At 59.7% G+C, this 56,429-nt stretch carries 51 protein-coding genes (2 of these 51 running past the window's edge); 21 read left to right on the top strand and 30 right to left on the bottom strand.

The genetic code is table 11. The annotated features are described in order from the left end of the window. Positions 1 to 2,715, top strand: the 3' portion of a protein-coding gene (locus ACQQ2Q_RS02000) for a bifunctional [glutamine synthetase] adenylyltransferase/[glutamine synthetase]-adenylyl-L-tyrosine phosphorylase (protein WP_428185347.1). 243 nt of this gene lie to the left of the window's left edge; the window shows 2,715 of its 2,958 coding nt (coding positions 244-2,958); its start codon lies off the left edge, out of view; it ends in the stop codon at positions 2,713 to 2,715. Between the two features lie 132 nt (positions 2,716 to 2,847). Here the strand turns inward: ACQQ2Q_RS02000 and ACQQ2Q_RS01995 are convergent, their stop codons facing one another. Then, positions 2,848 to 3,033 (bottom strand): hypothetical protein, encoded by a 186-nt coding sequence (locus ACQQ2Q_RS01995; protein ID WP_428185346.1) that lies wholly within the window; start codon positions 3,031 to 3,033, stop codon positions 2,848 to 2,850. Positions 3,034 to 3,264: 231 nt separating this feature from the next. On the opposite strand from ACQQ2Q_RS01995, the gene ACQQ2Q_RS01990 reads away from it, so the two are divergent. Continuing rightward, positions 3,265 to 5,256, top strand: coding sequence for a putative bifunctional diguanylate cyclase/phosphodiesterase (locus ACQQ2Q_RS01990; protein ID WP_428185345.1), 1,992 nt, complete (start codon positions 3,265 to 3,267; stop codon positions 5,254 to 5,256). Between the two features lie 17 nt (positions 5,257 to 5,273). Here ACQQ2Q_RS01990 and ACQQ2Q_RS01985 read toward each other — a convergent pair whose 3' ends face one another. The 3 genes from ACQQ2Q_RS01985 to pepN form a co-directional block, all read right to left on the bottom strand. After that, positions 5,274 to 5,870 carry a DUF922 domain-containing Zn-dependent protease gene (locus ACQQ2Q_RS01985; protein WP_428185344.1) on the bottom strand — a complete coding sequence of 199 codons (597 nt, stop codon included), beginning with the start codon at positions 5,868 to 5,870 and terminating at the stop codon, positions 5,274 to 5,276. 86 nt (positions 5,871 to 5,956) lie between these two features. Next, positions 5,957 to 8,281, bottom strand: coding sequence for a PAS domain-containing sensor histidine kinase (locus ACQQ2Q_RS01980; RefSeq protein ID WP_428185343.1), 2,325 nt, complete (start codon positions 8,279 to 8,281; stop codon positions 5,957 to 5,959). 298 nt (positions 8,282 to 8,579) lie between these two features. Further along, on the bottom strand, positions 8,580 to 11,231 hold the full coding sequence (gene pepN / locus ACQQ2Q_RS01975) for an aminopeptidase N (RefSeq protein ID WP_428185342.1): 2,652 nt from the start codon (positions 11,229 to 11,231) through the stop codon (positions 8,580 to 8,582). Between the two features lie 474 nt (positions 11,232 to 11,705). Here pepN and ACQQ2Q_RS01970 point away from each other — a divergent pair, with 474 nt between their 5' ends. Next, a complete protein-coding gene (locus ACQQ2Q_RS01970; RefSeq protein WP_428185341.1) occupies positions 11,706 to 12,644 on the top strand; it encodes a DMT family transporter in 939 nt (312 codons plus the stop codon). A 15-nt stretch (positions 12,645 to 12,659) separates the two neighbouring features. Here ACQQ2Q_RS01970 and ACQQ2Q_RS01965 read toward each other — a convergent pair whose 3' ends face one another. Then, positions 12,660 to 13,937 (bottom strand): MFS transporter, encoded by a 1,278-nt coding sequence (locus ACQQ2Q_RS01965; RefSeq protein WP_428185340.1) that lies wholly within the window; start codon positions 13,935 to 13,937, stop codon positions 12,660 to 12,662. A 371-nt stretch (positions 13,938 to 14,308) separates the two neighbouring features. On the opposite strand from ACQQ2Q_RS01965, the gene ACQQ2Q_RS01960 reads away from it, so the two are divergent. Further along, positions 14,309 to 15,181 carry a hypothetical protein gene (locus tag ACQQ2Q_RS01960; RefSeq protein WP_428185339.1) on the top strand — a complete coding sequence of 291 codons (873 nt, stop codon included), beginning with the start codon at positions 14,309 to 14,311 and terminating at the stop codon, positions 15,179 to 15,181. A 38-nt stretch (positions 15,182 to 15,219) separates the two neighbouring features. On the opposite strand, the gene ACQQ2Q_RS01955 is transcribed toward ACQQ2Q_RS01960, so the two are convergent. From ACQQ2Q_RS01955 to ACQQ2Q_RS01940, 4 genes are all read right to left on the bottom strand, one after another. Continuing rightward, entirely contained in the window at positions 15,220 to 15,366 is a 147-nt protein-coding gene (locus ACQQ2Q_RS01955) for a hypothetical protein (RefSeq protein WP_428185338.1), read from the bottom strand. Positions 15,367 to 15,451: 85 nt separating this feature from the next. Next, the gene (locus ACQQ2Q_RS01950; protein ID WP_428185337.1) at positions 15,452 to 15,643 is read right to left on the bottom strand and encodes a hypothetical protein; all 192 of its coding nucleotides are present in this window, start codon (positions 15,641 to 15,643) and stop codon (positions 15,452 to 15,454) included. A 147-nt stretch (positions 15,644 to 15,790) separates the two neighbouring features. Continuing rightward, a complete protein-coding gene (locus ACQQ2Q_RS01945) occupies positions 15,791 to 16,663 on the bottom strand; it encodes a uracil-DNA glycosylase (RefSeq protein ID WP_428185336.1) in 873 nt (290 codons plus the stop codon). A 60-nt stretch (positions 16,664 to 16,723) separates the two neighbouring features. Beyond that, positions 16,724 to 18,016, bottom strand: a complete 1,293-nt coding sequence (locus tag ACQQ2Q_RS01940) for an Hsp70 family protein (RefSeq protein ID WP_428185335.1) — start codon at positions 18,014 to 18,016, stop codon at positions 16,724 to 16,726. Between the two features lie 246 nt (positions 18,017 to 18,262). On the opposite strand from ACQQ2Q_RS01940, the gene blaOXA reads away from it, so the two are divergent. Next, a complete protein-coding gene (gene blaOXA, locus ACQQ2Q_RS01935; protein ID WP_428185334.1) occupies positions 18,263 to 19,075 on the top strand; it encodes a class D beta-lactamase in 813 nt (270 codons plus the stop codon). A gap of 7 nt (positions 19,076 to 19,082) precedes the next feature. Here blaOXA and ACQQ2Q_RS01930 read toward each other — a convergent pair whose 3' ends face one another. Beyond that, positions 19,083 to 19,286: a hypothetical protein gene (locus ACQQ2Q_RS01930; protein WP_428185333.1), complete on the bottom strand. Its 204-nt coding sequence runs from the start codon at positions 19,284 to 19,286 to the stop codon at positions 19,083 to 19,085. A gap of 94 nt (positions 19,287 to 19,380) precedes the next feature. Beyond that, entirely contained in the window at positions 19,381 to 19,605 is a 225-nt protein-coding gene (locus ACQQ2Q_RS01925) for a hypothetical protein (protein WP_428185332.1), read from the bottom strand. Between the two features lie 208 nt (positions 19,606 to 19,813). On the opposite strand from ACQQ2Q_RS01925, the gene ACQQ2Q_RS01920 reads away from it, so the two are divergent. After that, positions 19,814 to 21,028, top strand: a complete 1,215-nt coding sequence (locus tag ACQQ2Q_RS01920) for a multidrug effflux MFS transporter (RefSeq protein WP_428185331.1) — start codon at positions 19,814 to 19,816, stop codon at positions 21,026 to 21,028. A 68-nt stretch (positions 21,029 to 21,096) separates the two neighbouring features. Here ACQQ2Q_RS01920 and ACQQ2Q_RS01915 read toward each other — a convergent pair whose 3' ends face one another. After that, positions 21,097 to 21,885: an SDR family oxidoreductase gene (locus ACQQ2Q_RS01915; protein ID WP_428185330.1), complete on the bottom strand. Its 789-nt coding sequence runs from the start codon at positions 21,883 to 21,885 to the stop codon at positions 21,097 to 21,099. A gap of 189 nt (positions 21,886 to 22,074) precedes the next feature. On the opposite strand from ACQQ2Q_RS01915, the gene ACQQ2Q_RS01910 reads away from it, so the two are divergent. Then, entirely contained in the window at positions 22,075 to 24,258 is a 2,184-nt protein-coding gene (locus ACQQ2Q_RS01910) for a methyl-accepting chemotaxis protein (RefSeq protein ID WP_428185329.1), read from the top strand. 133 nt (positions 24,259 to 24,391) lie between these two features. On the opposite strand, the gene ACQQ2Q_RS01905 is transcribed toward ACQQ2Q_RS01910, so the two are convergent. Beyond that, a complete protein-coding gene (locus tag ACQQ2Q_RS01905) occupies positions 24,392 to 25,015 on the bottom strand; it encodes a pyridoxamine 5'-phosphate oxidase family protein (protein ID WP_428185328.1) in 624 nt (207 codons plus the stop codon). Between the two features lie 110 nt (positions 25,016 to 25,125). Here ACQQ2Q_RS01905 and ACQQ2Q_RS01900 point away from each other — a divergent pair, with 110 nt between their 5' ends. After that, positions 25,126 to 26,055 (top strand): LysR family transcriptional regulator, encoded by a 930-nt coding sequence (locus tag ACQQ2Q_RS01900; RefSeq protein ID WP_428185327.1) that lies wholly within the window; start codon positions 25,126 to 25,128, stop codon positions 26,053 to 26,055. 9 nt (positions 26,056 to 26,064) lie between these two features. Here the strand turns inward: ACQQ2Q_RS01900 and ACQQ2Q_RS01895 are convergent, their stop codons facing one another. Further along, positions 26,065 to 26,982 (bottom strand): LysR substrate-binding domain-containing protein, encoded by a 918-nt coding sequence (locus ACQQ2Q_RS01895; RefSeq protein WP_428185326.1) that lies wholly within the window; start codon positions 26,980 to 26,982, stop codon positions 26,065 to 26,067. Positions 26,983 to 27,051: 69 nt separating this feature from the next. Then, positions 27,052 to 27,963, bottom strand: coding sequence for an NAD(P)-dependent oxidoreductase (locus ACQQ2Q_RS01890; protein ID WP_428185325.1), 912 nt, complete (start codon positions 27,961 to 27,963; stop codon positions 27,052 to 27,054). Between the two features lie 362 nt (positions 27,964 to 28,325). Here ACQQ2Q_RS01890 and ACQQ2Q_RS01885 point away from each other — a divergent pair, with 362 nt between their 5' ends. Both ACQQ2Q_RS01885 and ACQQ2Q_RS01880 read left to right on the top strand, forming a co-directional pair. Then, complete coding sequence (locus tag ACQQ2Q_RS01885) at positions 28,326 to 29,990, top strand: electron transfer flavoprotein-ubiquinone oxidoreductase (RefSeq protein ID WP_428185324.1); 1,665 nt, start codon at positions 28,326 to 28,328, stop codon at positions 29,988 to 29,990. 215 nt (positions 29,991 to 30,205) lie between these two features. Then, complete coding sequence (locus ACQQ2Q_RS01880; protein WP_428185323.1) at positions 30,206 to 31,309, top strand: branched-chain amino acid aminotransferase; 1,104 nt, start codon at positions 30,206 to 30,208, stop codon at positions 31,307 to 31,309. Positions 31,310 to 31,369: 60 nt separating this feature from the next. Here the strand turns inward: ACQQ2Q_RS01880 and ACQQ2Q_RS01875 are convergent, their stop codons facing one another. Beyond that, positions 31,370 to 32,137 (bottom strand): AraC family transcriptional regulator, encoded by a 768-nt coding sequence (locus ACQQ2Q_RS01875; RefSeq protein ID WP_428185322.1) that lies wholly within the window; start codon positions 32,135 to 32,137, stop codon positions 31,370 to 31,372. A gap of 88 nt (positions 32,138 to 32,225) precedes the next feature. On the opposite strand from ACQQ2Q_RS01875, the gene ACQQ2Q_RS01870 reads away from it, so the two are divergent. After that, a complete protein-coding gene (locus tag ACQQ2Q_RS01870) occupies positions 32,226 to 33,167 on the top strand; it encodes a DMT family transporter (RefSeq protein ID WP_428185321.1) in 942 nt (313 codons plus the stop codon). 88 nt (positions 33,168 to 33,255) lie between these two features. Then, complete coding sequence (locus tag ACQQ2Q_RS01865) at positions 33,256 to 33,867, top strand: L,D-transpeptidase (RefSeq protein ID WP_428185320.1); 612 nt, start codon at positions 33,256 to 33,258, stop codon at positions 33,865 to 33,867. A gap of 73 nt (positions 33,868 to 33,940) precedes the next feature. Here the strand turns inward: ACQQ2Q_RS01865 and ACQQ2Q_RS01860 are convergent, their stop codons facing one another. Further along, positions 33,941 to 34,861 (bottom strand): DMT family transporter, encoded by a 921-nt coding sequence (locus ACQQ2Q_RS01860; RefSeq protein ID WP_428185319.1) that lies wholly within the window; start codon positions 34,859 to 34,861, stop codon positions 33,941 to 33,943. 126 nt (positions 34,862 to 34,987) lie between these two features. On the opposite strand from ACQQ2Q_RS01860, the gene ACQQ2Q_RS01855 reads away from it, so the two are divergent. Further along, the gene (locus ACQQ2Q_RS01855) at positions 34,988 to 35,464 is read left to right on the top strand and encodes an Lrp/AsnC family transcriptional regulator (RefSeq protein ID WP_428185318.1); all 477 of its coding nucleotides are present in this window, start codon (positions 34,988 to 34,990) and stop codon (positions 35,462 to 35,464) included. Positions 35,465 to 35,485: 21 nt separating this feature from the next. Here the strand turns inward: ACQQ2Q_RS01855 and ACQQ2Q_RS01850 are convergent, their stop codons facing one another. Both ACQQ2Q_RS01850 and ACQQ2Q_RS01845 read right to left on the bottom strand, forming a co-directional pair. Beyond that, positions 35,486 to 36,502: a zinc-binding alcohol dehydrogenase family protein gene (locus ACQQ2Q_RS01850; RefSeq protein ID WP_428185317.1), complete on the bottom strand. Its 1,017-nt coding sequence runs from the start codon at positions 36,500 to 36,502 to the stop codon at positions 35,486 to 35,488. Positions 36,503 to 36,590: 88 nt separating this feature from the next. Further along, positions 36,591 to 37,820, bottom strand: coding sequence for an MFS transporter (locus ACQQ2Q_RS01845; protein WP_428185316.1), 1,230 nt, complete (start codon positions 37,818 to 37,820; stop codon positions 36,591 to 36,593). A 218-nt stretch (positions 37,821 to 38,038) separates the two neighbouring features. Here ACQQ2Q_RS01845 and ACQQ2Q_RS01840 point away from each other — a divergent pair, with 218 nt between their 5' ends. Next, positions 38,039 to 38,956, top strand: a complete 918-nt coding sequence (locus ACQQ2Q_RS01840) for a diacylglycerol/lipid kinase family protein (protein WP_428185315.1) — start codon at positions 38,039 to 38,041, stop codon at positions 38,954 to 38,956. Between the two features lie 33 nt (positions 38,957 to 38,989). Here ACQQ2Q_RS01840 and ACQQ2Q_RS01835 read toward each other — a convergent pair whose 3' ends face one another. The 3 genes from ACQQ2Q_RS01835 to ACQQ2Q_RS01825 are packed head-to-tail and all read right to left on the bottom strand — an operon-like array spanning position 38,990 to position 40,875. Beyond that, positions 38,990 to 39,193, bottom strand: a complete 204-nt coding sequence (locus ACQQ2Q_RS01835; protein ID WP_428185314.1) for a hypothetical protein — start codon at positions 39,191 to 39,193, stop codon at positions 38,990 to 38,992. Positions 39,194 to 39,203: 10 nt separating this feature from the next. Then, positions 39,204 to 39,644 (bottom strand): RbsD/FucU family protein, encoded by a 441-nt coding sequence (locus tag ACQQ2Q_RS01830; protein WP_428185313.1) that lies wholly within the window; start codon positions 39,642 to 39,644, stop codon positions 39,204 to 39,206. Further along, positions 39,628 to 40,875, bottom strand: coding sequence for an ROK family transcriptional regulator (locus ACQQ2Q_RS01825; protein WP_428185312.1), 1,248 nt, complete (start codon positions 40,873 to 40,875; stop codon positions 39,628 to 39,630). Before ACQQ2Q_RS01825 ends, ACQQ2Q_RS01830 begins: the two co-directional genes overlap by 17 nt. A gap of 236 nt (positions 40,876 to 41,111) precedes the next feature. Here ACQQ2Q_RS01825 and ACQQ2Q_RS01820 point away from each other — a divergent pair, with 236 nt between their 5' ends. The 4 genes from ACQQ2Q_RS01820 to ACQQ2Q_RS01805 all read left to right on the top strand — a co-directional run bounded on the left by ACQQ2Q_RS01820 (position 41,112) and on the right by ACQQ2Q_RS01805 (position 44,729). Further along, positions 41,112 to 42,137, top strand: coding sequence for a sugar ABC transporter substrate-binding protein (locus tag ACQQ2Q_RS01820; protein ID WP_428185311.1), 1,026 nt, complete (start codon positions 41,112 to 41,114; stop codon positions 42,135 to 42,137). A 122-nt stretch (positions 42,138 to 42,259) separates the two neighbouring features. After that, positions 42,260 to 43,333, top strand: a complete 1,074-nt coding sequence (locus tag ACQQ2Q_RS01815; RefSeq protein WP_428185310.1) for an ABC transporter permease — start codon at positions 42,260 to 42,262, stop codon at positions 43,331 to 43,333. Continuing rightward, positions 43,330 to 44,109 (top strand): ATP-binding cassette domain-containing protein, encoded by a 780-nt coding sequence (locus tag ACQQ2Q_RS01810; protein WP_428185309.1) that lies wholly within the window; start codon positions 43,330 to 43,332, stop codon positions 44,107 to 44,109. The genes ACQQ2Q_RS01815 and ACQQ2Q_RS01810 overlap by 4 nt, the downstream gene beginning before the upstream one ends. Beyond that, entirely contained in the window at positions 44,106 to 44,729 is a 624-nt protein-coding gene (locus ACQQ2Q_RS01805; RefSeq protein WP_428185308.1) for a nucleoside triphosphate hydrolase, read from the top strand. The genes ACQQ2Q_RS01810 and ACQQ2Q_RS01805 overlap by 4 nt, the downstream gene beginning before the upstream one ends. A gap of 76 nt (positions 44,730 to 44,805) precedes the next feature. Here ACQQ2Q_RS01805 and ACQQ2Q_RS01800 read toward each other — a convergent pair whose 3' ends face one another. The 5 genes from ACQQ2Q_RS01800 to ACQQ2Q_RS01780 form a co-directional block, all read right to left on the bottom strand. Next, positions 44,806 to 46,413, bottom strand: a complete 1,608-nt coding sequence (locus ACQQ2Q_RS01800; RefSeq protein ID WP_428185307.1) for an ABC transporter ATP-binding protein — start codon at positions 46,411 to 46,413, stop codon at positions 44,806 to 44,808. A 2-nt stretch (positions 46,414 to 46,415) separates the two neighbouring features. After that, positions 46,416 to 47,537, bottom strand: a complete 1,122-nt coding sequence (locus tag ACQQ2Q_RS01795) for an ABC transporter permease (protein ID WP_428185306.1) — start codon at positions 47,535 to 47,537, stop codon at positions 46,416 to 46,418. Further along, positions 47,530 to 48,453: an oligopeptide ABC transporter permease OppB gene (oppB, locus tag ACQQ2Q_RS01790; RefSeq protein WP_428185305.1), complete on the bottom strand. Its 924-nt coding sequence runs from the start codon at positions 48,451 to 48,453 to the stop codon at positions 47,530 to 47,532. Before oppB ends, ACQQ2Q_RS01795 begins: the two co-directional genes overlap by 8 nt. A 59-nt stretch (positions 48,454 to 48,512) precedes the next feature. After that, positions 48,513 to 50,108, bottom strand: coding sequence for a peptide ABC transporter substrate-binding protein (locus tag ACQQ2Q_RS01785; RefSeq protein ID WP_428185304.1), 1,596 nt, complete (start codon positions 50,106 to 50,108; stop codon positions 48,513 to 48,515). A 332-nt stretch (positions 50,109 to 50,440) separates the two neighbouring features. Next, positions 50,441 to 51,799, bottom strand: a complete 1,359-nt coding sequence (locus ACQQ2Q_RS01780; RefSeq protein WP_428185303.1) for a glutamine synthetase family protein — start codon at positions 51,797 to 51,799, stop codon at positions 50,441 to 50,443. A gap of 202 nt (positions 51,800 to 52,001) precedes the next feature. Here ACQQ2Q_RS01780 and ACQQ2Q_RS01775 point away from each other — a divergent pair, with 202 nt between their 5' ends. Further along, positions 52,002 to 53,369: an aspartate aminotransferase family protein gene (locus tag ACQQ2Q_RS01775; protein WP_428185302.1), complete on the top strand. Its 1,368-nt coding sequence runs from the start codon at positions 52,002 to 52,004 to the stop codon at positions 53,367 to 53,369. A 153-nt stretch (positions 53,370 to 53,522) separates the two neighbouring features. Here ACQQ2Q_RS01775 and ACQQ2Q_RS01770 read toward each other — a convergent pair whose 3' ends face one another. The 3 genes from ACQQ2Q_RS01770 to ACQQ2Q_RS01760 all read right to left on the bottom strand — a co-directional run bounded on the left by ACQQ2Q_RS01770 (position 53,523) and on the right by ACQQ2Q_RS01760 (position 55,315). Then, positions 53,523 to 54,311, bottom strand: a complete 789-nt coding sequence (locus tag ACQQ2Q_RS01770) for an SDR family NAD(P)-dependent oxidoreductase (RefSeq protein ID WP_428185301.1) — start codon at positions 54,309 to 54,311, stop codon at positions 53,523 to 53,525. 129 nt (positions 54,312 to 54,440) lie between these two features. Continuing rightward, positions 54,441 to 54,728 carry a DUF2218 domain-containing protein gene (locus ACQQ2Q_RS01765; RefSeq protein WP_428185300.1) on the bottom strand — a complete coding sequence of 96 codons (288 nt, stop codon included), beginning with the start codon at positions 54,726 to 54,728 and terminating at the stop codon, positions 54,441 to 54,443. Between the two features lie 2 nt (positions 54,729 to 54,730). Then, positions 54,731 to 55,315: a PadR family transcriptional regulator gene (locus tag ACQQ2Q_RS01760; protein WP_428185299.1), complete on the bottom strand. Its 585-nt coding sequence runs from the start codon at positions 55,313 to 55,315 to the stop codon at positions 54,731 to 54,733. 162 nt (positions 55,316 to 55,477) lie between these two features. On the opposite strand from ACQQ2Q_RS01760, the gene ACQQ2Q_RS01755 reads away from it, so the two are divergent. Together ACQQ2Q_RS01755 and ACQQ2Q_RS01750 are read left to right on the top strand one after the other, a co-directional pair. Beyond that, on the top strand, positions 55,478 to 55,948 hold the full coding sequence (locus ACQQ2Q_RS01755; RefSeq protein ID WP_428185298.1) for an OsmC family protein: 471 nt from the start codon (positions 55,478 to 55,480) through the stop codon (positions 55,946 to 55,948). 147 nt (positions 55,949 to 56,095) lie between these two features. Then, a protein-coding gene (locus ACQQ2Q_RS01750; RefSeq protein ID WP_428185297.1) for a LysE family translocator crosses the window boundary here: on the top strand, positions 56,096 to 56,429 show its 5' portion. It continues 326 nt past the right edge of the window; the window shows 334 of its 660 coding nt (coding positions 1-334); its start codon is at positions 56,096 to 56,098; its stop codon lies beyond the right edge, outside the window.

The following is a 56,429-nucleotide window of genomic DNA, read 5'->3' as shown; positions in this document are numbered from 1 at the left end:
CAACCGCTGGAACCCTTGCTGACAGGTCTTGTTGACGCGGCGCGCGACGCCTGGAAGCCCCAGGCCGATGGCACTCTTCCCACGGAAGGCCAGGTGATGACGCGATTGCGCATTGCCAAGCGGCGGGTGTCCTTTCTGTTGGCCATGGCCGATCTGGCCCGGATCTTTGATGCGGCCCATACGACGGAGTGGTTGACCGCCATTGCCGATGCCAGCGTATCGGCGGCGATCAATCACCTGCTGCTGACCGCAGACGATGCCGGCAAGGTCACCTTGCCTGACCGTGGCGAGCCATCGCGCGGCAGTGGCCTGATTGTGCTTGGCATGGGCAAGCATGGCGCCCGCGAACTGAACTATTCCTCCGATATCGATATTGTCGTCTTCTTCGACCCACAGGCCGGCATCTTGCCCGATCCCGATGACGGGCTGGAAATCTATGGGCGCATGATGCGACGTCTGGTGCGCATCATGCAGGAGCGCACCGGCGACGGTTATGTGTTCAGAACCGATCTGCGATTGCGCCCCGATCCGGGGTCGACACCTCTTGCCGTGCCGGTGGAGGCCGCGCTGCTGTATTACGAGGGCAGGGGACAGAACTGGGAGCGTGCAGCCTTCATCAAGGCACGTCCTGTGGCGGGCGATCTGGAGGCAGGTGCAGCCTTCCTCAAGGAAATGACCCCCTTCGTCTTCCGCAAATACCTGGATTATGCGGCCATCGCCGATATCCACGCCATCAAGCGTCAGATTCACGCGCATAAGGGCCACGGCACAATCGCGGTCAAGGGGCACAATGTGAAGCTTGGCCGCGGCGGTATCCGCGAGATCGAGTTCTTCGCCCAGACCCAGCAACTGATCGCCGGCGGGCGAATGCCGGAACTGAGGACGCGGTCGACCGAGGCGGCGCTGAAGGCATTGAATGCCGCGAACTGGGTGGATGATGCCACCACCCGCGAGCTGATCGTCTGCTACTGGTTCTTGCGCGATGTGGAACACCGCATTCAGATGGTCCATGACGAACAGACCCATCTGCTGCCGTTAACGGAGCCGGAATTGCGCCGCATCGCCCTGATGAGCGGCTTTGCCGATACGGCGAGTTTTTCGAGCGAACTCGAAACCGTGCTGAAGACGGTGGAGAAGCGCTATGCCCGCCTGTTCGAGAAAGAAGAGGGATTGTCGGGCACGGAAGGCAATCTGGTCTTTACCGGTCAGAATGACGATCCGGATACGCTGAAGACGCTTGCAAAACTGGGATTCGACAGACCCGAAGACATGTCGCGTGTGATCCGCACATGGCATTATGGGCGCTACCGGGCCACGCAGTCGGTCGAGGCGCGCGAGCGGCTGACCGAACTGATCCCGCTCTTGTTGAAAGCGTTCGGTGAAAGCCGCCGCGCGGACGAGGCGCTGATGCGCTTCGACACGTTTCTCGCGGGCCTGCCTGCCGGCATTCAGCTGTTTTCGCTTCTCGGTAATAACCCGCCGCTGTTGAAGCTGACCGTGAATATCATGTCGGCTGCACCGCGCCTGGCGGAAATCATCGCCAAGCGTCCCCATGTCTTTGACGGCATGCTGGATCCGGCATTGATGGCTCAACTTCCGACCCGCGATTATCTGGCACATCGACTTGAGAGTTTTACCGCTGGCCGTGTCCACTATGAGGAATTTCTGGATCAGCTCCGTATCTTCGCCGCCGAACACCGCTTCCTGATCGGTATCCGTCTTCTGACCGGATCGATCGATGGAACGCAGGCTGGCCGGGCCTTTGCTGATCTGGCATCGCTGGTCATCGGCGCGGCGCTTGATGTGGTACGCAAGGAAATGGACCGCGCCCATGGTGTCTATCCCGGTGGACGGGTGGCGCTTGCCGGCATGGGCAAGCTGGGCAGTTTCGAGCTGACGGCCGGGTCCGATGTCGACCTCATTTTGCTCTACGACTATGACGCGGAGGTGGTGGAAAGTGTTGGTGACAAGCCGCTGGATGCGGTGCGCTATTTCACCCGACTGACACAGCGCCTGATCTCAGCCCTGTCTGCGCCGATGGCAGAGGGTGTGCTCTACGAAGTCGATATGCGCCTGCGCCCCTCCGGCAACAAGGGCCCGGTGGCAACCCGCCTCAATGCATTCGAGCGGTATCAGAAGGACGAAGCCTGGACCTGGGAGCATATGGCACTGTCGCGGGCACGGATGATGGCTGGCGATGACGATCTGATCGAAAGGGCGCAAGCGATCATCTCCGATGTGATGGGCGAGGTTCGCAACGAGAAAAAGATTGCAGCCGATGTGAAAGAGATGCGCACGCTGATTGGCAAGGAAAAGCCGCCGCGCGACATCTGGGACTTCAAGCTCATCCCAGGGGGCCTGATCGACATCGAATTCATAACCCAGTTTCTGACCCTGGTCGGCCCTGCTCGGGGCGTGACGGTCGCCACGTCCGGGCTCAGCACGGCTCAGGCGCTGACAGTCTTGGGCAAAAGCCTGATGGATCGCAACGATCTGGAGACCTGCCTTGCAGCGCTTACGCTGTTCACGGATTTGTCCCAGATCATCCGGCTCTGCATTGACGGGCCTTTCGATGCTGACGATATTCCGGCAGGCCTTGCAGATCTTCTTTGTCGAGCAGCCGATTGTCCGGACATGAAAACGCTCGAAGCGGAGGTCAAGCGGCTGTCAAAAGCGGTGCGCAAGGTGTTCGACAAGGTGGTGAGGCCCTCATAAACGAAGGCTGGCTGGAATAGCGGGGCTGAGTATCCTCAGACATCCGCAAAACCTCACCAACATCTGTGCGGCGCAGGGTTACTCTTCAGACGGCTTGCCGCCGACATCCCTTGGGGCAAGCCCCGACGCGCATTAGCGCCACGCCGGACGTCGCTGCAGGTTCATGTGCAGTTCCTGCTTGGTCGCAAACGATCCCAGCACCCGCAAAAGCTTGCGCGTCTGGTTGACGTCGACATGTTCACGGTCGCAGAAGTCCTGCACGCTGAACACCTCGCGGTTTTCACCAGCTTTCGTTTCGTCTTCGGCTACATATTTCATCGAGATCACCTCCTCCCAGCCTTCATCAACGCAGGAGCGGCCAAGCAGTTCCCGAAGCGCGAACAAATTTGGCAATGGAGGCACGCGACGGTCTGGCAAGATTTAGCGACTGTGAAGCCAAGTATAGCGTTGTTTCTTTATCCCTAATTTAACAGGTTTCTGCGAGGTTTCACAGCGAAAACGAAATCTCGTCCTGAGCTTGGGCAGTTATTATCTGACTGGGAGCGACGTATGCGCATGATACAAACCGGAAGATGGGTGGCTCGCAAGATCAGCGAGTTTCTAAGCGTTCCCAATGACAATCCGGAACTGACGCGCGCGCAGTATGAGGCTTTTTCCAAGCAGGTACCGCTTCTCTATTTTATCCTTGCCGTCAACACACTGGCCGTATCCTGGACGCATATCAATACCGCTCCCGCGTGGCTGGATATCTATATACCCCTGGCGATGGTGGCGATATTTGTCTTCCGCGGTCTGGGGTGGTATCGCCGACACAATGTTGTTGTCGATGCCGACGAAGCCTATCGTCAATTGCGCTCGACAAATCGCCTGGCAGGCCCCCTGGCGCTCGTCTGCGTTGCCTGGTCCCTGATGTTGATGCCGCTTGGCAATCCTTACCAGCAGGCGCATGTCGCGTTTTACATTGCCATCACCGTGATCGGCATCATCTTCTGTCTGATGCATTTGCGTTCTGCCGCGCTGATTGTCACTTGCCTGGTCAATGCCCCATTTCTTGTCTTTATGCTCCTGCATGGTGAACCGATTTTCAACGCGATAGGCATCAACTTCCTTCTGGTCTGCATGGCCATGGTTGTGGTGTTGCAGTCGCATTATCGCGACTTTCGTCAACTCGGCCAGTCGCGACTTGTGCTGCAGGATCAGAATGCTGCCATGCAGGCGCTGTCAGACGAAAATTTGCGCTTGGCCAATATGGACAGCCTGACATTGCTGGCCAACCGCCGCAGTTTCTTCCACGATCTGTTGAAAGAATTTGACGCGGCCAAGACGAATTCCACGGCGCTGGCCGTGGGCGTGATCGATCTGGACGGCTTCAAGCCGATTAACGACATGCACGGTCATTCCGCAGGCGACAAGGTTCTGGTGGAGGTTGCGCGGCGGCTGGAGATCGTGGCTGAGGGCAAGGCCCGCGTCTATCGCCTCGGTGGCGATGAATTTGCCCTTCTGGTCTGCGGTGTCGCCGACGAAGGCAAGCTTTCCAGTTTCGGTATGACCTTTTGCGACGCGATTGCAGAGCGCATCAGCATCGGTGCCGGAAATGTGCATGTGACCGGCTCTCTCGGTATCGCTATCTACCCCAAGGTCGGCACCAACGGCCATGAGCTTTACGACCGCGCAGACTATGCGCTTTACACCGCCAAACGCCGCCAACGCGCCGGTGTCATGATATTCAATGCCGCGCAGGCCGACGAGTTGTCGCGTCTGAAAGTGGTCGAGGAGGCCTTGTTGTGCGCCTCTCTGGAAGACGAATTGTCGCTGGTGTTCCAACCGATCGTCGACGTCAATTCCAACAGCTGTGTCGGTTTCGAGGCGCTGTCGCGCTGGGATAGTCCGACCATCGGCAGCGTATCGCCAGCGGAATTTATTCCCGTGGCCGAACATAACGGCCGTATTCTGACGATCACGCGCCTGGTCCTGGAACGTGCATTGCAGACAGCCTCGACTTGGCCCGGTGATTGCTATTTGTCATTCAATCTTTCACCGCACGACCTGGCCTCTGCCGAAGGCATCCTGCGCATTATCGGTATTGTCCATGCCAGCGGCTTCGATCCGGCACGGATCAATTTCGAGATCACCGAGACGGCGATCATGCATGATTTCGACCAGGCGAAGGCATCCATAACCCTGTTGCGCAATATGGGGGCGGGCATTTCGCTCGATGACTTTGGCACCGGCTATTCCAGCCTCAGCCATGTCCATCACCTGCCGCTCTCCAAGATCAAGATCGACGGATCCTTTGTACAGGAGATCGAGCAGCGCGATTCGAGCTACAAGATCGTGAAGTCGGTTCTGGCTCTGTGTGCGGATATGGATATCGACGCCATCGTGGAAGGCGTGGAGACCCTGGAACAACTGAAAATTCTGAAGTCACTGGGCGTTCAAGCCGTGCAGGGATACTATTTCTCCCGTCCCGTCAGCGCGGATGACACCGTTGAACTTCTCCTGTCCGACGATCGAATGCCGGTGGCAGCGCGCGCATCCTGAATGGCCGCAGAAACGGTTCAGCCTGGACCGAGCAACCCGATGACCAGTTGCTGCACTGTGCCGCCCGGTCCGAACTCGACCTTGTCGAAGTCTCGGTCTTTCTGTCGACGCTGATCCGATATCTCCTTCAGGATCGGCTGCATCTTCGCCCGCAGTCTGTTGCAGTCTGGATCGTTCTCCGCTGAAAGGCCAACGGTCGCTTTCTCGATCTCCCGGGCCAGGACCTTGATATTCTCGGCATGGACCTTTTCATGCGCCGTCACACCCTCGATAAAGACCGCCCAGCGGGCAGCGACATCGGCCGGGAGCCTGGCAGATGGTTTGGGCAGCTTGGTGGTGATGACCAGTCTCGGAACGGCAGACGCCAGCACACAGCCGCCGTGACGGTTCTGATAATCGCGGCGCCAGGTGAGCTTGAAACCCGTCTGCGCGATGACCCGGGAATTCCCCAGCATGGGGCCGCGTTCGCCGATCGAGTCATAAAGCGCACGCGCGCTTTCACCGTTGATACTGTAGGTCTCGACCTGTTCGATGACCTGGCCGCCGGCGAGTGCGCCGAGCGGGGCAAGGACGGTCGCGATCGTCAATGCAGAGCGGACAATGCGTGCCTTCACGACGGCTCCTTTGCAGATTGGCTGCAAGTCTATGAAGCCAGAGATCGAAATTCAATGCTGAACAGTCGCGCGGGGCAAACGCTGCCCTACGCCATGCGCTTCTTCTGGGGAAGCACGTCTTCCTTGCCATGCGGGATGAAGATCTGCACGACCGTACCCTTGCCCTCGCGAGACCGGATTTTCAAAGCACCGCCATGGAGTGCAACGAGTGAGCGCGAGATGGCAAGTCCCAGACCGGAACCGCCGCGACTTTTGGCATACTGGTTTTGCACCTGCTCGAAGGGTTGGCCGATCTTGTTGATCGCCTCTTTCGGAATACCGATGCCGGTATCGGCAATCGTCAGTGCCACACCTTGGGCGCAGGGGCGGGCACGCAGAGCGATACGGCCGCCCTCATTGGTAAACTTTGCCGCATTGGCCAGAATGTTCAACAGCACCTGCTTCATGGCACGGCGGTCGGCCACGACAGACAGATTGGTCGAAATACGCTGCTCGATGGTGATGTTCTTTTCCTCCGCCGGAATGGAGGTCAGGCGCAGGCTTTCGTCGATCAGCGGAGACAGGTCGATGGTTTCGCAGCGCAGACGCATCTGGCCGGCTTCGATCTTCGACATGTCGAGAATATCGTTGATGACATTCAACAGATGCTTGCCGCTGTCATGAATGTCGCGGGCATATTCGGAATATTTGGGTGAGCCGATGGGACCGAACATGCCGGTCTGCAGAATTTCCGAGAAACCGAGAATGGCGTTGAGCGGGGTTCTCAGTTCGTGGCTCATATTGGCGAGGAATTCCGACTTGGCCTTGTTGGCAGCCTGAGCACGCTCTTTTTCCACCTGATAATTGGCATTGGCGATGGACAGCTCCTGCTTCTGCCGCTCCAGCGTCTTCTGCGAGGAAGACAGGTCGCCGATATTGGCCATCAGGCGGCGCTCCTGATCGCGCAACCGCTCCTGGTGGCGTTTCAAAAGGGTGATGTCGGTACCCACCGACACCAGGCCCCCGTCACGGGTCCGACGTTCGTTGATCTGCAGCCAGCGTTCGTCGGCAAGCTGGACCTCGGTGGTGCGCGAGCTGCCTGTCTGGTCCGGATCGGCGACACGGCGCTGGATGATCGGCCGGGCAGCAGCCTTCACCACAGCGGCGCGATCCTTGCCCGGTGTCAGCATATCGTCTGGCAGGCCATAGACTTTCTGGAAATGCGCATTGCACATCACCAGCTTGTCGTTCTTGTCCCACAGCACGAAGGCCTCCGATGTGCATTCGATGGCATCCATCAGGCGCTGGTCAGCCTCGGCATAGCGCTGTGCCAGACGATGCTGCTCTGTCACATCCATGGCGATGCCGATGATGCGGCTGCCGCCATTGGGGGTGCGCACCACCTGCGCGCGGGCGCGCATCCACACATAATGGCCCTGAGCATGGCGCATGCGGAAGATATGGTCGATCTGATGATTGTCGCTGCGGCCGAGCGAGCGGAAAAGCTTGTAGAGATTGCCGTCTTCGGGATGCATCATCCGGGCGGCATCGCCAAAGCAGAGCGAGGCACCGGAAGGCTTCATGCCGACCATTTCATACATGGAACGCGACCAGAACAGACGGCGGCTCGACAGATCGAAATCCCACAGGCCGCAGCGACCGCGCGACAGCGCAGTCTCCACCCGCAAATTGGATTCCAGGAAGATATCGTCAGCCTCGCGGGCGCGCTTGGCCTGCATGAAATAGGCATAGAGAATGACCAGAAGCGTCATCGATATGCCGGCAAACAGCGTGACATTCAACGCCACTTCACTGCGCCAGAAGGCATCGATATCGGCCAGCGACTGGGTGACGAGGATGAGCGACCCACCGGCTGCGGGTTCCATGACGGCGACATGGCGCCTGCCGTTGATATGGGTCTCGATGGTCCCGGTCTTGTCGGAATAGCGGCGGATGGCGGCGACTTCAGGCAGGATGCTTGTGAGCGACTGGCCGATGAAACCGACGGCTGACGCTGAGCCTGCAAAGATCTGTCCGGCGGGATCGATCAGCAGGATATAGGCGCTGGGGTTCAGGCGGCTCTGGGGCAGAAACTGCGACAGCAGTTTTTCGGCGCTGCCACGGTCGCGATTGACGAACAAGTCGGCCTTGTCGGAAAATGCCGCCGTCGCCACCGCCGCCGACATCGCCGTCGACTGCCGTGCATTGCTTTCCATTCGCCCGTATTCGGCCAGGATGCCGACCGTTCGTGCCATGGCCACGACCATGAGAAAGGCAATGATCAGGACCGGTATGGCGTTCCTGAGTATGATTTCCATTCGCCTGGGATCTGCTGCTCCCGTAAACAGGAGATCCCGAAGGAACATTGAAATTCGACCATATGGGAGCCCCATACGGCCATCGGCTGCAGTCTCCTGCCGCACGTCCGCCATCGTGTCCGCCTCTTATTCCTCGTGCGATTCGAGGCGCCGCTCGCCCGAATCGGACTCAATGAATCATCACTGATTCGTCGTGTCCAGACGGCGAAGGTGAACAAAGTATTAAGTGCTTCATTCGAATCGCTTTTTTCTCGAGCGATCAGGCCAAGGGATTGAATCTCAAGGAAAAGGTTAACGCGGACATGGCGTTTTCCGGTGTTTCAGTCACCTGAGCCCCTGCTTCGCGAAAGCGAAGACAGCGGAAATTTCAAGCGGTGGGGAGGCGGCATATGGGAGCCGCCTCCGTCCGTCATCAGCTCTTTAGAACGCGATCGACGATGTCGCGGACATCTGCGGAAAGTTTGTCGGCCCTGGCAATGGTGGAGAGGGCCGCCTTTGCCTTTTCGGCCCGCACGGGTTCCAGCTGTCGCCACGACCGCATCGAGGTCAGCAAGCGGGCTGCAAGCTGCGGATTGCGCTTGTCGATCTCCAGGATCTGCGCAGCGAGGAAATCGTAAGCTGCGCCATCCGCCCGGTTGAACCCGGTGGGATTGGAAAAGGCGAGGCTGCCGATGGCCGAGCGCACGCGGTTCGGGTTGTTGGCGATATAGTGTTTGTTGGCGACCAGTGCCTTGACGCGGTCGAGTGCGCCGTCACCGGGGATAGTGGCCTGAATGGCAAACCACTTGTCGATCACCAGCGCGTTGTCGGCAAAGCGGGACTCGAAGGCTTCGAGCGCTGATTTTGTCTCCTCGCAATCCGGGAAGCGATGCGCAAGAACTGTCAGCGCCTGCGAAAGATCCGTCATGTTATCGGCCTTGGCAAAAGCCTCGGCCGCATGGGCAGGTGTTGCGTCTGACAGGGCGATGAAGCCCAGGGCTGTATTTTTGAGCGCGCGGCGACCGGCATTTTCGGCGTCCGGTGAAAACGGGCCGGTGACATCGGCCAAGGCCGTATAGAGTTTGCCGAACAGATCCGAGCCGGCATCCGCAATCTGCTTCAATATGGCCTCACGGCCCGCATGAACGGCGTCGGGATCGGTGTCGGAGCCGAGTTCGCGGGCAATATCGGCCTCGCTTGGCAGTGACAGCGCCTGGGCGCGGAAGGCCGGCTCAAGCGTTTCATCGCCCGCAATCTGCAGCAGCACGTCGACGAAGCGCGCATCGCCACCGACGTCCTCGTTTTTGGCAGCCTGCGTTGCGGCATGGGCAAGCACAGGACGGGCAAGATCGGTAATGGCCTGCCAGCGGGAGAACAGGTCGCTGTCATGAAGCGCGATCAGACGCTTGTCGTCTGCCGACTGATCGAAATGGATGGTGACCGGGGCGGAAAAGCCGCGATTGATGGAGAGTACCGCGCGAGACGCGATGCCGGCAAAAACGAATGTCTGTGAACGCTCGGTCAGGTGCAGGACATCGCCTGTTACCTCTCCGCCGGTGATGCCTGACGCGGTGACGTCCGACCCATCTTCGTCGATCAGAGCGAAGCGGAGCGGGATATGCATCGGCTCCTTGTTGGGCTGACCGGGCGTGGCAGGGATCATCTGCTCAAGCGAGACAGTCAGTGTCTTGGCACGGGCATCATGGGTGGTCGAGACAGTGACCTGCGGCGTGCCGGCCTGATTGTACCAGAGCGAGAACTGCTTGAAATCGCGACCATTGGCATCCTGGAAGGACTTGACGAAATCCTCGACGGTAGCGGCTTCGCCATCATGACGCTCGAAATAGAGATCCATACCCTTCTTGAAGCCGTCGCGGCCCAGAATGGTGGAGATCATGCGGGTGACCTCGGAACCCTTTTCATAGACGGTCGTCGTGTAGAAATTGTTGATTTCGCGGTAGCTTGCCGGGCGCACCGGATGAGCAAGCGGACCGGAATCCTCGGTGAACTGTTCCGAGCGCAAATGGCGCACTTCAGCGATGCGCTTGACTGCGCGCGAACGCGCGTCGGCAGAAAATTCGTGATCGCGGAAGACGGTCAGGCCTTCCTTCAGGCACAGCTGGAACCAGTCGCGGCAGGTGATGCGGTTGCCGGTCCAGTTGTGGAAATACTCATGGGCGATGATCGCCTCGATATTGGCATAGTCCTGGTCGGTGGCCGTGGCCGGATCGGCCAGCACATACTTGTCGTTGAAGATGTTGAGGCCCTTGTTCTCCATCGCTCCGAAATTGAAGTCGGAGACGGCAACGACCATGAAGATGTCGAGGTCGTATTCGCGACCGAACACCTCTTCGTCCCATTTCATCGAGCGCTTCAGCGCATCCATGGCATAGGTTGCACGCGATTCCTTGCCGTGCTCCACATAGATCTTCAGCGCAACTTCGCGGCCCGACATGGTCGTAAACGTATCTTCAACGACGCCGAGATCGCCGGCCACCAGCGCAAACAGGTAGCTGGGCTTGGGGTGAGGGTCGAACCAGGCAGCGAAGTGCTTGCCTTCGCCATAGCCGGCGCCGCCCAGGAAATTGCCGTTCGAGAGCAGCAACGGGCAGCTTTCCTTGTCGGCAATGATATTGATCGTGTAGGGCGCAAGCACATCCGGACGGTCGGGGAAATAGGTGATGCGACGGAAGCCCTCGGCCTCGCACTGGGTGCAATAGATACCGTTGGAACGGTAAAGACCCATCAGTTGCGTATTTGCGCTCGGGTTAAGCAGTGTCGTGACTGTCACCTCGAACGGACTGTCAGCCGGAAGATCACGAATAGTCAAACTGTCCGACGTGGCAGTATAGCGATCGGTTTCCATCTCGATCTGGTCGAACAACAGACTGGTCATGGTCAGACCATCGCCATCCAATACCAGCGGGGCGGAGTGATCTACCCCCTCCCGACGGTGGAATATCAGTCTCGATTCGACCTTTGTTTCGACCGGATCCAGTTCAAATGTCAGATCCACACGTTCCAGCACGAAGTCGGTGGGGCGGTAATCTGCCAGATGAATAACCTGGCCCGTATCTGTTCGCATTGTGTGTCCTGATTGTTTGCTTAGGCTCTTTCGCGTTCCGACCGACCGGAGCCACGACTTTCATCGCTAAATCTGTTCCATCCAAACACAGATTTACATTAATTTCTGAACGATTGATAAAATAAGACGAGAATTGTCCCCCTGAAAAGACTTGTCTTGGCCGTTCCGGCGTTAAAAAGCGCTAAAAATTCAATGAAGCGCTGACCTTTTCTGGTTGTTTCGACGCGTATTTTACCACCAGTATAAATTGAGTTGCGGCCGGCGCCGATCGCCGATCAGTCAGGTGAAGCATCGTCATGCCGTATATTTTCGCATCGCCATGGCCCCACCATTTTGCCGCGCCCGGACTTTCCGACACCAATGGCTTGTCTCGTATTTGGCGACATGCCAGTTTGCCGCATTCGCCTTGCCCTGTGCGCCGATGTGTCGCTGCGGCCGGCCTGTTTCCTGTCTGCGTTTTTCTGAAAGCCCGCAATGCCCTCCGCTGAAACCGACCCGCTTCGCGGCATTCTGCTGAAGCTATCCTCGATCACCGTCTTTCTTGCCATGCAAAGCTGCATCAAACTGGCGGGGGCAGGCATTCCTCCGGGGCAGATAGCATTCTACCGATCCGCCTTTGCCATCGTACCCATCGTCATCTATCTGGGAATGCGCGGTAATTTGCGCTCCGCCTTTCACACCGACAATCCTCTGGGCCATCTGCGCCGCGGTCTGCTGGGTATTTGCGCCATGGGTTGCGGGTTTTACGGGCTGGTGCTGTTGCCGCTGCCGGATGCCATCGCCATCGGCTATGCCATGCCGCTGATTGCAGTCGTCTTTGCCGCGGTCTTCCTGCGGGAAACGGTGCGGCTCTACCGCTGGACCGCGGTCGCCATCGGCATGGTCGGCGTCACCATCATTTCCTATCCGAAGCTCACTTTGTTCAGCCAGGAGGGCTTCGGCTCGACAGCCGCAATAGGCGCCATGGCTGTCTTGCTCTCGGCCGTTCTCGGTGCCGGCGCCATGATGCAGGTGCGCCAGCTTGTGCGAGAGGAAAAAACGGCAACGATCGTGTTGTACTTTTCCCTGGTCGCCTCGCTGCTGTCAGCATTGAGCTGGTTTTTCGGCTGGGCGCAACTGTCTGTCGAGGCACTGGGCCTTCTGGCACTGGCCGGCTTCTTTGGCGGTTTTGGCCAGATCCTGTTAACCGAGAGCTACCGTTTTGCCGATGTCTCGACCATTGCCCCGTTCGAATATTCGTCGATCCTGCTGGGCTCGCTGATCGCCTATGTTCTGTTTGACGAGATACCGACGATCACAACGCTTGCGGGAGCGGCAATCGTCGTCGGCGCCGGTCTCTACATCATCTACCGTGAACATCAACTCGGCCTCGAGCGGCGCGCTGCCCGACGGGCATCGACGCCACAAGGTTGAGCCGGGACGCCAGTCTTACGATCCCGCCTGACCCTGGAAAACGGGATCTGCATCGGCGTCGCCGATGGCGCTGTTGGCGGCATTGGCCTGGTCCGTACCCAGCACGGGGATGGCCATGGCCTGGAAGTCCGCCTTGTCGGCATCGGCCACAGCTTCTGTGCGGCGTGTCATGCGCCATGCCGCATAGCCGGCATAAAGAGCAAAGGCCGTGGCCAGGAACCAGATCAGTCCCTGTGGGCCAATACTGTCCATCAGCGTACCGGCCATCAACGGCCCGGACACAGTCCCCAAGCCATAAAGGATCATGACGCCGCTGGAGATGGTCACATACTCGTCCGGATTGGCAAGGTCGTTGGCATGGGCCGCATTGAGCGCATAGATGGGATAGAGAACGCAGCCGACAAAAAAGCCGGTGACATAGAGGGGAACAGTCCCGAAGCCGGAAAAGAGTGCCATGCCGATACAGGATATGGTGCCGAAAATTCCGCAAAACACCATGACATAGCGGCGGTCGATGCGGTCGGAGATGCGACCGATGGGGATCTGCGCAATGGCACCGCCGGCGAGGAATACAGACAGGAGTGTCGCGCCCTGGGCGGTGCTCATGCCGATGCTCTGCGAGTACACGCCGCCAAGACTGCCCCAGGTGCCGGAAACGGCACCCGCCAGCAGCGAGCCGATGAACGCGACGGGGGAGCGTCGATATAGCTTGGCAAGATCGAAGCGCGCCTGGGCAATCGGGGCCGGAGATTGTGCCGTCGAAAGTGCCGTCGGAAAAAGTGCCAGCGAAAAGATCAGCCCGCACAGGATGAACAGGCCGTAGCCGCTCGGGTCGCCCAGCGGAACGACGTACTGACCACCGATCGAGCCGGTCAGGCAGGTGACCATATAGACGGAATAGAGCGCGCCCCGGTTTTCGTTGGTCACCCGTTCGTTGAGCCAGCTCTCGATGACGAGATAGGCACCGGCGATGGCAAAGCCGGCAATGCCGCGGAAAAAGAACCAGGCTCGCCAGTCGACCACCAGAGCGCACGACAGAATCGAGACGGTCAGAAGCGTGATCAGCGCGCTAAACACACGCACATGACCAACGCGGCGCACGAAAATGGGTGTCACGATACAAGAGATCGTGAAACCCAGGGTGTAGCCGGTGGCCGTGAGCGAGATCGTAAAGGTTGACCAGCCTTCGGCGAGCGAGCGAACAGGCACGACGAAGTTCATGAGGCCGAAACCGGCCATCATCATGATTGTCGAGATCATCAAGGTGGCGACTGAGGCGAGGCTGGTAAACATTTCAAAACCATCTGCTAATAAGAATCATTACCCTGCCTCTATTTGTTTTGAGGCGGGCTGTCGATTGCGACAGAGCGTGGCGCAATGTCGAATTTGGCGTCCTCTCGTTCAATTGAACGGAATTAAGGCCCTGTAATGTTTGCGCTGCGGTGAAAAGGAGCGCACTAATTGTTCTTATTAAATTTTATAATATTGGGTTTGACCGATAGCGATGCTATGTTTCGATACGTGAGCAACCGACGCCACTAAACTTAAATTCGAAAAGAAAACAAAAATATCTGAGTGCTTAAAAATATAATGAATTGTGATTTTGGACGGCCTTTCATTCTGTCACAGGCGGACGGCACGCCCGCGAGCAGAGATGTAAGGTCATGAGTTACAGTGTTGATGAGCTGGCAACCCATCCTGGCATGCTGGGCGTTATACAATTATTGGCAAGCCAGCTTCGCGGCCAGTATGATGAGAACCCAAGACTGTCGCGCTACATGGTTTCACATCAGCGCTGGTTGATGAGTCAGGCAGCCTTTGCTTTGCATCTGGAATTCGAGGCGGGGATCAGCCAGGAAGGCCTGACGACTTCGCGCCTGCGGGACATGATCACCTCGATCAATGCTGCAAGCCGCAATACGGTCTTGAACTTTCTCGACCAGCTGTTGAGCTACAAGTTCATCGCGGTCGCCACAGAATCCAACAAGCGGCCGCGCCGCTTTGAGGCAACAGAGATCACCACACAGGCCATGGCAGGGTGGGTTGGCGCCAATCTCGCCGCGCTCGATCAACTCGACAATGGCGAACGCCTGATGACATTCATGGCGCATCCGGAGATGTTGTGTCTCCTGCAGCCGCGCATTGCCCGCCAATGCATCGACAATCTGGTATGGCGCAATCCGCCGGACTGCATTGCGATGTTTCAGTGGACGGAATCCGGCGGGCTTGTGATGGATGAACTGATGTGCCGGGTCGATCCTGACAAGCGCAACGAGGAAAAGATCGACCTGGGCCGTATAGATGCCCGGTTGATCGCTGAAAATTTCATGATGTCGCGCACGCATCTGCAGCGGTTGCTGAGAAAGGCCGTGCTGGCGAATTGCCTGGAATGGCATGACGATACGCGCAAGACCCACATGTATATCAAACGCGGTTTTCTAAGCGAATATCTGGGATGGCAGGCAGAGAAGTTCGCCATCATTTCAGAGGCGTTCGAATGGTCTCTGGCGCAGGTGGAAAAATTGACCTGCGCCTGAAACCCGCGCAGTATCCCTTGATGTGTCGATGGAGATTTTTACAGAAACGCCAGCGGATGCCGCGATTTTGCCTTGGCTGAATTCTCGCGGGCAGCGCGCGACAATTCCTGTGAGGCGCTGATTGCAAGTCCGATTTCGCTGACGGTTTGCAGCAATGACTTTATGGGGCGCTCAAAAGCAGACATGTGACGGGTTCCTTGGGTGACGGGCGGTTGGCCGGCAAAGACATGGCAGGCGCTCTACAGCGCACCAGTTCCTCGCGTTGCGATCTTAGACTTCACGAAAAACGGCAAAGGCGAACGCAGGACGGACAATGCGACCGATCCTGGAGGTTGCGCGAGCGCTGAGTTGTTCATTGGTCGAGGATGCACCCCGGTTATAGCCGCGAGCAGGTGTCGCGGGATCGCCAGCGAGACGAAGCGTCTCGAAATTGCAATGCATGGGGCGAATACGGGTTGTCACGGCTCAAGCTCCTAAAGCATCAGTTCCTCCCGATAGGCTCATTATTGCACCGCAACATTGATTCGACAATGTGCTGCAACGCGATACAGACATGCATTCCGTGCATGTCTTGCGACATACTCGCGTCATATCTGCCTAAATTTAGGGCTATTGGCTTGCATTTATGCGCTGGCGAAAGACCATCAGGTCTTGCCAGGCCAAGGCTTTGCCAGCCGGGGCGGCAATGAGGTCTGTCGGATGAAGGCACGCCAGAGCCGAAACTGTGTGATTTCCGCAGGCAATGTCGCGCCACTGGCCCCGCAACGCGTGAATGGTGTCAGTACCGCCGAAGAACAGGCGGGCGGCGACATTACCCAACAGCAGGATGGTCTTCGGTTCGGCCAACTCGATCTGCCGATCGATGAAAGGTCTGCAGATGGCGGCTTCCTGTACGGAGGGTGGCCGATCGCCGGGTGGACGCCAGGGTAAAACCGTGCTCAGCATGACGGTGTCACGGGAAAGGCCGATCGAGGCGAGCATGCGGTCGAGCAACAGGCCGGCGCGACCGGCAAAGGGCTGGCCATCGCGGTCGTCATCGCCGCCGGGAGCCCCGCCGATCACCATCACGCCGCTGGCGCCTTCACCCGTGCAGAAAATGGTCGAACGGGCGCTGGTCTTCAGGTTGCAGCCGGTAAAGCCCTCGATTGCTGTCTTCAACTCTTCGAGCGAGCGCGCGCTTTCGGCCACGAACCGGGCTTCGGTCACGGCATGTTCGTCCGGCATGGTGAGGGCGGCAGGCGTCTTGGCCGGCGCTGCATCGCGCACGGAGCGCGCTGACAGTGTGCGGCGCTCACCGTCGCCTTGTGCCGGCGCAGCGCCTTGTCCCGTCCCCGACGACAATTGCCGTGCCTGCTTCTGCTCGGCGAAAGCCGCCATCTGGTCGACGGGCTCGTCTTCCACAAGCCAATCTACTCCCGCATCGGCATAGAAATGCAAAAGCGCGGCCAGTTCGGCCGGATTCAGGTCCTGGGCAAGGTTCATGGAGGCGATCTTAGCCGATGGGGTGAGCGTGGGGAAGGGTGCTGGATCTTTACTTCACCGTTATGCCGTCCAGCGCGAAATATCCTCTTCCTCGCCGATCAGCGCCAGGCCGTGGGCAATGGAGACCAGTTCGTTGCCGGTCTCGATACGCTCAGTGCCAAAACGTTCGGTGAAGAGGCGCCGCACAGCGGGCACGAAGGATGTGCCGCCGGTCAGAAACACCTTGTCGATCGCATCAGGCTTTGTGTTGGTCGACGTCAAAACATCGTCCAGCGCGCCTTCGATCTGCGCCAGATCATCGGCAATCCAGGTTTCGAAATCCGACCGCTTGATTGCTTTCTGGCCGGCCTTTCCAAGCGGAGCAAAGTTGAACTCGGCTTCATCCTCGTGCGACAGCGCGATCTTGGCGGCCGACACCGCCTGATAGAGCGGATAACCCTCGTCGTTTTCAATCAGGTCAATGAAGAGTTCCAGCTTCTCCGGCTCCAGGCTTTGACGCACCAGCGATTGCAGGTCGGCAAACTCGCGTGAACTCTTGAACACCGACAACTGGTTCCAGCGGGAGAAGCTCAGATAATAATTGCTGGGAATATCCAGCACCTTGCCGAAGCTCTTGAACTGGCTGCCCTTGCCGATCTCCGGCGCGACCACGTGATCCACGATGCGTGCATCGAACTGGTCGCCGGCAATGCCGACACCGGAATGGCCGATCGGGCGGGCCGATAGCGTGCCCGCCTTGCGCTCGAAACGGATAAGCGAGTAGTCGGTGGTGCCGCCGCCGAAATCGGCCACCAGCACGGTGGCGTCATGGGTCAGCTTCTGGGCAAAGTAGAAGGCTGCCGCCACCGGCTCGTAGACATAGTGGATTTCACCGAAACCAAGGCGCGTCAAAGCTTCGTTGTAGCGCGTGAGCGCAAGCTGAGGATCGGGGCCTGCGCCGGCAAAATGGACGGGTCGGCCTGCGACGATCCGACCGCTGCCAGCCGGCCATGCATCACCGGCATAAGCCTCGAGTCGCTTTAAAAATACCTCCATCAGGTCTTCCATCTGGAAGCGGCGCGCATGCACCAGTGTGCCCTGAAACAGCGGCGATGCGGCAAAGGTCTTGATCGACTGCAGGAAGCGGCATTCGCCGGGATTGTCGATGAACTGACGGATGGCCGCCTGTCCGGCCTCGACCTTCAGCGCCCGTCCGCCAAGCTGGCGATCCTTCATGAAACCGAGCGCCGTGCGCATGGTGTCGGATGTGCCGGCTGGCGATTGAAACGTGACCGAATGTGTGGTCGATGCACTGTCTGCCATTGCCAGAACAGTGTTCGTCGTGCCGAAATCTAGCCCCAGCGCCTTGGCCATCGCCGTCGCTCCCAGAATATCTGATTGTTGAATGCCGAAACCGGATGTGCCCGGACGCGAAAACGGGGCACGTGGATGCGCACCCCTGACAGGGCGGCTAGATCGCATGCCTGTGCATGTCTTGCAAGGGTGTGGTCGGTGCAGCCTCATGGCTGCGTTCATTTTTATGCCCGATTGAATGCCTATCGGCAAAGCCTACCTTGTCCGTCAGGGCAGTGTGCTACGGTCAAACGGGGGATTTCGAACATGGCTGCAAAAGCAATTGCGCTGAACATCATTCTGGCAGCGTTATCTCTCGCTCCCTCGGGCCGTCAGGCTGTCGCCGACGACCCCATCCGCTGCACCATCCTCATGGACGTCGACAGTGGCGCGACACGTCTTCGAGAGGGGACCTGCGATCGGCCGGTCTATCCTATGTCGACGTTCAAACTGCCGCTGGCGGTGATGGGCTACGATGCCGGTATTCTGGTCGATGCCAAAACCCCGCTGTGGTCCTATCAGGCAAGCTTCGACCGGCCCAAGCGTGAACGCAAGGCAACCGATCCGACCATATGGGAGCGCGATTCCATTGTCTGGTACTCGCAGGAAGTCACGCGCCGACTGGGCAAGGCAGCGTTTGAGAACTATGTCCGCCGACTTGACTATGGCAATCGGGATGTCTCCAGCGGCCCGGGCAAACTGGATGGTTTGACGGGGGCATGGCTGATGGCCTCGCTGAAGATATCGCCGGACCAACAGGTCGACTTCGTCAGGCGCCTGCTGAAGGGGGAATTGCCGGTGTCAGCAGAAGCGGTCGAGAATACCCGCGCCATCATGCCCGTCTTTAAGGCCGGCAATGGCTGGGAGATCCACGGCAAGACCGGCAGCGGCTGGCTGAGAAACACCGCCGGCAAGATCGACCGGGCGCGACCGCTGGGCTGGTTTGTCGGTTGGGCGCAAAAAGACGGGCAAGAAATTGCCTTCGCGCGTCTCTTTATCGACACGGTCCCGCATGCTGACCCCATCAGTTTGACCACTCGCGATAGCCTGATTGCCGATTTTGCCGGGTTGATGCCGTAACGGCGCTCTAGCGCCGCAAACGCCGCCCCATCAAAAGCAGCACCGCACCGACGAAGGCGAGCACGGCGCCATTGATGATCCAGGGTGTCTGGTCGATCATGAAGCTCGCCGCCGGATAGGGGAAAATACCCGATCCCTGTGCCATCCACAAAAGGCCCATCAGGATGGCAAGGGCGCCGATGACCGTGAGCGCGATGCGAGCGACTTTCATAAGCAGTCTCCTGGGAGCAAAGAGGAGTGATCCGGCATTTATGCAAGGCTGTCGAAATCGAAGGCCGTCTTTGGTGTCGGGAAGCCTCAAACCATCAATGCGGTCTGGTGCCTGCGTCGCGCATCAGCCGGCGTGTTGCCACAAGCACGATCAGTCCGAAGGCTGCGACCAGCGCGCCATTGATGATCCACACACTGTCGCTGGAGATGAAGCCCGTGCCGGGCAGATGGATCGCGCCCGTTCCATGGCCCACCCACAAAAGCCCGACAATGAAAACAATAGCGCTGATGACCGTGAGGCCAAGTTTGATCTGTCCCATGCCACTCCTCCGTGAGCTGTTTGACCGAGTATATCGCGGCCCATTTGCAAGGCCAGCGGAAAATGCGACATCCCGCCGCAGCCTTCATGCCCCATGACCGCAGCCCGCTGCGCCGCTCCAAAGCTTTGTGCATTGGCCAGATGTCTCTCGATCTCAGCCGTAAAGCTGATAAAGCGGAAGCATAGTCCTCTTTTATTGCGCAAGACCCATGACATCTCCCATCCAGTTTCGCGAACGCATTGCTCTTTACGCACTTTTGACCTCGCTCACCTCGCTCAGTATCGACGCGCTGTTGCCCGGCTTGCGTGAGATCGGCGATGAACTCGGCGTCGCGCCGCCGCTTTCCACCCAGCACGTCATCTCGCTCTTCATCTTCGGCATGGCCTTCGGGGAACTGCTTCTGGGGCCCTTGTCCGATGCGATGGGGCGTAAGAAGGCGCTTGTGCTCGGCCTTTGCATTTATGCCGCCGGAACGATCGTTGCCATGCTGGCGGGGTCGCTGGACATGGTGATTCTGGGGCGGTTTCTGCAGGGGGTCGGTGTGTCCGGTCCGAAGATCGCGACGCGTGCCATGATCCGCGATCAGTTCGAAGGCGATGCCATGGCCCGCGTCATGTCGCTCATGTTCTCGCTGTTCATCCTGGTGCCGATGCTCGCACCTGCTCTGGCGCAGGGCGTGATCGCTCTTGCCGGCTGGCGGGCGGTCTTTGCCATCTATCTTGGGGTGGCACTGCTGCTGGGGATCTGGCTTGTCCTGCGTCAGCCGGAAACGCTGCCCGCACACAAACGCATAGGATTCCGGCCGAAGCTGCTGTTTAGGAACGCCCTGCGCATCCTGTCGAAGCGTCGTGTCGCCTTTTTGATCCTTGCCACCGGTTTCATCTTCGGAGCGCAGCTTCTCTATCTGAGTACGGCGGCCGATCTGTTCTTCGACGCCTATGGCATCAGTGAAACCTTCCCGCTCTATTTTGCCATTCTTGCCACGTCGATCGGTCTGGCATCCTATCTCAATTCAAGACTGGTCGAGCGTTTCGGCATGGATTGCATGGTGCGCACGGCATTGCTGGCTTTGGCAACGGTCGGCCTTGGGATGCTGGTCGCCTGCCTGTTCTGGGATAGGCACCTGCCGCTCACCGTGCTGATGATCTTCGGCTTTCTCGCCTTCTTTGCCATCGGCATCCTGTTTGGCAATCTCAACGCCATGACCATGCGCTCGCTCGGCCAGGTTGCGGGGCTCGGTGCATCGCTGATTGCCTCGGGCTCAAGCCTCGTTGCCACGCTCTTTGCCGTCGCACTCGGTTACGCCTATGACGGCACTGCCACGAATCTTGCAGCCGGTTTTTTCATCGCCGGCATCGGCGCACTGGCTCTTTCGCATCTGGCGGCCCGGGGGGATGCCACGCCTGTTGTGGCGGCACGATAGGCGATTGTCACATTTGCGGGGCTTGAGGGCCGCAGGGCAGGGTGAGGAACGCCCTGCAGCCCAAAAAGTCAGTTCGACTTCGATGCGCCGCCGTCGACGCGCACCATGGTGCCTGTCACATAGGCCGCAGGTTCCGAGCACAGGAAGGCTGCAACCGCGGCAAATTCCTCGACCTTGCCGAGGCGGCCTGCCGGAATGGATTTGATGGAAGCGGTGCGGATCTCGTCCAGGGACTTGCCGGATCGCTTGGCATTGGCGCCGTCCAGCTCGTCGATACGGTCTGTATGAATGCGACCGGGCAGGATCATGTTGGACGTCACGCCATAAGAGGCGATTTCCGAAGACAGCGTCTTGTTCCAGCCGACAAGTGCGCCACGCAGCGTGTTGGAGAGCGCAAGATTCGGGATCGGTTCGAACACGCCGGACGAGGCGACCGTCAGGATGCGGCCATAGCCCTGGGTCTTCATGAGCGGCAGCAGCGTATTGGTGAGCGTGATCACCCGCACCACCATCGACTGGAAGAAATTGTAGAGCTTTTCGGCATCCATGTCTTCGGCAGTGCCCGGCGTCGGTCCGCCGGTATTGTTGACCAGGATGTCGATGCCGCCGAGCTTGTCGTGAACGGCATGGGCGATCTGCTCGACGAAACCCGCATCGGAAATATCCGCTTCGACGAAATCGGCCTTGCCCTTGCCGTCCGCATTGATGGCGTCGGCATTGGCCTTCAGCTTGTCGGTCGAGCGACCGCACATCAACACATGCGCACCTTCATCGGCCAGAGCCTTGGCAATACCGGCGCCAAGGCCGCGCGAGGAGGCAAGCACGAGCGCGCGCTTGCCGGAAAGACCGAGATCCATGGTGAACTCCTTCGTGAGTTTTGTGTCTGTTGGCGTGATCTATAGAGATCCGGCAGGCGAAGCAAAAGCCCCGATCCTGATAGCGTCGATCGCTGACACACAAGCTTCATATCCGTTTCACCGATCATTAAACAAAACAAACTTATAAAATGGCGAACTGCTTAATTACCTTCCACATTAGGGATTCGCATGAACACTTCATTCCGGACTGTTTCGGCAAAGCTGGTGCTGGTCACCGGTGCTGCGATTGGTGCCATTCTGATTGGTTTTACCACGTTCAACGCCTGGAGTGCCAAAGAGCAGACCAAGGCTTCCGTCATGGCGCTTGCGGAAGAAAAAGCATCGTCTGCGGCCCAGGAAGTGGCCGTCGATATCGCCCAGGCAACATCGGCAGGTGCAACGCTTGCTGGCAGCCTTTCCGGCTTCATTGCCGAGGGCTCGCGCAGCCGCGCCGATGTCGTAGCCATGATCAAGACAATCGGTCCTCAGTATCCAAGCGTCTACGGCGCATGGATGTGCGAGTTGATCGGTCAGCCGGGTGCAAAGCAACTGACAGGCACCGAAGGCCTGAACCCGGAAGGCATATTCACGCCCTACTGGACCAAGGATGATAACGGCAATGTCGAGTTCTCGACCTGGACGATCAATCCGGAAGACGAATATTATGCCCTGCCGCTGAAGACCGGCAAAGCCACCATCACCTCGCCCTATCTGACCAACCTGAAGGAGCTCGTCACATCTGTGAGTGTGCCAATCCGCGTCGATGGGGAAATTGTCGGTCTTGCCGGGGTCGACATCAAACTTGACGATCTGACCAGCAAGCTTGGCGCCATGCAGCCCTTCGAGGGCGGCCATGTCATGCTTCTCGCCAATAACGGCAACTGGCTCGCCAATCCTGACAAGAACCTGCTGATGACGGATTATGCCGACAAAGGCGCCGATCGGGTGAAGCAGGCACTGGCTGACGGCAAGATCCAGGTCATCGACGATATGCCCAATGGTGTGGTTCGTCTCGTTTATCCGTTCACCGCACCGGGCATGAACACCACCTGGGCAGCCGTCATCGACGTTCCCGGTGCAGTTTTCACCGCCCCGGTCTGGGCGCAGGTGACCAACACCGTCATCGGCGGCCTGATCATTCTGCTTGTCGCACTTTGCGTGATCCAGCTTGCCTCGCGCTCGATCATCGGTCGGCCGCTGTCGGCGATCCTTGGTGGCGTCAACAAGATGAGCCAGGGCAATTATTCCCAGCCAATCGCCAATGCCGACCGCAACGACGAACTTGGTACGCTGGCAACGGCTCTCGAAGCGTTCCGCCACGATCTGGCCACTGGCGAGACAGCCAAGGCGGAGCAGGAAGCCTTGCAACAGCGTGTCGCCAGCGAACGCGAACGGCAGGCCGGCATCGACAACGCCAAGGCCGAAGATCTGCGCAAATTCGTGATGGCCGTTCAGACCGGCTTTGATGCGCTTGCCAGCGGCGATCTGACCGTGCGCATGAACGAGAGCGTTGCGCCGGAATTCGAGCCGATCCGCAGCAACTTCAATGCCTCTGTGACATCGCTTCAGGAGGCCATCAATGGCGTGGTGCATTCCGTATCGACCATTCGCTCGGGCCTGAGCGAAATCTCCTCGGCATCGAACGATCTCGCACGCCGCACCGAACAGCAGGCGGCCTCGCTGGAAGAAACCGTTGCCTCCCTTGGCGATGTCACCCGCGGCGTCAACGATACCGCCGAAGGTGCCGGTCGCGCCCAGGCAACCGCGCAGACAGCGCGCGACAATGCGGCAAAGGGTGGAAGCATCGTCGCCAGTGCCATTTCCGCCATGACGGAAATCCAGGGCTCGTCGGCAAAGATCGGCAATATCATCGGCGTGATCGACGAGATTGCCTTCCAGACCAATCTTCTGGCGCTCAATGCAGGCGTCGAGGCGGCCCGCGCAGGCGAAGCCGGCAAGGGGTTTGCGGTTGTCGCCCAGGAAGTGCGCGAACTGGCCCAGCGTTCTGCCAACGCTGCCAAGGAGATCAAGGCACTGATTTCCACATCGTCGGCCCAGGTCGATACCGGCGTCCAGCTGGTGAGCGACTCAGGCACGTCGCTGGAAGAAATCGTGGCCCAGGTTGCCGCCATGAGCAGCACCGTGTCCGAAATCGCCATCAGCGCACGCGATCAGGCCAACAGCCTGCGCGAGGTGTCTTCCGCCGCCGACCAGATGGACAAGGTCACCCAGCAGAATGCCGCCATGGTGGAGCAGACGACAGCCGCTGCCCAGAGCCTGTCGCAGGAAACGGAAAACCTCGCCATCATGGTCCAGCGCTTCAAGACAGTCAGCGCAAGCGGCCAGACCCAGCGCTACGCAATGGCAAGCTGAGCGGGCACGTCCTTCCGCCGGTGAATGTCGGCCCTTTCGAATATCCAAATCGCGCCGCTTGTGAGTAACCCTCACGGCGGCGCGATGTCGTTTCTGGCAGCAGGTTGGTGCAGCCGGTGGAGACGCAGTCGGGTCAGCGCCGTCCTGCAAGTTCTGCCCTGAGCGCCGCATTTTCCGCTTCAAGCTCTGCGATCCGCTCGCGCAACTGCGTCGCCGCTGCCGTGAATTCCTCTGCCGTCAGGCGCGGTGCGATATGCTGCGGGCAGTTCCAGTCGAACGCTTCCAGTGTCAATTTGAACAGCCGCTCCGGCCGCCCCTTATAGTCTGGATCGACCACCTGCGCGGTAAAGTCCGGGTCGTCGTCGAGCAACAATGCCTGTGCACGGGCAAAGATCTTCATCCGCGCCCGCATGCCGTAATCGACAAGGATCAGCGCCACGCGGTCATCGGCGGCGATATTGCCAAGGCTGATATACTGCCTGTTGCCGCGGTAGTCGGCAAAACCCAGTCTCCTGTCGTCAAGGACCTTGAGAAAGCCCGTCGGGCCGCCCCGGTGCTGGACATAGGGCCAGCCTGTCTCCGAGACGCTGGCCATGTAAAAGCTGTCGCGCTGTTGGATGAATGCGGTCTCGTTGGGACCGAAACGATCGAACGCGCGATCGCCGCCGAAATTTTCCCAGAGCTGGGCCGCGTTATTCTCAGCCTGTGCGGCACGCACGCTGGGCGTGACGGCAATATCGAGAAATCCATAGGTCATGATCATCGCCCTTTCGCGCAACGGGTTGCGATAGCGAGATACTACCGGCTTTCGATTTTCGGGATAATCCCGTATATTCGATAATATTAATCTCGAAAAATGAGAGAGTAATGGATCGACTGGAAGCCATGTCCGTACTGGTTGCGGCGGTGGAAACGGGCAGTCTGACCGCTGCGGGAAAGCGGCTGAACATGCCGTTGCCCACCGTGAGCCGGAAGCTTGGGGAATTGGAAGAGCATCTGGGCACACGCCTCGTTGCCCGCACCACCCGAAGCCTGTCTTTGACGGATGCCGGTGCCGGTTACTATGCCGCCTGCATTCGTATTCTGGGCGAGGTCGGCGAGGCAGAGCGCAAGGCATCCGGCGAACAGAGTGAACCAAAGGGCGAGCTGGTCATCACGGCACCGATTGTCTTTGGCCGTCTCCATATGCTGCCCGTCGTCACGGCTTTTCTCGATCTTTATCCCGAAATCGATATCCGGCTTTTGCTCTCCGATCGCAATGCGCAGCTCATGGAGGATCAGATCGATCTGGCGCTCCGCATCGGCAGCTTGCCGGACAGCTCGATGGTTGCGACGCGCGTCGGAGAGGTGCGTCATGTGGTTTGCGCCAGCCCCGCATTTATCGCTCAAACGGGCATGCCGCAGACGCCGCCTGACCTTGCGCGCCTGCCGTGCGTCACCTTCGACATGGCGGCTGCGCGCAGCCCGTGGATATTTCGCAATGGCCGGGGTGGAAACGGTCAGATGGTGGAGGTCAATGCAAGACTGTGTGTGAACACGGCCGAAGCGGCGATCGATGCCGCGACGGCTGGGATCGGCTTGACACGCGTCCTGTCCTATCAGGTTGCCGATGCGGTGGCGGATCGCCGTCTTCAGATTGTGCTGGAGGATTTCGAGCCGCCGGGCCTCCCGGTCACCCTTCTGCATCAGGGGCAGGGCGCCTTGCCGATGAAGCTGCGCCGCTTCATGGATTTCGCCATACCCGAACTGCGCAACCGGCTGTCGAACGGCGCTACGCCCGCATCGGAAAAGGCGTAGCTCCGCCAGTCAATGCGGCCCGGCAACTTCCGTCCGCAGCCAGGCAATGAAAACAGTCGCTTCCGCCGTCGTGCGCTGCCGGCCTTCGGGCGTCACCAGATAATGCGCCTCCTTGAGCGGCAGCGTGCTGTCGAGTGCCTTCACCAGCTGGCCGCGCGCCAGATAGGGAGCGGCAAAATCCTGCTGCACGATAGCCGGGCCAACGCCTGCGGTCGCAAGCTCCAGGGCCGCCATCGTGGTGTCGACATTGACACCGGACAGGCGCGGCAGCGCTATACCGAGAGATCCGGCCAGTCTCTGCCACATATCCTCATAACCGGTCACATGGATGAGCGGACGGCGCGCCGTCAGGCGCACCAGCCTGTTGTCGTCTTCGCCCTGTTCCAGCGCATCGGCACGACAGACTGCAATGGCGTCCGATGTCATCAAGCATTCGACAGCATATCCCGGCCAGTTGCCGTCGCCATAGCGCAGATCGACGTCGACCGGCTCCTCGTAATGGGTCTGCGCCCAGACCACCGAGGCGACCCGGATGGAGATATCGGGGAAGCGCTCGGTGAAGCGTTTCAGGCGCGGCGCAAGCCACAGTGCCACAAAGGATGTCGGTGCCCTCAGCGTCAGTGTCCTGTTGCCCACGGGGCCGAACAACCCGTCCGTTGCCGACGCCAGATCCTCGAACGAACGTCGCACCGGCGGCAGATAGGCAGCGCCGATCTCGGTGAGTTTCAAACTGCGCGGCAGCCGCTCGAACAGAAGAAAGCCCAGATGCCGCTCAAGGCTGCGCACCTGATGGCTGACGGCCGCCTGTGTGAGATTAAGCTCTGCTGCCGCCTTCGTAAAACTGGAATGTCTGGCCGTCGCCTCGAAGGCGCGAAGCCAGGCAAGCGGCGGCAGGCGATATGTGGATGCGGCATTGGTCTCGGTCATGGCTTCGGCCCGGTTCGATGCGATGCAGACCACATCTTGCGCCCCGGGAAAAGCGCCAAGCGTCAAATCTCACAGTTCTGCGGGAAAACCGGGGGCTCTCAGGTCCGTGCCGACCGCATCTTCCAGCAGCTTGACCACCTGCGACGACCAGGCATCGCCGCCATAGGCCGCACGGGCGCGGATGAAGGTCTGCTCTGTCTGCGAGGCCAGATCGAGCGGCACGCCGAAATCGCGCGCAAACCCCATGGCGAAACCCAGATCCTTGCAGGCGAGATCCATGGTGAAATTGATGTTGTAGCTGCCGTTGAGGATCACCTGGCCCTCGGTCTCATGGACGAAACTGTTGCCGGACGAGGCCTTGATAATGTTGAAGGCATCGGTGAGGTCGATGCCACCCTTCTTGGCCAGCATCAGCGCCTCGCCGCAGGCCACCAGATGGATGAAGGCCAGCATATTGGTAATCACCTTGATGATGGCGGCCTTGCCCAGTGGCCCGGCGCGGAAGATCTGGTTGCCCATGGCCTGAAAGGCGGGCAGGTGCAGTTCGTACAGATCCTGATCGCCGCCGGTGATGACCGAGATTTCTCCGGAGGCTGCCAGATGCACGCCACCGGTTACCGGCGCTTCCATGACCCGGATGCCCTGCGCGGCGGCCATGGCGCCAAGGCGGATGATTTCCTGCTCGTCCAGTGTGCTCATCTCGATCCAGCATCCGCCCGGTTTCAAGCCTGCCAGAATGCCACGCTCGCCGGTCAGGACCCGCTCGCTGACGGAGGGCGAGGGCAGGCAGGTGATGACAGCCTCCACCTGCTCGGCCACCGCCTGCGCATCCCCGGCCCAGATCGCACCGGCGGCGATCAGATCGGCGGCGTTTTCCTTGTTGAGATCCGTGACGACAAGCCCGAAGCCCTCGCGCAGCAGGCTGCCCGCCAAAAAGCGCCCGAGATGCCCAAGGCCGATGAACCCATATGTCTTGACCATGCCGCTGCGCTCCATTCCTGCGTTGAATTATGGCAAAGATTGCGCGACGGCCGGTGGTCGGACAAACGAAGATAACGCGGGCTGAGACCCCGTTTGATTTGTGAGTGGGCTGCAACTGGCCCGTTTCCCCTCCTGTCGGTCACAGAAGCCCTTGCCAATTTGTCAGGTTGTATGACAACTAGAGCTGAACCTGTCGCCGGATCGCAATTGACGTTCACGTAAGCGTAATTTATTCTTGGCGACAATACATACGGGCCCCCGTATCTGGCCAGTCGGTGTCGCATCGCGGCTCGACAATCCGCGTGGCATTTGCCAATGAGGGAGCCAACAAGATGGGGATCCGACCGAGCGGAGGATAAAGAATGACCGAACAGATGGAACTGCCCGAGCGCGAAAGCATGGAATTCGATGTGGTGATCGTGGGGGCTGGTCCTGCCGGTCTGTCTGCCGCCATTCGTCTCAAACAGATCAATCCCGATATGACCGTGGTCGTGTTGGAAAAGGGCGCTGAAGTCGGCGCGCATATCCTGTCGGGCGCAGTGGTCGATCCGATCGGCATCGACAAGCTTCTGCCGGGCTGGCGCGAGGAGGAGGGGCATCCCTTCAAGACGCAGGTCACCGACGACCATTTCCTTCTGCTGGGCCCCGCCGGTTCCATCCGCCTGCCCAATGCCCTGATGCCGCCGCTGATGAACAATCACGGCAACTACATCGTCTCGCTCGGCAATGTCTGTCGCTGGCTCGCCACCAAGGCAGAAGAAATCGGCGTCGAGATCTATCCGGGTTTTGCCGCGACCGAAGTGCTTTACAATGCCGATGGCGCCGTCACCGGTGTCGCCACCGGCGACATGGGTGTCGAGCGTGACGGCACGCCGGGTCCAAACTTCACACGCGGCATGGAACTGCACGGCAAATATGTGCTGATCGGCGAAGGCGTGCGCGGGTCGCTGGCCAAGGAGCTGATCGCCAAATTCGACCTCTCCAAGGATCGCGAACCGCAGAAGTTCGGCATCGGCCTCAAAGAACTCTGGGAAGTAAAGCCCGAGCATCACAAGCCGGGCCTCGTCCAGCATTCCTTCGGCTGGCCGCTTGGCATGAAAACCGGTGGTGGCTCCTTCCTCTATCACCTGGAAGACAATCTGGTTGCCGTCGGCTTCGTCGTGCATCTGAACTACAAGAACCCCTATCTCTTCCCCTTCGAAGAATTCCAGCGCTTCAAGACCCATCCGGCCATCAAGGGCACCTTCGCAGGCGCAAAGCGCATCTCTTATGGCGCGCGCGCCATTACCGAGGGCGGCTATCAGTCGGTGCCGAAGCTGACCTTCCCGGGCGGTGCGCTGCTTGGCTGTTCGGCAGGCTTCGTCAACGTGCCGCGCATCAAGGGCAGCCACAATGCCGTGCTGTCCGGCATGCTGGCCGCAGACAAGATCGCCGCCGCTCTGGCCGCTGGTCGCGGCAATGACGAGGTCATCGAGATCGAAAACGAATGGCGCTCGAGCGAGATCGGCAAGGATCTGAAGCGCGTGCGCAACGTCAAGCCGTTGTGGTCGAAGTTCGGAACGGCCATTGGCGTCGCCTTGGGCGGTCTCGACATGTGGACCAACCAGCTTTTCGGCCTGTCGTTGTTCGGCACGCTCAGCCATGGCAAAACCGACGCGGCCTCCCTGGAGCCGGCCGCGAAACACAAACCGATCGCTTACCCAAAGCCGGACGGTGTCTTGACCTTCGACCGTCTGTCCTCGGTCTTCCTCTCCAACACCAACCACGAGGAAAACGAGCCGGTCCATCTCCAGGTGAAGGATATGGCCCTGCAGAAATCGTCCGAGCACGACGTCTATGCCGGCCCCTCGACCCGTTACTGTCCGGCCGGCGTCTATGAATGGGTCGAAAAGGATGGCGAGGAGACCTATGTCATCAACGCCCAGAACTGCGTCCACTGCAAGACCTGCGACATCAAGGACCCCAACCAGAACATCAACTGGGTGCCGCCCCAGGGCGGCGAAGGACCTGTTTATCCGAACATGTAATGATGAGAGGGCGGCTCCGGGCCGCCCTTTTCATGTGGTGCAGGCGGAAATGCCCAAGTGCAGGCCTGACATTTGCGCGGTTGCATTAGGGTCTGATTTGCTGCTCAGAGTACCAATCCCCGTGCAAAAAGACTTGCGGAATGTGCGCGTGAGGAATATTCGCCTTGAAAAGGCAATAGGTCAGCAAGCCTGACCAAACGATAAGCAAGGTCATCATGCGCACCGAACAAGACACGCTTTCCTTCGATATCACGCCCAATGCCAATCCGATGCCCGAGGCCGACCGGCTGGAAGCCTTCAAGGCGCTCGGTTTTGGCACGCTGTTTTCCGATCACATGGCGGTCATCCGCTGGAGTGCCGACCGCGGCTGGCATTCGGCCGAAGTGACCGCGCGCGCGCCGTTTCCGATGGACCCGGCCTCTGCCGTGCTGCACTACGCGCAGGAAATCTTCGAGGGCATGAAGTCGTATCGCACAGCCGATGGCCGCGCCGTGCTGTTTCGTCCGGAAGAGAACGCCAAACGCTTCAACGACTCGGCTCGCCGCATGGGCATGCCGGAGCTTCCGGAAGAACTCTTCCTCGAGGCGGTCGACAAGCTGGTCGAGATCGATGCCAAGTGGATCCCCGAAGGCGAGGGCAGCCTGTATCTGCGGCCTTTCATGTTCGCCAACGAGTCCTTTCTCGGTGTGCGCCCGGCCCGCGAATATATTTTCTGCGTCATCGCCTCGTCGGTTGGTCCCTATTTCAAGGGCGGTGCCAAGCCGGTCACCATCTGGGCATCCAAGACCTTCACGCGCGCGGCCCACGGCGGCACGGGTGCTGCCAAATGCGGCGGCAACTATGCAGCGAGCCTGATTGCGCAAGCCGAAGCGGCCCAGCACGGCTGCGACCAGGTTGTCTTTCTCGATGCCGCCGAAAAGAAGTGGGTCGAGGAACTCGGCGGCATGAATGTGTTCTTCGTCATGGAAGACGGCTCGCTGGTGACGCCGCCGCTCACCGGCACAATCCTGCCCGGCATTACCCGAAATTCGCTGATCAAGCTGGCAAGAGACGAGGGCATGACGGTGCATGAACGCCTCTATTCCTTCGAGGAATGGCAGGCCGATGCCGCAAGCGGCAAGCTCAAGGAAGCCTTCGCCTGCGGAACCGCCGCCGTCGTTGCCGCCATCGGCAAGGTCAAGTTCACCGAGGGCGAGTTTGAGATCGCCGATGGCCAGACCGGTCTGGTGACCACGAAGCTGCGCGAACAGCTGGTCAGCATCCAGCGCGGCCGCTCCAATGACCGCTATGGCTGGCTGAAGGTGCTCGACGGCGTCTGATCGGGCTCGTCCGCATCGGTGCACAGCAAAAGGCCCGTTCCAAGGACGGGCTTTTTTCGTTTAGCCCTGTCGCAGCTGCGTTGGGCTCATGCCGGTCATGCGGCGAAACATGGCGATGAAGGCGGAAGGGGTGGAGTAGCCAAGTCTCTTTGCCGCATCCTGTACGGAAAACCCGTCTTCCAGAAGGGCGAGCGAAGCCACCAGCCGCAGCCGCTGGCGCCAGTCGTTGAACGGCATGCCCAATTGCTCCAGGCAATGGCGCGCCAGAGTACGCTCCGTGGTGCCGGCAAAGCGGGCCCATTCGGATGCCGAGCGCCGGTCGCCGGGATTGTCCTGCAACGATTGAAGGATGGGCGCGATCAACGGATCGTCGCTCAAGGGCAGGTAATGGGCAAAGCGTGGTGCCGCGCGGATCTGATCGACAATCACCATGGCCAGTCTCCGATCGGCGGCGCTCTTTGGATGCCGGACGCTGCGACGGTCGAAATCGGCCAGGATGGCTTTCATCAAAGGGCTGAGCGCAAGCGTCGACGGCTCGGCGGGCAGGTCGATACACAGTTCCGCTGCCACATAGACGGTGACGTAACGGATTTCCCGGGCATTATGCGCCTCGTGTTCAAATCCCGGCGGAACCCAGATCGCATAATGCGGTGGCGACAGATAACGCTCGCCCTCGATGACGATCTCGGCCACACCCTCCAGCGCATAGTTGAACTCGCCCCAGACCTGCCGTCTTGGCGGAAAGACCATGCCGGCGCGGTAACGTTCGGTGCGAAAGAAAAGCGGGTCCGGCGTTTCGCCGTCGACCTCTCCGTAAGCTGTTGCCATGGCCGGTCCTCGCAGTCTTCTGTCTGAAAATGACTATATGCCGATTATGAGACATTTGCTAGGAAACACCCGTCTCAGGAGAAGTGGAATGGCAAGCGAAATGGCGACGACACCCAAAGGCGACGACGACGGTCGCTCGGCCGCCATGATGGCAGCCTTCGCCGGTCTCGTGACGATCCTGATCTGGTCCGGCAACACCATTGTCACCAAGGCGTCGGCGGATGTCATTGCCCCCGCATCCATCGCCTTTTATCGCTGGCTGATCGCCTTTATTGTGCTGACGCCATTTGTCGCTAAAGCCGTCTGGCGCGATCGAAGGCTTGCCCTTGGCCACTGGCACCGTCTGTTTCTTCTGGCAATGCTTGGAATGGTCACCTATCAGAGCCTTGCCTATGAGGCGGCAAAGACCACCACTGCCGTCAATATGGGCGTGCTGGTGGCGCTGATGCCGCTGATCGCCGCCTTTGCTGCCGCGGCAATCGCAGGCGAGCGACTGACCCCGGCGCGATTGCTCGGTGCTGCCGTCTCGCTGTTCGGCGTCGCCTATCTGATCTCCCATGGCGACCCCGCCGTTATCTTGCGGGACGGCTTTCGCATCGGCGATGCCCTGATGATCGTCGCCGTGGCCGCCAATGCCTTTTATGGCGTCTTCCTGCGGCGCTGGCCGATGCCATTCTCGCTGTGGCAGCAATTGTGGTGGCAGATCGGTTTTTCGACGCTGGTTCTGCTGCCGCTCTGGTTGCTGAGCGACATCAGCGCATTGAACGCGCAAAACCTGCCGCTTGTCCTTTATGCCGCACTGCCGACCTCGCTCATTGCGCCTTATTGCTGGATATTCGCCGTGCGCGGTCTGGGCGCTGCCAGAACCACGCTGTTTCTCAATCTGCTGCCGCCCATCGTGGCGGGGCTCGCGGCACTGCTTCTCGGCGAGCAGCTTCAGCTCTTTCACCTCATTGGCGGAGGTCTGGCAATTGCCGGCGTTCTGATCGGCATGCGCCGCGCTCCGGTCAGGGTCGAACCGTTAAGATAACGGCAAAAACCTGCCACATCTTCACCACCTGTTAACCATGATTTCCCTAATATTAGCGCTGAAACACAGCATGATTTGGGGACAGAATATGACGATTTCGCGCCGGGGCTTTCTGATCGGCCTTCCATTGTTTGCGGCAGGCTGCCAGACAAACTCCGACTTCGAGAACTATGGTCCGGTAACCGATGCCGGCTATACGCTGAAGCGCATTCCGCTGGACAAGTTCAAGCCTGACCTGCGTCGCCGCGAAGTGGCCTATGAAACCAATATGCCGGCAGGTTCGGTTGTGGTCGATACGCCCAACAAGCGGCTCTACTATATCATGGGTGGCGGCAAGGCGATGCGCTACGGCGTAGGCGTCGGTCGCAACGGATACGCCCTGGCCGGCATGGCCTATGTCGGTCGCAAGGCTGAATGGCCGTCATGGACCCCGTCGCCCAACATGCTGCGCACCAATCCCAAGCACAACATGCAGTTTGCCGGCGGCGTGCCCGGTGGCCCGAACAACCCGTTGGGCGCTCGTGCCATGTATCTCTATCGCGGTGGCAAGGACACGATGTTCCGTCTCCACGGCACCAACCAGCCCTGGTCGATCGGCGAAGCGATGTCGTCGGGCTGCGTGCGCATGATGAACCAGGATGTCATGGACCTTTATGAGCGCGTCAAGGTCGGCGCTCAGGTGAAGATCCTTCAGGCATAATCGACGTTTGCCACTGAGTTTGGAAAACGGTCGGGTTCACCCGGCCGTTTTGCCTTGCGATGTCGTGTGTCAATCAGGCAGCCACCCTCACGCGCCGCGAGACGATGCCGGTCGACAAAAGCACACCGATACCCGTCAGGCTTGCTGCCGCAACGGTTGCCCAGCCCACCGGTTCAGACAGCAATATGGCCCCGCCGATCGCCGCAGCGATCGGTGTGACGGCGGTGAAGGCCGCCGCCTGCGTGCCGCCCAATGCGCGGATCGCAGTGCCGTAGAAGATCGTTGCCAGAAGTCCCGACAACACGCCTTGCGTCACCACCTGTAGCCCGGTTTCCGCAATCGGTGCGTTGAACAGTTGCGTCCCGCCGAAAAAGGGCAGGAGCGCAAGGTTGATCACCGTCGACCAGAAGCAGATCAGCGCACCGCCCTCGAAGGCGGAGAGGCCGGAATGGCGAAAGGCATGGGTATAGATGGCCCAGAGCGTCGCTCCGATCGGCAGGATGACATAGGAATGCCAGGTCAGCCCGGCATCCCCCAGATTGCCGGCCAGCAGCAGGAGGCCGCCTCCCAGAATGGCAAGCATGCCCAATTGCCGCATGCGGTCCGGACGCTCGCCCAGGAAGACGACACCGATCAGTGCAGTCATCAGGGGCATCGCACCGGGCAGGAGGACGCCGGCGGCGGAGGCCGGTGTGGAATGCATGCCAAGTCCCACCACCTGGAAGAAGGGCGCACCGGAACCGCCCACCATCAGAATGAGAGGCCATGACTTCACGCCCTTCGGCCAGATGCCGACCCGCATCAGGGCAGGCGCAAGAACGATCAGCGGAACTCCATAGCGCAACAGGCTCAGATCAATGGGGCGAAGCACAGTCCCAACGCTATGACGCGTCGAGATCAGCCAGGACGCCCAGATTAGAACGACGGACAGCGCCGAAAATGCGCCCACAAGCGGGGACACGGTGGAGGAAGATGACGATGTGGTGGCAGCCATTGGTCGCTCCGCAGAAGGATGACGGCACGATAGCTGCAACGCATGTGGCATGTCCTTGCTCAATATGCTGCCAGACGATATGAAATTGGCACGAATTGCCAATAATGAACCTCAGGATTTGCGATTATGCCAAAATTCGACGAATTCGATCTCGCAATCCTGGCTGCGCTTCAAGACAATGCCCGCGCCACCAATGTGGAAATTGCCGACAAGGTAAACCTGTCGCCATCGCCCTGCCTGCGGCGCATCCGGTTGCTGGAGGAGGCGGGCATCGTGAAGGGCTATCGTGCCGATCTCGACCGGCAGGCCGTCGGCCTGGAACTGACGGTTTTCGTGCACTTCAAGGTGATCCGCCACAACAGGGAAAATGCCGATGAGTTCCAGCAGGCCCTGGTGGAGATTCCCGAAGTCGTGTCCTGTTACATGATTTCGGGCGATCTGGACTTCCTGGCCGAGGTCGTTGTGGAAAACCTGGCGGCCTATGAACGCCTCCTCACGGAAAAGCTCTTGGTGCTGCCGCAGGTCACCGATATCCGCTCGAATTTTGCCATCCGCAACGTCAAGACCGGCGGCAAGCTGAAGCTGCCGCCGATGAAGAGCTAAAGGCGTCAAGGGGACAGGGGCTTAGAACCCTTCGAGCACAACCTTGCCGCGGGTCTTGCCGGTCTCCAAAGCCGTATGCGCCTTCTTGAGGTTTTCGGCATTGATCGTGCCGAAGTTCTCGCCAAGTGTCGTGCGGATCTTGCCGGTGTCGACCAGATCGGCAACCTCGTTGAGCAGCCTGTGCTGCTCGATCATGTCGGAGGTCTGAAACAGCGGACGCGCAAACATGAACTCCCAGTGTACGGACACCGCCTTGCGCTTGAAGCGCATGATGTCGAATCCACCCTTGGGATCGTCGATAATGGCGAGCCGGCCCTGCGGTGCGATGATGGCAGCCAGCGCATCGGCATGCATGTCGCTCTGGGTGAGCGAATAGACGAATGCCGGCGCATCGATGCCAAGTGCAGCATATTCGTCGGCCAGCGGCTTGGAATGGTCGATCACGTGGTCGGCGCCGAGCGATTTGGCCCATTCGGCGGTCTCTGGGCGCGATGCCGTGGCGATTACGGTCAGATCGGTCAGTTGCTTGGCCAGCTGGATGGTGATCGAACCCACCCCGCCGGCGCCGCCGGTGATCAGGATCGCATGGTTGGCGCCGGGTACCTTGTCTTGAACCTTCAACCGGTCGAACAGCGCCTCATAGGCCGTGATGGCCGTCAGCGGCAGGGCGGCAGCTTCGGCAAAGCTCAGACTCTTCGGCTTCCTGCCGACGATGCGTTCGTCCACAAGATGCAATTCGCTGTTGGTGCCGGCCCGTGCGATCGAACCGGCATAATAGACGTCGTCGCCGGGCTTGAAGAGCGTTACATCGGCACCGACGGCCTTCACCACGCCGGCGGCGTCATAGCCAATCACCTTGTATTCGCCATCGGTGGGGTCAGCGGAGGCACGAACCTTGGTATCGACTGGGTTGACCGAAACCGCCTTCACCTCGATCAGAAGGTCATGGCCGCTGGCAACCGGATCAGGCAATTCGATGTCGAGGAGGGAGGCTTCGGCGGTAATGGGCCCTGCCTTTTTGTAACCGACTGCGCGCATGGGGTCTCCTTGGCGTGTTGTTTGAATTCTTTTTCACGCGCCTCATGTGGAGATTGCAACCGGCCGAGGCAAGAAGTGTGTCGAGCAATCAGCCCTTGGCACTCCGCCGTTCCACAAGGATCGAGATCAGGAAGATGACCAGGCCGACGGCGGAAAAGCCTGCGCCGACAAAGCCTGTCGAGCCATAACCATAGCCCCAGGAGATCACCAGACCGCCGATCCAGGCGCCAAGCGCATTGGCAATATTGAAGGCGGAATGGTTGGAGGCTGCAGCCAGCGTCTGCGCATCTGCTGCGACATCCATCAAACGGGTCTGTACGGCAGGGCAGGCGGCAAAGCCGCAGCCTGTCAGGAACACGCAGATGAACAGCATGACGGGATTATGCGCCGTCAGCGAGAAAACCGTCATCATCACCACATTGAAGGCCAGCATGCCGCCGATCGTGCCCTTCAGCGAATAATCCGCCATCCGCGATCCAAGCACATTGCCGACATTCATGCCGATTCCGAACATCGCCAGGACAATGGCAACGGTCGTCGCCGGAAGGCCGGCAGTGTCGGTGGTAGTTTTGGCGATATAGCTGAAAATCGAAAACATGCCGCCAAAACCGGTGGCGGCCACAGCCAGCGTCAGCCACACTTGCAACCTGCCGAATGCGCCAAGCTCGCGCCGGATCGATGCGCCTTCGGCAACCTCGTCCTTTGGCAGGTAGAGGAAGATCAGCACCACCGTGAGCGCGCCGATGCCACCCACCAGCATGAAGGCCGAGCGCCAGCTCAGGATCTGCCCGAGGAAGGTGGCAACCGGCGTGCCGATCAGCGTGGCGATGGTGAGGCCCAGCATCACCCGTCCGACGGCACGGGCTCGCCGATGCGGCGGCACCATGGAGGCCGCAACCAGTGCCGCGACACCGAAATAGGCGCCATGCGGAAGCCCGGTGATAAATCGCAGCGCCGTAAAGGTCACAAAGTCAGGCGCAATTGCCGAAAGAATGTTCCCGGCTGCAAACAGGCCCATCAACATCAACAGCAGCGTCTTGCGGCTGAGGCGCGCTGCCAGCACGGCAATGATGGGCGCGCCGATGACCACACCCAGCGCATAGGCCGTAATCACGTGACCCGCCTGCGGAACGCTCACCTGATAGCTCTCGGCGACATTCGGCAAAAGGCCCATGATCGCGAATTCGCCCGTGCCGATGCCAAATCCACCGGCCGCCAGCGCGACCTCGATCAGGATGGCCATCAGCGGCGAGATGGATGGGCGCTCGAAACGGTTATCCGCAGCACTGGCATTGGAGTAGGCGGGGCAATCTGTCATGGTGGGTCCTGAAGGCGCGACGCGCAGGGGTGCAAAAGGCAACGCGCAGCAAATACGTCTTGGACTTATCATGTTGTTGCAGTGCGGCAAAGGTCGTCAAGGAGCGTTATTCACGCCCGATTGCGGGATTTTTCGCACCCGCCGGGAAACCAACTGCGTAACCGATGCGTTGAGTTGCATTGGGTTCGTCAATTTTTTCAACGAGGGTCGCATCATCCATGAAGATTAAAGCCGTTTTCAATCGCGATGGCGGCACGTTCAAGACGACCGACATGGATGACTATTGCGCCAGGGCGACCGAGGCCTTTGCCCGTGCCGGGCATGACATCGAATGCCGCGTGGTGGCCGGTGCCGAGATCGTCGATGCACTGGAAAAAGCAGCCCAGGAACCTGGTATTGAGGCCATTCTCGCGGGCGGTGGCGACGGAACGATCTCCGCTGCCGCCGGTATCGCGTGGAAAGCGGGTCTGCCGCTCGGCGTTATCCCCGCCGGCACCATGAACCTGTTTGCGCGCGCGCTCGGACTTCCCCTCGATATCTGGGCCGTTCTCGATGTGTTGGCCAAGGCCAAGATCCGCGCTGTGGATATCGCAACCGTAGGCGACCGCCCCTTTGTCCATCAGTTCTCGGCCGGTCTCCATGCGCGCATGGTCAGGCTGCGCGACAAGATGGAATTTGCCTCGCGACTGGGAAAAATGCGGGCCAGCGTTCAGGCGGCTTTGAGCGTCATTGGACGTCCGCCACGGTTTGAGGTGGCGCTCGATATCGACCATGACGGTCAAAAGGAAAGGTCTCGCGTTTCGGCGGTTTCGGTATCCAACAACAGCTTTGGCAATAATCCGCTGATGTTTGCCGAAAATCCGGCGGGTGGGCATCTTGGTGTTTATCTTGCCGACGCACTCAAACCGTCCGGCGCACTGAAACTTGCCATCGACATCATCCGCGGCCGGCTGAAGGAAAACGAGGCCGTGCATGCGAAGACCGCAAACAGCGTCACCCTCGAATTCTCCCGGTCCAGACATACGCTCGCCGTGGTCGACGGTGAATTGCTGCACCTGCCGCCGAAGCTGGAGATCAGCATTCATCCCGGCGAGCTGAAGGTTCTGGCGCCTGAGCCGCAGGATCCGGTCGACTGATCGATCGAGGCCCCGTGCATTCACCGGACAGGTCTATTCCAGCTTGATCTCGACACGGCGGTTTTGAGACCGGCCGTCTATGTCATTGGAGCCATCGGCAATCGTGACAGATTTTGCTTCACGCGCTGCCGAGAAGTCGGAGATCTTGAACGCATCATCGGACGGAAATGAAGCGGCGACAGGGCTGGCCCATTCGACGCGTGCCGAACTGAGGGCCGCACCCGCAATGCCTCGCAATCGGCAGATTTCAGTGGGCCGTTGCCGGGTAGATCACGCCCTTGCGAATGATCATATTGGCGTAAAGCCGCGGCTCGCCGGTCTGCACGACGGTGTGCGCGCGTTTCACCCGGTCATAGAAGGCAGGCCCCACCAGCGGCACCACCTCAATTTGCGGCACGTGAAGCCGACAGCAGCCGAGAAGTTCGTCATGCACGGGGTCCAGACGCTCTGCATCCGCCCCGACGGTCGAGCGAAAGAGTGCTTCTTCGACAAAGTCATCGACCGGCAGCACCGACAGGATCGCGTTGATCACCGGGACGATGGCAAGGCCATCCAGCCGGATCAGGCGTCGCCCATGCTCCAGCGCGGGATAGTTGCCGTCAACGACGGCGATTTCATCGCCATGTCCCATGGCTCGCAAGGTGGCGAGCAGATCTGGACTGAGGATGGGGTCAATTCCCTTCAGCATTATCGATTTCCTTGAACAGTACGGTCTGGTCTGTGAGATAGCGGGCGAAGATGGGCAGGCTGGCCCCGCCAATGGCACGCGCCTGTGCGCCGACGGCACCCTCGACAATTTCGGGATAGACAATGCCCTGGACATTGAGCTTGTCGATCTCCTCGTGGGTTGCCTTGACAAGCCGCTCGCGCACCCATGCGGGAAAGCCGCCATCGATGACGGCTGCGGAAAAGTCGATGATGGAACAGGCAGCGACGATTGCCTGGGCAAGGGCGGCTGCGCTGTCGCGGATCCAGTTTTCAAGCGGTTCGCCAAAATCGATCCACTGATCGGCGCTGTACCAGAGCGGCTGCGAATCGATGCCGCGTTCGCGCAGCATGCGCTCCAGCATGAAAATCGAGGCGATCTGCAACAACTGCACGGTCTCGCCGTTCTTGTTGCGCACGGGCAAGGGGCCTGTCGCGCCCGCGGTTCCGGTCCGTCCGACAAACAAAGCAGAGTTCAACACCACGCCACCGCCGATAAACGAGCCGATGTAGAAATAGACGAAATCGGGATAGCGCGGTCCGACCCCGAAAACGAGCTCGGCCCCGCAGGCGCTGGTCGCATCGTTCTGCAGGAATACCGGATAGTCCACCCGTTGGGCGATCTGGGCCTGCAGGTCAAAGCCGCGCCACTGATCCATCACGCTTTGCGGCGCACCCACTTCGCCTGCCCAGTTCCACAATTCGAACGGCGCGGATATGCCGATGCCGGCAATATTGCCCCGTTGTGCCCGCGACAGGCTTGCCTCGATCTCGGCGATGCCTTCGGTGACAAATTCCAGAATTTCCCCGGGCGAGGGGTAGCCATAGGTGCGATGGCGATTGAGCCGGATCTCGCCGACGAAGTCCATCAGCACCAGATCCGCACTGCGTCGTCCGATCTTCACCCCATAGGAATAGACCGCATCCGGATTGAGATGCATGGGAACCGAAGGCTGGCCGACCTTGCCGCGCACCGGTTCGCCGCGCATCAGCAGATGATCTTTTTCCAGCGCCCGCATGATGACCGACACGGTTTGTGCGGAAAGCCCCGTTCGCCTGGCGATCTCCGCCTTCGAGACACCGGGATGCAATCGCACGACAGACAGCACGAGACGTTCGTTATAGGCGCGCACACGCACCTGATTGGCGCCGCCGGCCATGCTGGCATAGCTCGCGGTTTCGTCCTGTTTCGGCTGGTTGTCGGTCAAAGTCATCGCCGTTCCTCCTCCGGCCCGATTAAAGCAGCCTCCTTACGCCACCCTGTTCACACCATGTCACATTGGATTAATAAATCAAATGGATTTATTTATTGACAGAAGGAAAACCTAATGTTCTAAATGGCGCCGTGGAGTAGGGCGGACGCAAACGTTTCGTCCTCTGGATTTGAGGAAATCCGGGAATTTTTGACTAAGCTGGCACGCAGGAGGCCGGTATCAATCGGGAGGAAGTCATGAAGAAATCATTTGTCGCCGCATCCTTGGCAGCTCTGGCAATGGGCGTCGTTTTCGCCGCTCCGGCAAGCGCTGCCGACGTCACCGCCTGCCTCATCACCAAGACAGATACAAACCCCTTCTTCGTCAAGATGAAGGAAGGCGCTGAAGCCAAGGCAAAGGAACTGGGCGTTGACCTGAAAACCTTCGCCGGCAAGATCGACGGCGACCACGAGACACAGGTTCAGGCCATCGAAACCTGCATCGCCGATGGCGCCAAGGGTATCCTGATCACCGCATCCGATACGTCGTCCATCGTCTCTTCGGTCAAGCAGGCCCGCGATGCCGGCATGGTCGTGATCGCGCTCGACACGCCGCTCAATCCGATCGATGCCGCAAACGCAACCTTTGCCACCGACAATTTCAAGGCCGGTGAACTGATCGGCCAATGGGCCAAGGCCAAGCTCGGTGCAGATGCCGACAACGCCAAGATTGCCATGCTCGACCTTGCCGTCAGCCAGCCAACCGTCGGCGTGCTGCGCGACCAGGGCTTCCTGCAGGGCTTTGGCATCGATCTCGGCGACCCCAACAAGTGGGGCGATGAAACCGATCCGCGTGTTGTCGGTCATGACGTGACGGCCGGTAACGAAGAAGGGGGTCGCAAGGCCATGGAAAACCTTCTCGCCAAGGATCCGATGATCAATGTGGTCTACACCATCAATGAACCGGCGGCAGCCGGCGCCTATGAAGCCCTGAAGTCAATCGGCCGTGAAGGCGACGTCACCATCGTCTCCGTCGATGGTGGTTGCCCGGGCGTCAAGAATGTCGAGGAAGGTGTCATCGGCGCGACCTCGCAGCAATATCCGCTGCTGATGGCCTCCAAGGGCATCGAAGCAATTGCAGCCTTTGCCAAGGACGGCACCATGCCGGCTCTGACCGAAGGCAAGGATTTCTTCGATACCGGCGTGTCCCTGGTCACGGACCAGGCCGTCGATGGCGTTGAATCCATCTCGGTCGAAGAAGGCAAGAAGCTCTGCTGGGGCTAAGCGGAACGCGTTCTTCCAGTACGAGGGGGCCGCAATGCGGCTCCCTCAATTAAGAGGCGCTCCAGGCGTCCATTCTGTGTCTGACAAGCACATTGGTATCCGCTAGCCGGAAGGGGAGGAGCATGACCAATACCGTTTCCAAGGGACAGGACTACGAGTCCTCGCTCGCCACAAGTCCCTCAACCGTCGCAGAGTTCCAGCACGGTCGCCAGGGCTTCATCGAAATCCTGCAGCACAGGCTGCATCAGGCACCCTCGCTGGTTCCGTTCATTGTTCTGGTGATGTCGATCGTCGTCTTCGGCCTGCTTCTGGGCTCGAAGTTCTTTTCGCCCTTCGCACTCACCCTGATCCTGCAACAGGTGCAGATCGTCGGCATTGTGGCGGCCGCACAAAGCGTGGTCATCCTGACGGCCGGTATCGATCTCTCGGTTGGTGCCATCATGGTGCTGAGTTCGGTCGTCATGGGCCAGTTCGCCTTCCGCTACGGCTTCCCGCCGGGCATCGCCGTCTTCTGCGGTCTGCTATGCGGTGCGGCCTGTGGCTTCATCAACGGTTTCCTCGTCGCCCGCATCAAGCTTCCGCCCTTCATCGTGACGCTTGGCATGTGGCAGATCGTGCTCGCCACCAACTTCCTCTATTCCGCCAACGAGACCATCCGCGCCCAGGACATCGAGACGCAGGCGCCATTCCTGCAGTTCTTCGGCAACAAGTTTTCGGTCGGTGGCGCCGTCTTTACCTATGGCGTTCTCTTCATGGTGCTGTTGATGCTGTTGCTGGCCTATGTGCTGCGCCATACCGCCTGGGGTCGCCATGTCTATGCCGTGGGCGACGATCCCGAAGCCGCAGAACTGTCGGGCGTCAACGTCAAGGCCGTCCTGATTTCCGTCTACACGCTGTCGGGCATCATCTGTGCCTTTGCCGGCTGGGCGCTGATCGGCCGCATCGGTTCGGTGTCTCCGACCTCTGGCCAGCTCTCCAACATCGAATCCATCACGGCCGTGGTGATCGGCGGCATCTCGCTCTTTGGCGGACGCGGCTCCATTCTCGGCACGCTGTTCGGGGCGCTGATCGTCGGCGTCTTTACCCTCGGTCTTCGCCTGCTCGGCGCAGACGCCCAGTGGACCTATCTCCTGATCGGTGTCCTCATCATCGCCGCCGTTGCGGTTGACCAGTGGATCAGAAAGGTATCGGCATGAGCGAGCCCCTCTTGAAAGCACGCAACCTCGTCAAGCGCTACGGCAAGGTCGTTGCCCTCGACAACTGCGACTTCGACCTCTATCCCGGCGAAATCCTCGCCGTGATCGGCGATAACGGCGCCGGCAAATCGACCCTCATCAAGGCGATCTCCGGCGCGGTCATTCCGGATTCCGGCGAAATCCTGATGAACGGAAAGCCGCTGGACTTCGCCTCGCCTAACGATGCGCGCGAAGCCGGGATCGAGACCGTTTACCAGACACTCGCCATGTCGCCGGCGCTCTCGATTGCCGACAACATGTTCATGGGCCGCGAAATCCGCAAGCCGGGTTTCATGGGCAAGGTGCTTCGCCAGCTCGACCGTCCGGCCATGGAAAAATTTGCCAGAGAGAAGCTGACTGAACTGGGATTGATGACCATCCAGAATATCAACCAGGCAGTGGAAACGCTCTCGGGTGGCCAAAGGCAAGGTGTTGCCGTTGCCCGCGCTGCGGCCTTCGGCTCCAAGGTGATCATTCTCGACGAGCCGACGGCCGCGCTCGGCGTCAAGGAATCCCGCCGCGTTCTGGAACTGATCCAGGATGTGAAATCGCGCGGCATTCCGATCATCCTGATCTCCCACAACATGCCGCATGTGTTCGAGGTCGCAGACCGCGTCCATGTCCACCGGCTGGGCAAGCGCCTATGCGTCATCGATCCGAAGGATTATACCATGTCGGATGCGGTCGCCTTCATGACAGGCGCCAAGGAGCCGCCGGGAATGGAAATCGCTGCGTGACTGTTACGGTTGAACACATTGCTGATGACATACAGCGCCGGGCAGGGGATGCCCGGCGTTTCATTGTGGCCATTGCCGGTCCGCCGGGTGCCGGCAAGTCGACGCTTGCCGAACGGCTGAACTCTGCCTTGCAGGCCAGGGGCGAAGGCTGCGCCATCCTGCCCATGGATGGCTTCCATATGGATAACGGCATTCTGGAGGAGCGCGGCCTTTTGAAACGCAAGGGCGCGCCGGAAACCTTCGATGCGCGCGGTTTCATCGATATCGTCAAGGCTGTGCGGGCCGGGGGCGAGGTGCTGGTGCCGGTGTTCGACCGCGACCGGGAACTTGCCATCTGCGCGGCCCGCGCCATTGTGCCGGAAGACCGGATCATTCTGGTCGAGGGAAACTATATCCTCCTCGACCGCGCGCCCTGGAACGCTCTGGCACCTCTGTTCGATTTCTCCATCCTCGTCGCCCCGTCCATCGACGAACTCACCCGCCGCCTGACCGAACGCTGGACCGGCTACAAGCTCGATGAGGCCGGTATCGAGTGGAAGCTCTACGGCAACGACCTGCCGAACGGCAAGCTGGTGATCGAGGAAAGCCTGAAGCCGGATCTGAGGATCGAGGGTTTTTGAGGCGCATGCATGCGGGCACTGCGCCATGGTCCCAAATCAAAAACGGCGGCCCGAGGGCCGCCGTTTTGCATTCATGTCAGTGCGCAAACGCCGCCGCGATCAGTGACTTGGTATAATCCTCGCGCGGCGCGTCGAAGATCTGTTCCGTCTGACCCTGCTCGACGATCTTGCCGCTCTTCATCACGATCACCTCGTCGGACATCGCCCGAACCACGGAAAGATCGTGGCTGATGAAGATGTAGGACAGATTGTGCTTGTCCTGCAGGTCACGCAGAAGCTCGATCACCTGGCGTTGCACCGAGCGGTCCAGCGCCGATGTCGGCTCGTCGAGTACGATCACTTCCGGCTTCAGGATGATGGAACGGGCAATGGCGATACGCTGGCGCTGTCCGCCGGAAAACTCGTGCGGATAGCGGTTGCGTGCAGCCGGATCGAGGCCCACTTCCTTCAGGGCCGCAATGGCCCGTACATCGCGCTCGGCCCGCGTCAACTGCGGCTCGTGCACGAACAGACCTTCGGTAATGGTGTCACCCACCGTCTGGCGCGGCGACAGCGAACCATAGGGGTCCTGGAAGACCAGCTGCAGCGCCTTGCGATAGGGCCGCATCTCGGTTCTGTCCAGTCCGGAAATATCCGTCGTCCCGAACCGGTAGGCTCCATCGGAGTGCAGCAGCCTCAGCAACGCACGGCCAAGCGTCGATTTGCCCGAACCGGACTCGCCGACAACGCCGATCGTCTGGCCTCGCCGCAGGGTGACATTCACATGATCGACCGCGCGGAATACTTCGCTCGATTTGAAGAACATGCCCTTGCCGATATCGAAATCCACGATCACATCGCGGGCATCCAGAATGACGGGCGAACCTTCCGGCGGGGGGATTTTGGTCCCGGTCGGTTCGGCCGCCAGCAGCATCTTGGTATATTCATGCTGGGCATCGTTGAAGATCGCGTCGCGGCTTCCCTGTTCCACGATCTCGCCCTTGCGCATCACAACCACGCGGTCAGCCACATGCTTCACCACACCCAGATCGTGGGTGATCAGCACGATGGCCATGCCGAAACGCTTCTGCAGGTCTGCCAGCAGTTCGAGGATCTGCGCCTGAATGGTCACGTCCAGAGCCGTTGTCGGCTCATCGGCAATCAACAGGTCCGGATCATTGGCAAGCGCCATGGCGATCATCACGCGCTGGCGCTGGCCGCCCGACATTTCATGCGGATAGCTGTCGATCCGGCGTTCCGGGTCGGGAATGCCGACGAGCTTCAGCAGTTCGAGAACACGCGCACGGGCATCCGCCTTGCTGAGACCCCGGTGAAACATGATCGGTTCTGCGATCTGCTTGCCGATACGGTAGAGCGGATCGAGCGAGGTCATCGGTTCCTGGAAGATCATGGTGATCTTGGAACCGCGCACCGTGTTGAGTGCCTTGATCGGCTGTCCGATCATGTCCATGCCGCCATAGACGGCGGAACCGGTGGCGCTGCCGTTCTTGGCCAGCAGGCCCATGATGCCCATCATGGTCTGGCTCTTGCCCGAGCCGGATTCACCGACGATGGCAAGCGTCTCGCCCTTCTTGACCTCGAATGAGGTGCCCTTGACCGCTTCCACCTGACCGTCCGGTGTCTCGAAAGTCACCTTCAGATCCTTGACGGACAGCACGGTCTCGTTGTTGCTTTTGTTGTCCATGCTTATCGGTCCTTCGGGTCGAGCGCGTCACGCAGGCCATCGCCAACGAAGTTCAAAGAGAACAGCGTGATGACGAAGAAGACGGACGGGAAGATCAGCAGCCACGGAGCGCTCTGCATGTTGGCAGCACCCTCCGAGATGAGCGAACCCCAGCTGGCCAGCGGCGCCTGAACGCCGAGACCCAGGAAGGACAGGAAGCTTTCGGTCAGGATCACATGCGGCACCACGACGGTGACGAACACGATCACCGGCCCGATGGTGTTGGGAATGATGTGACGACGGATGATCTGCCAGTCGGTGAGCCCCAGCGCCTGTGCCGCGCCGACGAATTCACGGCGTTTGAGCGACAGGGTCTGGCCACGCACGATACGGGCCATTTCCAGCCATTGCACCGCGCCGATGACAATGAAGATCAGAACGATCGATCTGCCGAAGAACACCACCATCACCACCACGAGAAAGACGAAGGGCAGTGAATAGAGGATTTCGACAATACGCATCATGACGTTGTCGACACGGCCGCCAAGATAGCCGGATGTCGCACCATAGATCACGCCGATACCGAGCGAGACCAGGGAGGCGGCGATACCGACGGCAATCGAGATCTGTCCGCCCAGCATCACGCGCACCAGAAGGTCACGTCCGTTGGTGTCTGTGCCGAAGGGGAAATATTCCTGATCGACATGACCGGTCAGCACCATGGAGAGCTGGTCCGGGGCCGTTTCGGCGATTTTCGTGTCGCGGAACTCGTTGACACGGTTGAAGTAGCGGATGGTCCGCTCGTCGATCGGCTTGGTGGAGGTGATCGTCGCGGTGAAATCGCCGTTCTCGACCTCGAAGCTGGAGACGGTGACGCGCGCGCGCCGTGCCGCCGATTCAGCCACATCCTGAAGACTGGCCGGGTCGGGCCTTGGATCGAGGCTCGGTGCGACCGTCACGTAAGACGAAAACACCTGATCGTAGCTGTGCGGCACGAAGAACGGGCCGAGATAGGAGAAGGCGGCAATCAGCAACAGCATGATGGTGCCGGCCATCGCGGGCTTGTTGCGGCGGAAGCGCAGCCAGGCAAGCTGGCCGAGGCTGCGTCCGGCCACTTCCTTTGGAGTTTCTGTCATATCAGTCATGGCGGACCCTCGGATCGAGCAGGCCATAGGCAATGTCGACCAGTAGGTTGAAGACGATCACGAACACGGCAACCAGGACCACCGTCGCCATGACGAGGGGGTAATCGCGGTTAAGCGCGCCGATCACGAAGAAGCGGCCGATGCCGGGAATGGTGAAAATGGTCTCGACGACGGCAGACCCGGTCAAAAGGGCAGCAGCTGCCGGGCCGAGATAGGAGATCACCGGCAACATCGCACCGCGCAAGGCATGGGTGACGACGACAACGCGCGGCGGCAGACCATAGGCGCGGGTCGTGCGGATATGGTCGGTGTTGAGCGCTTCAATCATCGAGCCACGGGTCAGGCGGGCAAAGACGGCAAGCTGCGGCAGAGCCAGGACGGTAATCGGCAGGGCCAGATAATAGGGCGAACCCGTGCCCCAGCCGCCGGCTGGCAGCCAGCTCAGCATCAAAGCGAAAATAAGGGTGAGAACAGGACCCATGACGAAGTTCGGAATGGTGACGCCGATGGTGGCAAAGCTCATCAGGCCGAAATCGATGGCGCCGTTCTGGCGAAGGGCCGCGATCGTGCCGAGCAGGACACCGCCGAACAGGGCCAGAAGAATGGCAATGGAGCCGACTTCAAGCGAATAGGGCAGGGCCTTGGCGATCAGTTCCGAAACCGTATTGTCCTTGTAGACAAAGGACGGACCGAAATCACCGCGAATGGCGTTGCCGATATAGCTGACATATTGCTGCCACAGCGGATCATTGAGGTGATAGGTCGCGTTGAGAAGCTCCATCGTCTGCGGGGGCAGGGGGCGTTCCAGATCGAACGGACCGCCTGGAGCGACCCGGATCAGGAAGAAGGAGATCGTGATGACGAGGAACAATGTCGGAATTGCACTCATCAGTCTTCTAAAGACGAAGCTCAGCATGTGCTAACAATGAACGCGCGACCGTGTTTGCGATCGCGCGTCCATCTCCAGTGTTGGGGTTACTCGGAAAGGCTGAAGAACTTGGAGCGGTGATCGTTGACCGCATTGTCCTGCCAACCGGACACGCGCTTGGAGACCATCCACAGCTCGGCCTGGTTCATGAATGGAGCGATCGGCTGGTCATTGACCACCATCTGCTCTGCATCATGCAGCATTTCCATACGCTTTGCCTGATCCTGTACGCCGTAGGAGTCATCGACGAGCTTGTCGAAGCCCTTGTTGTCGTAATGCGAGTAGTTGAAGGTCGCATTGTCGCTCAGCATCAGGAACAGGAAGTTTTCCGGATCCGCATAGTCAGCGGCCCAGCCAGCGCGTGCGACGTCGAACTTGCCGCCCTGCTTGAGATAGGCGTAGTGCGAGGCAACGTCGAGGTTCTGCAGCGAGACATTGGCACCGAACACGTTCTTCCACATATCGGCGATGGCGGTAGCCACGCGCTCGTGGTTGGTGTTGGTGTTGTAGCGGATCGAGATGTTGAGCGGCTTGCCGCCTTCACCGTAACCGGCTTCCTTCATCAACTCGACAGCCTTGTCTTCGCGGTCGATCTGCGACAGGTCGGCCCAGTCTGGCTTGGCCTGCGTATAGCCTTCCATGCCTGGAGGGACAACCGAATAGGTTGGCAGATAGGCGCCGGAGAAGATTTCCTGGGTCAGGAAGTCGCGGTCGACAGACATCGAGAGCGCCGTGCGGACCTTGACGTCGTCATAAGGCGGGTTGCGCATGTCGAAGGCGTAGTAATAGGTCGACAGCGATGGGCTGACGTGAACCTGGTCGCCATAGTTTTCGCGCAGACGCTCAATCTGGTCGGCGGAGAAGTTGTAGACGGTGTCGAGTTCACCGGCTTCAAAGCGACGGATCGCAGCAGCGTCGTCTTCGATCGGATAGAAGATGACCTTGTCGAGCTTGACGTTTGCAGCGTCCCAGTAGTTTTCGTTCTTGACGGTCGTCAGGCTGTCGTTCGGGACATGGGCTTCAAGCTTGAAGGCGCCGTTGCCGACCATGTTGCCTGGCTTGACGAACTGGTCGCCAAACTTTTCGTAGTTTGCCTTGCTGATCGGCAGCGCTGTGTAGTGTGCCATCAGCTGCAGGAAGAAGGGGGTGGACTGCTTGAGAGTGATCTCGAGTGTCTTGTCGTCGATCGCCTTCACGCCCAGTTCTTCGACCGGCACCTTGCCGGTGTTGACTTCCTCGGCGTTCTTGATCGGGTAGAGGATGGTTGCGTATTCGGCAGCCGTCTTCGGGTCTTCGACGCGCCGCATGGCGAATTCGAAATCGCCGGCGGTGACATCCGTCCCGTCAGACCACTTGGCGTTGTCACGGATGTGGAAGGTGTAGACGGTACCGTCTTCCGATACGTCCCACTTTTCGGCAGCGCCTGGCTGCAGCTTGCCATCGGGGCCGAAAATCGTCAGGCCCTCGAAGAGGTCATAAATGATGAAGCCTTCGATATTGATCGAAATATGGGCCGGATCGAGCGACGTCGGCTCGCCCGAATTGCCGCGATGCAGAACGGCTTCTGCAAGGGCTGGGCTGGCGCCGAGCATGATTGTGCCCAGTAGCAGGCCGGTTGTTGCGAATTTGCTTATGATCGTCATTTTTTTTCTCCCCTTTGAGGCGTGACGGAACCTGCAAAAAAGGCCAAAACCGCTTTGGATGCAATAGGCTAAAAATGAAGCACGACGCTAAAGTTGCGTAAATATGCATCGACGCACGCATTGGAATGAAATCGTATGGTTTAACGCAATAAGTGTGCGTATAATTGTAGCGAAGAGAATTTTCCTGTCGCGCCAAGATGTCGCGGCTGTTGATAGCGGGGGAAGGTGCGCACCGTCTTGCGCCAAAACGTCACCAAACCCCTAAGGATAAAGGGCCGTGCCATATTCTGGCAGGCCCTTCAATCTGGTCGATAAAGGTACTGGGCCGAGGCTTAGATGCGCGGCAGATAGGTCTGGTAATCGAAGCTCGAAACCGTTTGCAGGAACAGGAGCGCTTCCTTGCGCTTGGTCACGCCATAAAGGTCCTGATAGGCCTCGCCGAACACATCCTTGATGAAGGGTGAAGCCGAAAATTCTTCAACCGCCGTCAGGAAGTCGTGGGTGAGGCGCTTGCCGCCGACCGGATCCTTGCCGGGCTCGGTTGCGGGGCCGGGATCGAGCGTTTCGTCCAAGCCCAGAAGCATACCGCCAAGGATGGCGCTCAGCAGCAGGTAGGGATTGACGTCTGCACCGGCCACCCGGTGCTCGACACGGGCGGCTGGACCGTCCTTGTCGGGAATGCGGATGGCAGTACCGCGGTGGCCAAAACCCCAGTCGATATCGACAGGCGCAAACGAGCCCGGCTGGAACCGTCGATAGGAATTGGCAAAGGGCGCAAACACGAGCTGGGCATCGCGCATGGTGTTGAGCATACCCGCAACGACGGATTTCAGCTTCACCGGATCGCCGCCCTTGGCGTCGAGAATATTGTTGCCGTCTCGATCGAGGATACTGCAATGCACATGCAGGCCGGAGCCCGCCTGATCCATATAGGGCTTGGCCATGCAGGTGGATTTCAGCCCGTGGCGGCGGGCGGCATAGTCGGCAGCCCGCTTCAGATAGATACAGTCGTCGGCAGCTGCCAGCGCATCGGGACGGTGCAGAAGGTTGATCTCGAACTGTCCGGGGCCGAATTCCGCGGTCGTCGCATCCGCCGGCAGACCCATGGCATCGGCATAGCCGCGCAGGGTCGACAGGAAGCCCTCCATCGAAGCCGCCGCGGTCATGTCATAGAGCTGGAAACCGTTGGGCTCGCCGCGATAGTTCAAGGCCTTTGGCGGCATCGGCTTGCCGGTCTCGCGCCAGTCATCCTCGACCACGTAAAATTCGAGCTCGGTTGCAACGACCGGCGTCAGCCCGCGCTCGGCAAAACGGTCGAGCACCTTTGCCAGAATGGCGCGTGGATCCATGAAGCTCGGCTGACCGTTCATCTCATGCATGGTGGCCAGCACCTGGCTCGAGCCCTTTGGAGCCCAGGGCATGGCTGCGTGGCTGCGCTTGTCTGGAATGCAAAGGCCGTCCGGGTCGCCGGCGCTGATGGACAGCCCTGTCAGATCGTCGTTGTCGTCGCCCCAGATATCCAGCGACTGCGTGGACGATGGCAAACGGACTTCGCCGGCCCAGACTTTTTTCTCCGCCGAGAGCGGGATCATCTTGCCCCTGAGATCACCGTTCATGCCCACGAGCAGCAGCTCGACGCGGGCAGATGTATCGGCGGCATGGGTGTCGTCGGCCTTGATGGATTGGGTCATGAAACGGCTTGTCTCGCATGTTGAGGAGAAACGATTTGGTCGCAGCGTGTGGATGACGCACACCCTTGCCAAACCGAATTCGGGCGGTCATGTTCGTAGCCGATAACCAGACGCCTTTCAATCAGGCAAGGGTAAGCAGCACGGAGGGGGAGATGGGCCCGCTCCGCTTGCATGTTTGCGCTTGCTGCAGGGGAATAACCACATGAACCAGAAACCGACGCTTTCCAATCTCGCCGCCATCGATGCTGCCCATCACCTGCATCCCTTCTCCGACATGAAGAAGCTCAATGCGGACGGCACCAGGATCATCAGCAGTGCCGATGGCTGCAATATCTGGGATTCGACCGGCAAGAAATATATCGACGCCTTCGCCGGTCTCTGGTGCGTGAATGTGGGTTACGGTCGCAAGTCCATTGCCGAGGCTGCCTATGCGCAGATGCAGGAACTGCCCTATTACAACACCTTTTTCGGCACCACGACGCAGCCGACGACGCTTCTGGCGCAAAAGATTGCCAGCCATAGCGGCCCCAACCTGCAGCATGTGTTCTTCACCAATTCCGGTTCCGAGGCCTCCGATACCTGGTTCCGCATGGCGCGCGTCTACTGGAAGGCGCTGGGCAAGCCGACCAAGACCACCGTCATTGCCCGCAAGAACGGCTATCACGGTTCGACGGTCGCTGGCGCTTCGCTCGGTGGCATGAAGAGCATGCACGAGCAGGGCCAGCTGCCGATCCCCGGCGTGGTCCATATCGGCCAGCCTTACTGGTATGCAGAAGGCGGCGATCTGTCTCCTGAGGAATTCGGTCTGAAGGTGGCGCGGGAACTCGAAGACAAGATCCTGGAACTGGGCGAGGACAATGTGGCGGCCTTCGCGGCAGAGCCGATCCAGGGCGCAGGCGGTATCATCGTCCCGCCATCCACCTATTGGCCGGAAATCAAGCGCATCGCGGCCAAATACGACATTCTTCTGGTTGCCGATGAAGTGATCTGCGGTTTCGGTCGTCTGGGCACATGGTTTGGCCATCAGTATTACGATTTCCAGCCGGACCTCGCACCCATCGCCAAGGGCCTGTCATCGGGCTACCTGCCCATCGGCGGAGTGCTGGTCTCCGAGCGCGTGGCCAAGGTGATGATCGAGGAGGTTGGCGATTTTTACCATGGCTATACCTATTCCGGTCATCCGGTGTCGGCAGCCGCTGCCATCGAGAACCTGCGCATCATCGAAGACGAGGGGCTGGTCGAACGGGTTCGCGACGATATCGGCCCTTATCTGAAGATGGCGCTCGCCTCGCTCGAAGATCATGAACTCGTCGGCGAAACCGTCTGCGTCGGGCTCATGGGCGCCGTCCAGATCGCCGCCGACAAGTCGACCCGCCGCCGCTTCGAAAAGCCGGATGCGATCGGCTCGCTGGTGCGCAACCAGTGCGTCGACGCAGGCGTCGTCCTGCGCGCCACCGGCGACCGCATGCTGTTCTCCCCGCCGCTGATCATCTCCCATTCCGAAGTCGATCAGGCCGTGGAAGCACTGCGCAACGGACTGGACTGGCTGAAGGACAATCACAAGGAATAGGGGCTAACGGGCGATGATGCCGTAATGATCGTCGCTGAGCAATGAATAGCCCTTCACCCTAACCCTCTCCCCGCAAGCGGGGAGAGGGTGCAGGCACACGGGTGAGGGGACATATCTGCGTGCTGAAGTGATGCTCCTGTCCCTGGTCAGCCCTTACGGCATGACCTGCCCGCCATTCACATCCACTGTCTGTCCGGTGATGTAACCGGCCATCGTTTCGGACGCCAGAAACAGATAGGCGCCGACGCAGTCTTCTGCCGTGCCTGTTCGTCCGAGTGGCACGCTGCCAGCGACCTGATCGAGCTGGCCGGGCAGGGCGTAACGGTCCTGAAACGGTGTGGTAATGACACCGGGGGCGACTGCATTGACGCGGATCTTGTGCTTGCCGAATTCGAGCGCCATGCCCTTGGTGACAGCAGCAACAAATGCCTTGGACGAGCCGTAGAGGCCCGATCCCGCGGTTCCGCCGGTGCGCGCCGCCACAGACGTGGTGTTGATGATGAAACCGCCCTGTTTTTTCAGATGCGGCAGCGCTGCATGGCTGGTGGAGACAACCGAACGGCCATTCACATCCATCACCTTGTCGTAATGTTCATCCGTCATCTCTTCATAGATGAGACGGGAGATCATGCTGCCGGCATTGTTGATGAGCCCGTCCAGTTTTCCGAAGGCCTTGGCAACCTTGTCCACGGCCTCCGTCATCGCCTTGCTGTCCGCTGCATCGGCCTGAACCAGCTCCACGCTGCCACCGATGTCTTCGATGTCGCGCGCGATCGCGTCGGCGGCCTGCCTGCTGGAATGATAATGCAGCCCGATCAGGGCGCCCTGAGCTGCAAAACCATGGGCGAGCGCTGCGCCAATGCCGCTGGACGCACCGGTAATGAGCACGGCCTTGCCTGCGAGATCGGGAATGGTGGGGTGTGATGTAAGATGCGTCGTCATGGGATACTCCTCCTTGCAAGCGGAGGCAGACTAGACGCCGATCAGGATGGCGTTTCAAGGGGTAGATGACAGAATGCCCCGGTCTTTGCCGCCGGAAACGATGACCGGCGGCAAAGGAGTGGCATCGTGTCAGGCAGGTTTCCAGTCAAATGGCAAAGGCGCTTCGCGAAAGGCGAAGCGGTCGAGATGGCTCGACACCACGCCCTTCATGCGCTCCAGAACTTCGTCCGACATTGCTTCCAGCTCGACGACAAGTGCTGTCTCGCTGGAGGTCATGAAAGCGGTTGCCTCCTGGAATTTCACCACGCCCTTTTGCTCGCCAAGCTCGACATCGAGCTTGTGGGCCCAGTGCTTGCACAACTGTTGCAGATATTTCCAGCCGCTTTCGGTGGGAACGGTTGCGATTGCTTTCGACATGTTCAGAGCCTTTCGATCTTGCTGGCGGCCTCGTCTATCAACCGCGCGATCTCGAGTTGCAGATCGCGGTTCGCATTTTCATGGGACAGGCGTTCCTGCAGAACCACTTTCAGATTATGCATGGCCCGGCGAACCGGTGCGGCATCCGTGCGCTCGCTCATTTTACCAAGGGCGGACAGGCGCGCCATGATCTCGTCGACCTGAACGGCGTTTTCCGCCAGATGCGTACGACCGGCATCGGTGATCGACAACAGCTTGCGCGCACCTTCGCTGGCCTGTTCTTCGGCCAGGTCCATGTCGATCAGCAATGTCATTGTTGGGTAGACGACGCCGGGACTTGGTGCATAGGCACCGCCGGTGCGGCTTTCGATCTCCTTGATCAGATCGTAACCGTGGCGCGGCTGTTCCTCGATCAGTTTCAGCAGCACCAGCCGCAGTTCTCCGCCATCGAACATCCGCCGGCGACCGCCGCGTGGTCCACGGCCCGGGCCATGTCCTTCCTCGCGGTCGAAGCCGCCAAAGGGGCCGCGTCGCATCGCATGCATGTCTGGGCCGCAACGGTGGCGGCCAAAGTGAAATCCTCTCATGGGATAATCCTTAAAATGTGTTTCGATGTCTCTAAGATATATCTTAAGACTGTTTTGACAAGAGGTGCCACGCAAATTTCTCGAGGGCAGCTTCGGCAGCAGGGATTGGCCCCGACTTCCACCTGACCTATCGTGACGGCCGAATGACAAGGACAATTTGGCATGAGCACAGAGCAGCACCGTTATCGGCTCACCGTTACCTGGACCGGCAATCGCGGCAGTGGCACCAGCAGCTACCGTGATTATGGCCGCGACCACATCATCGCCGCCGCCGGCAAGCCGGACATTCCGGGTTCATCGGACCTTGCGTTCAGGGGCGATGCCGCGCGCTGGAACCCGGAGGACCTGCTGGTCGCCTCGGTTTCGGCCTGCCACAAGCTCTGGTACCTGCATTTCTGCTCGGTCAACGCCATCGTCGTCGAGCGTTACGAGGACGCAGCCGAAGGCGTGATGGTAATGGACAAGGACGGCGGTGGACGTTTCACCGCAATCGCGCTGAAGCCGAAGATCTGGATCTCATCAGGCGACGCGGAGCTTGCGCTGAAGCTGCACCATGACGCCCACGAAAAATGCTTCATCGCCAATTCGGTGAATTTCCCGATTGGATGCGAGGCGGAGATCCTGCAGGCTTGAACGGCTGGAGACAATGAAGACATGTTTTCGGTTGCGATCGTCGTGAAGGAGAGCAGACTGGGCTGCAAGGCTTTTGGGGCCAGTCTCGGGGGTGCCCGGGCCTCCTCATTGCACTTGCCAACCTTGATCTGAGAAGGAACATGCGCCGTGCCTTCCGCATCCGCCGATTTTCCAGCCTTTGCCGCGCTTCTTGCCATCCTCGGGACCCTGCTGGTCGGCGCCATCAGTCCCGGCCCCAGTTTCGTCATCGTGTCCCGTATCTCGGTGACGAGGTCTCGCCTGCATGGGCTGGCCGCTGCCTGCGGCATGGGGCTCGGCGGATTGCTCTTTTCCACCATCGCCCTTGCGGGCCTGGCCACCTTGCTCCTGCAGGTGGAGTGGCTCTACCTGACCCTGAAAATCGCCGGCGGCACCTATCTCATCTATCTCGGCATCCGGATCTGGCGCGGCGCCTCGGCGCCGTTTGCGGCCGATAATGCGG

Source organism: Agrobacterium sp. ES01 (assembly GCF_050320885.1).
Classification (GTDB): Bacteria; Pseudomonadota; Alphaproteobacteria; order Rhizobiales; family Rhizobiaceae; genus Allorhizobium.
The sequence above is the reverse complement of the archived record's forward strand: the minus strand, read 5'-3'. Positions and strand labels throughout refer to the sequence as shown.

Coding starts and splice junctions, on each gene's coding strand:
- ACQQ2Q_RS01955 (WP_428185338.1), bottom strand. CDS start 15,366: ATGTCTGCTTTTGAGCGCCCCATAAAGTCATTGCTGCAAACCGTCAGC.
- ACQQ2Q_RS01850 (WP_428185317.1), bottom strand. CDS start 36,502: ATGCGCGCAGTCGGTTACAAAAAGGCAGGGCCCATTACCGCCGAAGCC.
- ACQQ2Q_RS01870 (WP_428185321.1), top strand. CDS start 32,226: ATGGCAAGCGAAATGGCGACGACACCCAAAGGCGACGACGACGGTCGC.
- ACQQ2Q_RS01800 (WP_428185307.1), bottom strand. CDS start 46,413: ATGGACAACAAAAGCAACAACGAGACCGTGCTGTCCGTCAAGGATCTG.
- ACQQ2Q_RS01795 (WP_428185306.1), bottom strand. CDS start 47,537: ATGACTGATATGACAGAAACTCCAAAGGAAGTGGCCGGACGCAGCCTC.
- ACQQ2Q_RS01995 (WP_428185346.1), bottom strand. CDS start 3,033: ATGAAATATGTAGCCGAAGACGAAACGAAAGCTGGTGAAAACCGCGAG.
- ACQQ2Q_RS01765 (WP_428185300.1), bottom strand. CDS start 54,728: ATGTCGAAAGCAATCGCAACCGTTCCCACCGAAAGCGGCTGGAAATAT.
- ACQQ2Q_RS01890 (WP_428185325.1), bottom strand. CDS start 27,963: ATGGTCAAGACATATGGGTTCATCGGCCTTGGGCATCTCGGGCGCTTT.
- ACQQ2Q_RS01970 (WP_428185341.1), top strand. CDS start 11,706: ATGCCCTCCGCTGAAACCGACCCGCTTCGCGGCATTCTGCTGAAGCTA.
- ACQQ2Q_RS01925 (WP_428185332.1), bottom strand. CDS start 19,605: ATGGGACAGATCAAACTTGGCCTCACGGTCATCAGCGCTATTGTTTTC.
- ACQQ2Q_RS01990 (WP_428185345.1), top strand. CDS start 3,265: ATGCGCATGATACAAACCGGAAGATGGGTGGCTCGCAAGATCAGCGAG.
- ACQQ2Q_RS01910 (WP_428185329.1), top strand. CDS start 22,075: ATGAACACTTCATTCCGGACTGTTTCGGCAAAGCTGGTGCTGGTCACC.
- oppB (WP_428185305.1), bottom strand. CDS start 48,453: ATGCTGAGCTTCGTCTTTAGAAGACTGATGAGTGCAATTCCGACATTG.
- ACQQ2Q_RS01840 (WP_428185315.1), top strand. CDS start 38,039: ATGAAGATTAAAGCCGTTTTCAATCGCGATGGCGGCACGTTCAAGACG.
- ACQQ2Q_RS01830 (WP_428185313.1), bottom strand. CDS start 39,644: ATGCTGAAGGGAATTGACCCCATCCTCAGTCCAGATCTGCTCGCCACC.
- ACQQ2Q_RS01880 (WP_428185323.1), top strand. CDS start 30,206: ATGCGCACCGAACAAGACACGCTTTCCTTCGATATCACGCCCAATGCC.
- ACQQ2Q_RS01900 (WP_428185327.1), top strand. CDS start 25,126: ATGGATCGACTGGAAGCCATGTCCGTACTGGTTGCGGCGGTGGAAACG.
- ACQQ2Q_RS01965 (WP_428185340.1), bottom strand. CDS start 13,937: ATGTTTACCAGCCTCGCCTCAGTCGCCACCTTGATGATCTCGACAATC.
- ACQQ2Q_RS01760 (WP_428185299.1), bottom strand. CDS start 55,315: ATGAGAGGATTTCACTTTGGCCGCCACCGTTGCGGCCCAGACATGCAT.
- ACQQ2Q_RS01855 (WP_428185318.1), top strand. CDS start 34,988: ATGCCAAAATTCGACGAATTCGATCTCGCAATCCTGGCTGCGCTTCAA.
- ACQQ2Q_RS01780 (WP_428185303.1), bottom strand. CDS start 51,799: ATGACCCAATCCATCAAGGCCGACGACACCCATGCCGCCGATACATCT.
- ACQQ2Q_RS01980 (WP_428185343.1), bottom strand. CDS start 8,281: ATGGCGGACGTGCGGCAGGAGACTGCAGCCGATGGCCGTATGGGGCTC.
- ACQQ2Q_RS01810 (WP_428185309.1), top strand. CDS start 43,330: ATGAGCGAGCCCCTCTTGAAAGCACGCAACCTCGTCAAGCGCTACGGC.
- ACQQ2Q_RS01785 (WP_428185304.1), bottom strand. CDS start 50,108: ATGACGATCATAAGCAAATTCGCAACAACCGGCCTGCTACTGGGCACA.
- ACQQ2Q_RS01770 (WP_428185301.1), bottom strand. CDS start 54,311: ATGACGACGCATCTTACATCACACCCCACCATTCCCGATCTCGCAGGC.
- ACQQ2Q_RS01895 (WP_428185326.1), bottom strand. CDS start 26,982: ATGACCGAGACCAATGCCGCATCCACATATCGCCTGCCGCCGCTTGCC.
- ACQQ2Q_RS01945 (WP_428185336.1), bottom strand. CDS start 16,663: ATGAACCTTGCCCAGGACCTGAATCCGGCCGAACTGGCCGCGCTTTTG.
- ACQQ2Q_RS01775 (WP_428185302.1), top strand. CDS start 52,002: ATGAACCAGAAACCGACGCTTTCCAATCTCGCCGCCATCGATGCTGCC.
- pepN (WP_428185342.1), bottom strand. CDS start 11,231: ATGCGAACAGATACGGGCCAGGTTATTCATCTGGCAGATTACCGCCCC.
- ACQQ2Q_RS01915 (WP_428185330.1), bottom strand. CDS start 21,885: ATGGATCTCGGTCTTTCCGGCAAGCGCGCGCTCGTGCTTGCCTCCTCG.
- ACQQ2Q_RS01960 (WP_428185339.1), top strand. CDS start 14,309: ATGAGTTACAGTGTTGATGAGCTGGCAACCCATCCTGGCATGCTGGGC.
- ACQQ2Q_RS01875 (WP_428185322.1), bottom strand. CDS start 32,137: ATGGCAACAGCTTACGGAGAGGTCGACGGCGAAACGCCGGACCCGCTT.
- blaOXA (WP_428185334.1), top strand. CDS start 18,263: ATGGCTGCAAAAGCAATTGCGCTGAACATCATTCTGGCAGCGTTATCT.
- ACQQ2Q_RS01940 (WP_428185335.1), bottom strand. CDS start 18,016: ATGGCCAAGGCGCTGGGGCTAGATTTCGGCACGACGAACACTGTTCTG.
- ACQQ2Q_RS01755 (WP_428185298.1), top strand. CDS start 55,478: ATGAGCACAGAGCAGCACCGTTATCGGCTCACCGTTACCTGGACCGGC.
- ACQQ2Q_RS01845 (WP_428185316.1), bottom strand. CDS start 37,820: ATGACAGATTGCCCCGCCTACTCCAATGCCAGTGCTGCGGATAACCGT.
- ACQQ2Q_RS01825 (WP_428185312.1), bottom strand. CDS start 40,875: ATGACTTTGACCGACAACCAGCCGAAACAGGACGAAACCGCGAGCTAT.
- ACQQ2Q_RS01820 (WP_428185311.1), top strand. CDS start 41,112: ATGAAGAAATCATTTGTCGCCGCATCCTTGGCAGCTCTGGCAATGGGC.
- ACQQ2Q_RS01920 (WP_428185331.1), top strand. CDS start 19,814: ATGACATCTCCCATCCAGTTTCGCGAACGCATTGCTCTTTACGCACTT.
- ACQQ2Q_RS01905 (WP_428185328.1), bottom strand. CDS start 25,015: ATGACCTATGGATTTCTCGATATTGCCGTCACGCCCAGCGTGCGTGCC.
- ACQQ2Q_RS01885 (WP_428185324.1), top strand. CDS start 28,326: ATGACCGAACAGATGGAACTGCCCGAGCGCGAAAGCATGGAATTCGAT.
- ACQQ2Q_RS01815 (WP_428185310.1), top strand. CDS start 42,260: ATGACCAATACCGTTTCCAAGGGACAGGACTACGAGTCCTCGCTCGCC.
- ACQQ2Q_RS01865 (WP_428185320.1), top strand. CDS start 33,256: ATGACGATTTCGCGCCGGGGCTTTCTGATCGGCCTTCCATTGTTTGCG.
- ACQQ2Q_RS01860 (WP_428185319.1), bottom strand. CDS start 34,861: ATGGCTGCCACCACATCGTCATCTTCCTCCACCGTGTCCCCGCTTGTG.
- ACQQ2Q_RS01930 (WP_428185333.1), bottom strand. CDS start 19,286: ATGAAAGTCGCTCGCATCGCGCTCACGGTCATCGGCGCCCTTGCCATC.